Source organism: Pseudomonas sp. BS3767 (genome assembly GCF_900099665.1).
In the GTDB taxonomy this organism is placed as follows: Bacteria; Pseudomonadota; Gammaproteobacteria; order Pseudomonadales; family Pseudomonadaceae; genus Aquipseudomonas; species Aquipseudomonas cerasi.
Map to the genome: position 1 here is coordinate 115,344 of NZ_FNCX01000006.1, position 57,671 is coordinate 173,014.

Genomic DNA, 57,671 nt, shown 5'->3' on the forward strand with positions numbered 1-57,671 from the left:
GACGGATCATACCGCTGCCATCGGTGACCGGCAGGGTGAAGGGTTCGCTGAACACGCGATCCGGAATCTTGCCGCGCAACGGTTCCAGAAGCTTGAGTTCTTCGGCAGACGGCAGGCCGCTGGCGGCCATTTCCGAGTTGTCGAAATAACTTTTGGTGCGGCTGTACGAGCCGTTGAACAGCTGTTTGTTGGTCCACTCGAAGTCCAGCAGCAGAGTCAGCGCCTCACGGACCCTGACGTCCTGAAACACCGGCTTGCGCAGGTTGAAGACAAAGCCCTGCATGCCCGTCGGGTTGCCATTGGGAAGCTCTTCCTTGATCAGCCTGCCGTCGCGCACTGCGGGCGTGTCGTAAGCGGTTGCCCAGTTCTTGGCACTGGTTTCCAGCCAATAGTCGAATTGCCCGGCCTTGCCGGCCTCCAGCGCTACCGTATTGTCGCGGTAGTAGTCGGTGGTCAGCACGTCAAAGTTGTAGAAACCCTTGTTGATCGGAAGATCCTTTGCCCAGTAGTCCTTGACCCGCTCATAACTCACCGAGCGACCGGCCTTCACGTCGGCGACCTTGTAGGGGCCGCTGCCCAGCGGGAAGTCCAGGTTGCCCTTGCTGAAGTCGCGATCGGCCCAGAAATGCTTGGGCAGCACCGGCAACTGGCCAAGGATCAGCGGCAACTCGCGGCTGCCCTTGTGCTTGAACTTGAACAGCACGCGCAACGGATCTTCGACGATGACCTGATCGACGTCGGCGTAGTAGCCCTTGTACATGGGCGAACCGTGCTCCATCAGGGTCTTGAAGCTGAATTCGACGTCGTCGGCGCGGATCGGGTGGCCGTCATGAAAGCGCGCCTCGGGGCGCAGATAGAAACGCACCCAGCTGTTGTCCGGGGACTTCTCGATCTTGCCCGCGATCAGTCCGTATTCAGTGAATGGCTCATCCAGGCTCGAGCGGGCAAGGGTGTCGTAGATCAGACCGATATCGTCTGCCGGTACGCCTTTGTTGATGAACGGGTTGAAGCTGTCAAAGCCGCCGAAGCCTGCCTGACGCAGCGTGCCGCCCTTGGGGGCATCCGGGTTCACGTAGTCGAAGTGCTTGAAATCAGCCGGGTACTTCGGCGCTTCGTCATACAGCGTCACGCCATGCTGAGGCGCAGCCTGTACTGTGCAGGCGAGGCTGGCCAGCAGCAGGCCTGCTGCCTGCGAGCGCAGGGAGTGCAGAGGGTTCATCGGGGCTTCTCCAGAGTCTTGAGCCACCACGCACGCAGCCCCAGGGTGTAGGGCGGGGTAGTGACCATGGCGAATCGGTTGCGATAGGCAAGCCGATGATTATTCAGATACCAGTTGGGGATGCTGTAGTGCTGAGACAGCAATACGCGGTCCAGCGCCCGCGCCGCGGCGACCTGTTCGTCCCGGGTTTGCGCGGCCAGCAGTTTGTTCAGCAGGGCATCGACCACGGGGTTGGCGATACCCGCGTAGTTCTTGCTGCCGTTGATCGCAGCCTGACTGGAATGGAAATACTGCCACTGCTCCAGACCGGGGCTCAGGGTCTGTTGCAGGGTCATCAGAATCATGTCGAAATCGAAACGGTCCAGACGTTGCTTGTACTGGGCGCGGTCGACAGTGCGCAGCCCTGCATTGATCCCTAGACGGCGCAGGTCTTCGATGTAGGGTTGCAGAATGCGTTCGAGGTTGGGGTTGACCAGCAGGATCTCGAAGCGCAACGGTTGCTTGTCGGCATTGAGCAAACCCTTGTCCGACAGCGTCCAGCCAGCCTCGGCAAGCAGCTTCAGGGCCTTGCGCAAGGTCTCGCGCGGGATTGCGCCACCATCGGTTTTCGACGGGGCGAACGGCTGGGTGAACAGGCTGGCGGGCAACTGATCGCGGTAGGGCGCCAGGAGCAGCCATTCGGCCCCGGTCGGCAGGCCCGTCGCGGAAAATTCGCTGTTGGGGTAGTAGCTGATCGAGCGGTCATAGGCGTCGCTGAACAGCGTGCGGTTGGTCCATTCGAAATTGAACAGCAGACCCAGGGCTTCGCGCACGCGGATGTCGGCGAAGGCGGCGCGCCGGGTGTTCATGAACAGTCCCTGGGTCTGTGTCGGTATGCGGTGGGGGATCTGCGCCTTGATCACCTGACCATTGGCCACCGCGGGGAAGTCGTAGCCACTGGCCCAGTTCTTGGCCTGATGCTCGATGTAGATGTCGAATTCACCCGCTTTGAACGCTTCGAACGCCACGTCGCTGTCGCGGTAGAACTCGACCTCGACCCGGTCGAAATTGTATTTGCCGCGATTGACCGGCAAGTCCTTGCCCCAGTAATCCTTGACCCGCTCGAACACCAGTTGCCGACCCGGCTGCACGCGGGTGATGCGGTAAGGGCCACTGCCCAGCGGCGGCTCGAAGGTGGTCGCCTTGAAATCCCTGTCCTTCCAGTAATGTTGCGGCAACACCGGCAGTTCGCCCAGGCGCAGGATCAGCAGCGGGTTGCCCGAGCGCTTGAAGACAAACCGGATGCGATGACGGTTGAGAATGTCCACGCGCTGCACTTCCTGCAAGGCGGTGCGGTATTGGGGGTGACCGTCCTTGAGCAGTGTCCGGTAGGAAAACGCCACGTCGTAGGCGGTAATGGGCTTGCCGTCATGGAAGCGCGCCTGCGGGCGCAGGTTGAACACCACCCAGCTGCGGTCCTCGCTGTATTCCACCGACTGGGCGATCAGCCCGTAACTGGAGGTCGGTTCATCGCCGGATGGGTCGTATTGGCCTGTGCCGACCATCAGCGGTTCATTCAGCTCGTTGACACCATACTGCAGGAAGTTGCCAGTCGAGACCGGGCTGCTGCCCTTGAATGTGTAGGGGTTTAACGTGTCGAACGTGCCGAAGGCCATCATTCTCAGGGTGCCACCTTTCGGCGCCTCGGGATTGACCCAGTCGAAATGAGTGAAGCTGGCCGGGTACTTGAGAACACCAAACTGCGCGTAACCATGACTTTCGGTGATGGCTGCGTTGGCGCAGAAGCTCAAGGCCAGGCTGAGGGTCAGCAGGAAGGGACGTATCACGATCCAGACGGCCTGGGCTTTCGGGTCGCTAACAGTAACAGCTTGTTCCAGCTGGAAAAAGACTGCAGGTGATGGCGCTGCCGGGCTGCATCGGACACCCGCCCCAAGGTTATCGAAGGGCAAGTGGCCGTGCGCATCAGTGTGGCAGGTAAACGGTCAGGGTCTGGCCGGGTTTGAGAGCCTGCCCGCTACGTGGATTCCAGCGCTTGAGATGTTGCATCTCGACGTTGAAGCGCTTGGCGACCAGGTACATCGAGTCGCCTTTCTGGATCTTGTACTGCATGGATTTCTTTTCGCTGTCCTTGCCACCGGTGCTGGCGACCGACTTGCTGACGGCTTTGCCGGCAGGTTTGCTGGTGTCCTGCATGACCAGCGTCTGGCCGACCTTGAGCTTCTTGCCGGTCAGCTTGTTCCAGCGTTGCAGGTCTTCGACATCCACCTTGTTGGCTTGCGCGATGGTGGTCAGGTTGTCACCGCTGCGCACCTTGTAGCTTCGGGTACGTGACGGCTTGTCGTTGCTGGCCAGCGCTTCGAACACGGGTTGTGAATTCTGCATGCCCGGCTTGACCGGTATGCTCAGTGATTGACCGACCTTCAGGCGGTTGCCGGACAGCTTGTTATTGCCCTTGAGCGAGCTGACCGTGACCTGATAACGACTGGCCAGGCTTTCCAGGGTATCGCCCTTGCGCACCCGGTAAGGCTGCCAGGCGACCAGTTCTTCCTGTTTCATGGTCAGCAGGCTGGCCGTCAGCAGTTGCGCCTTGGAAGTGGGCACCAGCAGGTGCTGGGGGCCATCGACGGTCAGGCGCTTCTTGTAGGCGGGGTTGAGCTGGATAAGCTCGTCTTCGTCGATATCGGCGGCGCTGGCCACTTTGGACAGGTCGACACGCTTGTTGAGCTCGACGACTTCGAAGTAGGGCTGGTTGGCGATCGGGTTCAGATTGACGCCGTAAGCTTCCGGCGACAACACCACCTGGGACAGGGCCAGCAGCTTGGGCACGTAATCGCGGGTTTCCTGCGGCAGCGGCAGGTTCCAGTAATCGGTCGGCAGGTTGAGTTTGTCATTGCGCTCGATGGCGCGGCTCACCGTGCCTTCGCCGGCGTTGTAGGCTGCCAGGGCCAGCAGCCAGTCACCGTTGAACATGTCATGCAGGCGGGTCAGGTAATCCAGTGCCGCAACGGTCGAGGCCTGGATGTCGCGACGTCCGTCATAAAAGCTGGTCTGGCGCAGGTTGAAGTAACGCCCGGTCGACGGGATGAACTGCCAGAGGCCGACCGCCTGGCTGCGCGAAACGGCCATCGGGTTGTAGGCGCTTTCGATGACCGGAAGCAGCGCCAGTTCCAGCGGCATGTTGCGTTCTTCAAGGCGCTCGACGATGTAGTGCATGTACAGGCTGCCGCGCTCGCCAGCGTTTTCCAGAAAGGAAGGGTTGTTGGCGAACCACAGGCGCTGTTGATCGATGCGGGGGTTCTGATCATTGCCTTGTTGCAGCTGAAAGCCCTGACGCATGCGCTCCCAGACATCCTGTGGAGGTGCGAGAGGGGTGGCAGGCTTGTGCGACAGGAAAATCGGTTTTTGCTTGATGCCGGCGGCCAGGTTAGGCGCGCGATGGCTATTGACCGGGTCGACGCTGGCGGTGCTCTGGCAACCGGCCAGAAGGGCACTCGCGGTGACGGCCATGGCCTGAGCCAACCGAGTCAATGCGTCCGAATGTGAAGGCTTGCTGGTAGATGACGACATTGTTCGGGGGGTACATCCAGACGAAAATGTCGGGCGATTCTAGGAAGCAGCCTGCCGTCGGTCAACCTTTCAGAATTTTATTGCGGTTTTAAGGTCGGGTCAGAACTTATCTTTCCAGGCCCTCAAGCTGGCAAAGACCGCACTCTGCGAGGTGTTTTGCCCGCCGCTCCGTTCGTCCGCTTTTTCTTTAACGGATGTTTCCCCGGTACGCAGGAACGGATTGGTACGTTTTTCCAGGGCCAGATTCGACGGAAGACTGATGCGATTTTCGCTGCGCCAGCGCGTCACTTCGGCCAGGCGTTCGGCGATATCGACATTGTCGGGCTCGACGGCCTGCGCAAAGCGCAGATTGCTCAGCGTGTATTCGTGAGCGCAGTAGATCAGTGTGCTGTCCGGCAGATCGGCCAGGCGGCTGAGAGAATCGTGCATCTGTTGCGGCGTACCCTCGAACAACCGTCCGCAGCCAGCAGCAAACAGCGTGTCGCCGCTGAACAGCAGGGGGGTCGTGGCGTCCTCGTGATAGAACGCGATATGCCCCAGCGTATGACCAGGGACCGCATGCACTACAAATTCAAGGCCCAGCACGGTCAGTCGGTCATTGTCGACCAGCGCGACATCGCGTGCCGGTATGGTTTCGGCTGCAGGGCCCAGCACGCGCGCCGCGGTCGACTGCTTGAGTTCCGCAACGCCGCCCACATGATCATTGTGGTGGTGGGTGATCAGGATATCGGTCAGCCGGTAGTCGGGATTCTGCGCCAGCCAGCCCAGCACCGGCTTCGCGTCGCCCGGATCGACGACAGCGCACTGCTGGCTCGAAAGGTCTTGTAACAACCATATGTAGTTGTCATTGAAAGCAGGAAGGGCGTGGATCTGTATCATGGCGCAGTTCGCATAGCGGCAGACAATGGTGCATCTTAGAGTCTGTTGCCGCTGTATGCGAGCACCTCTGGAGGAGAACTCATGACCGATGAAGCGTTCGCTCAGGCTGATCCTGAGTGGCTTGCATTGATCCGCGCTGCCCGTGAATGGCTTTCCGGGCCGCTCGGGCAGCTTCTGCTCGAAGAGGAACGGCGCATTCTCGACGAAGAGCTGGGGCGGTACTTCGGCGGCTATCTGGTGCATTACGGCCCGTCGGCGGAAAGCCCGCCAGTGGCTCCCCAGGTGCAGCGCAATGTACGCCTTGGTGCGCCGTTGCCGGGTGTCGAGATCGTCTGTGAGGAACAGGCGTGGCCATTGAGTGAGCACGCGGCCGATGTCGTGGTGTTGCAGCACGGCCTGGATTTCTGCCTGTCGCCCCACGGCCTGCTGCGCGAAGCGGCCAGCAGCGTGCGGCCGGGCGGACACTTGCTGATTATCGGCATCAACCCCTGGAGCACCTGGGGCATACGTCACGTATTCGCGCGGGATGCGTTGCGCAAGGCGCGCTGCATTTCATCCTCGCGGGTCGCTGACTGGCTGAATCTGCTGGGCTTCGCGCTGGAGAAACGGCGCTTCGGATGCTATCGTCCGCCTCTTGCTTCAGCAGCATGGCAGTCGCGTCTTGCAGGGCTCGAACGCCTTGGCGAGGGGCGTCAGAGCCCCGGTGGCGGCTTCTATGTACTGGTGGCGCGCAAACTGGTGGTCGGCCTCAGACCCTTGCGTCAGGTGCGCCGCGACCCCATCGGCAAGCTGATCCCCATGCCGATGGCCAAGGTCAGCCGCAACACTCAGGACCAGGCTTGAATAACGCCTTGCTGCACATGAAGCCCATCATTCTGGAAAGGTCGTAATGAGCGATAGCGTTGAACTCTTCACCGACGGTGCCTGCAAGGGTAATCCTGGCCCGGGCGGTTGGGGGGCCCTGCTGGTGTGCAAGGGCGTCGAAAAAGAGTTGTGGGGTGGCGAAGCCAATACCACCAACAACCGGATGGAACTGACCGGTGCGATTCGCGGGCTTGAAGAACTCAAGCGCCCTTGCGAAGTGACGCTGGTGACCGACTCTCAGTACGTGATGAAAGGCATTACCGAGTGGATGGTCAACTGGAAGAAGCGCGGCTGGAAAACCGCTGCCAAGGAGCCGGTCAAAAACGCCGATCTGTGGCAGCTTCTGGATGAACAGGTCAGTCGCCACACGGTGAAATGGCAGTGGGTGCGCGGGCACATCGGCCACCCTGGCAACGAGCGTGCCGACCAGCTCGCCAACCGTGGCGTCGACGAAGTGCGCGGCATCCGGCACGGCTAGACGCGCACGGGCTTGCAACGGCCGCTGCGTGCTAGAATCGCGGCCTGTACATGAGGCAACAGTCAATGGCATTGCAAAACCTGGATAACAGATCCATCGTCCTCGATACCGAAACCACCGGTATGCCGGTGACGGATGGTCACCGCATCATCGAGATCGGTTGTGTCGAGTTGATCGGTCGCCGCCTGACCGGTCGGCATTTTCACGTTTACCTGCAGCCTGATCGCGAAAGTGACGAAGGCGCGATCGGTGTTCACGGTATCACCAATGAATTTCTGGTCGGCAAGCCGCGGTTTGCCGAAGTCGCCGATGAATTCTTCGAGTTCATCAAAGGCGCACAGCTGATCATTCACAACGCAGCGTTCGACGTTGGCTTCATCAACAACGAATTTGCCTTGATGGGTTCGCAGGACAGGGCTGATATCACCCAGCACTGTTCGATTCTCGACACCCTGATGATGGCGCGAGAGCGTCACCCGGGTCAGCGCAACAGTCTGGATGCACTCTGCAAGCGCTACGGCGTCGATAACTCGGGCCGTGAGCTGCACGGCGCATTGCTCGACTCCGAGATTCTGGCCGACGTCTATCTGGCGATGACCGGCGGTCAGACCAGCCTGTCGCTGGCTGGCAATGCCTCCGATGGCAACGGTTCGGGCGAAGGCTCTGGCAATCGTGGCAGCGAAATTCGCCGCCTGCCTGCCGATCGCAAGCCATGCCGCATCATTCGCGCCTCTGAAAGTGAGCTGGCCGAGCACGAAGTGCGTATGAGCACCATCGCCAAGGCTTGCGGTGCTCCTCCGCTCTGGGTACAGATGCTGGAAGCCGGAGCGCAGGCATCTTCCTGACAGCAAGCGGCAAAGGTGAAATGAGCGTGGCACATCCTGCTTTGAGCATTCGGGTTGCAGACGAATGCTTCGAGGACTACATCCTCAACAGCGAATTCACGTTTACAGTGCTTGGCTACGCGCAGCCGCGTATCGGCGAGCCTGTGGATTCATGGCCGGTCGAGCTGGTCGAGCCGTACAGCAAGAACTATGGCATCGACTCTCAGGAATTTGCCGATCATCGTGAAGCCGCCACCAGTTCGGTGATGGTTGCCTGGCTGGATGACCACGCCGTCGGCCATATCGTGATGAGCACTCACTGGAGTGGATTCGCGTATATCGATGAGCTGGCAGTGGACGAGTCGGCGCGCCGTCATGGCGTCGCACGCTCGTTGCTCGACGCGGCGCAATTCTGGACTCGTAAGCGCAATCTGCCTGGCATCGTTCTGGAAACGCAGAACAATAACCTGGGGGCCTGCAGGCTGTACGAGAGTTGCGGGTACGTGGTAGGCGGGGTGGATCACATGCGCTATCGGGGCATCGATCCGAACACTCGTGAAACGGCGATTTTCTGGTATCTGATCTTTTCGGATTAACAGCTTCCCGCTGGCCATGCAGCCAAGGCGGGAATGCTGCCGTTATTACGTGGGTGTACGGGTAATTTTTATGCCCGATTGCACCAGCTCGAAGTCCTCACCACCCAAATGCTTGACCCGGTCGCCGATTGCCAGCCTGTAGGTGATCACCGGCTGACCGCCCTGCGCCTCATCCGGCTGCGATTCCTGGAACTCATGAACCGGATAAACGCGACCTTCGGCGTCCCTGGCATGAAATTGTCCGACGAGAACTGAAGCCATTTGCTCTGTAACCTCTGAAACTGAATATAACTGCTGGTTTACGAATCCATCGAGGCTAGTAGACCACTGATCTATAGGTGAGTTTGCCTTTGAGGGAAAAAATAATCCCTGCCGTTCAAGCGCGTAGGGAATTGACTGGCGCAAAGGTCGTCTAAACCCGGCTTCTGTTCTATACCTAACCTTCCCTTGAATCAGATGACGGATATTTTCATGAGCCAGGTTCATACCATTGCCGTATTGGTCGGCAGTCTGCGAAAAGAGTCCATCAACCGCAAGATCGCTCTTGCTCTGGCAGAACTGGCACCTGCCAGCCTGAAACTGAATATTGTCGAGATCGGTGATCTGCCGTTGTACAACGAAGACATCGATGGCGACTCACCGCCGCCTGCATACACCACCTTTCGCGAGCAACTGGGCGCTGCCGACGGCGTGCTGTTTGTTACCCCGGAATACAACCGCTCGGTGCCCGGTGCCCTGAAAAACGCCATCGACGTGGGCTCGCGTCCTTACGGCAAAAGTGCCTTCAGCGGCAAGCCGGGCGCCGTGATCAGTGCCTCGCCGGGTGCTGTCGGTGGCTTTGGTGCCAACCATCACCTGCGTCAGTCGCTGGTGTTTCTGGACGTGCTGTGCCTTCAGCAGCCCGAAGCCTACCTGGGCAGCGCCGGGAGCTTTTTCGACGAGTCCGGCGCGTTGTCCGATAAAACCAGGCCCTTCCTGCAGAAGTTCATCGATGCCTTCGCCGCCTGGGTCGAGAAGAACGGCAGGGCTGCTGCCCACTGATTTTTTGACGAAGCGCGTCTGCCGATCGATTGCTTTATGTAACGCAGGCGCGTCGGTCCATCCCCATAAGCTGTTTCCTTTTTCTCTGCCACGCGCCTGGGCGCTTTGCGCAGAGGCGCCCTCCAAAGGAAACAGTACATGTCAGCAGCTCCCTATTTTTTCAGCGACTCTCTGCGCGCGCGCTTCACACAAGACATTCGGGACGCTATCGAACAGTCTCGAATCAGCCATGACGACGGCGCGTGGTTGCAGCTATTGGCTGCCGAAAGTAACGAGCCCACCAGCGATGCGGCTCCCCGAGTCGACCGGCTGCTGATAAGCGACGCGCAGCCCGTTAATGCGGAATTGGCCGCAGCCCTGTTCATCAGTGATGCCGCCAATCCCTCGGCGCGGGTCTTTCTCAGTACCCTGGCCTTCGGCATCGAGCAATTCGAGAGTCGCAGCGCGCTGTTCAACGCCTTGCAGCAGCGATTCGACGATATCACTGCCTTGTCGATCGTCGAGCGCGAACGCATCGAAGGCTCGCTGTTTGACGCCCGCACGCAGGCCGTGCTGCGCCAGCAGGCCGGGCATCTGCAGCGCCTGGCGGCAAGGTTGGAGGCGCTGCCTGATTTTCGACAGGCGACAGGCAAGGCCTTTCAGGATGTGCTGGTAGAAAGGGGCATCGACGTCGTTGCCCAGACCGTCCAGCTTGTGCACACGGCGCCCGGTGCTGCTCCGGCAGCGTCAACAGTCGTCGGAACTCAATACCTTGCCGATGCCGCCATGCAGGCGTTTTCCTACGAATCCCTGCCGCAAGGCCAGACACGTCGCTATCTGGATACCAAGGGGGCGGCGTTACCCGAGGCACAGGCGATCGTTTTCGATCAGGCGCTGGCAGACTCGGCTGCTTCAGTCGGCACCGCGTATGAGCAGTTGCTGTCTGACTACTGGACGTCTCAGGGGCAGGATGGGCGCACGCGTCGCGACCTCACCGCTGATGCGCTTGCAGAGTGTTTTCGCCAGCATCTGTTATCGGGCCGGGCGCACCGCAACATGACGGAGGCTGAATATCGCTGGCTGCTGACCCTGCTGCCTTCGCAGCCTGGCGGGCCCGCTGCGCCGGTGCCAAGGGTACGCAGGTTATCAGTTGTCGTGGCCGGCCAGGACCCCGTCAAGCTGGTCGGCGTATTCCTCATCGATTTCCCCGGAGAGGCGTCACCGGCGGTATTTCTCTATTCGTCATTGCCGGGCTTCCTGCGCTTCGGCGATCAGGCTCAGGCCATCGAGCATGTGCTGAGGGGCCCTTCACGCGCCGGATTGTTGTTTTACTCATCGTTGAATGATTATTCCGTCATTAGCCTGGAAGGTCAGCTTGAGCTACGTCACGACACGCTCACCGAGGACTTTTTCAGCGAATTCATTGATGCCCTGATCGCCTTGCAAGAGCGCGACCTGCGCTACGTACTTGACCTGCCGGCCCTTCATTCCGAAAAAAATCCGGCTCGGATTGACGATGCGCTGGATATCCGCAAGCTGCTCGATGGTCGGCTATTGAACATGCACGATGCAGGGCGCTGGCGTCAGGACCGGCTGAGCTTTGACAGCGTCTGGGGGGCGGCTGCCCAGAGCAGTATCAGTGAGCGGCCGAACTTGATTTCAGACCCGTCCTACAACTGGATGGGCAAGTTGAAAAAGCTCGACGCCTTGCTCGGCAGCGTCGATGCCCTGCATCCCGGTGCAGATGGCTGCATGCATCGCGCGCTCAACCTCTATCTGGCTTTGATCGGCGGTCCGCCCCTTGATGCCCGCAAGCTTTGGGTGCAGGCGGATGTCGCTGAGGCGACGCCGGTGCCAGTGTTGACGCTGGCGCTTGAACGGGTCTGCGGTTACACAAGCATCCCCCTGGCTGACAGCATCGTTCTCGCCGGGCAGATCACTCCGGTGGCGGATCAACCGGTGCAGCGTCTGTCGCTGGCATTGCTTGAGCAGATATTGATCTGCGTGCAGGCAGATTTTGCCCATCGCTTCGAGGGTCAGATCAGCGAGTTCTACTCACGTACGATTCGCCAACGCGATACCAGCATGCATCCCGACGTGATATCCGCCCTGGTCCGGGAGTACTCGCTGCGTCTTGAGTTGCTGGTCGAACGGCGCACGGCCACGCTGCCTGTCGCTTTCCTCGACAACGTACAGCAGGTCCTCGACAGGCCGTTGCCGGCACTTCGGCAGACGTTGGGCGAGGCGCGCGTCGATGTTTTTAGGGTAACGGTTCAGTACGACCCGCAGGTGCCCGTGGTCAAGGTAACCAATGCGTTTGTGGTCACTGGCAGGCTTCCCGACAGTAAGCCCGTCCTGTGGATCCTGGATCAGGGACTCGTCGGTTTTGAAACCCTGCAGGCGCTGGAAGAGTATGTCGCCGGGCGACTGACAAGCATGGAGCTGAGCTCGCAGGTGTCAGGCGTTATCGCTGAACCTGACCGACGCATGTTACTCGGCCAGCGTGCCCGTCGAGGGACGCTTGAACTCAAGGTCGTCCTGCAACCCATTGAAGAGCATTTCATCGAGGCATTGCAGCGCGACGAGGTCGAGCGCCAGCAGCGTACGGTGGCCGATCTTTATCGGCAGTCCATAGCCTGGCAAGTGCCGTCGGAACTGTTCGCCAACCTGCTGAGTGCCGCAGAGCGGGATGACCGAAATCGCCAGGCCCTCAATTCTCTGGGGGTTGCCATTCAGCTCATCATTTACAAAGCGCTCGTACCTTCATGGGTCAGCGAGGCGTCGAAGCGTGATCAGGTCATTCTGGTCGAGACCCTGCGACGGTTTTATGTGACCTGTGTCGGCGAGAAGGACTTTCTGTTCGATATTCCAAGCCTCTACGATTACTCCCTCAAGCAACTCAAGCGCAGGTTCGACAAGGACTTCGCGAAGCCTCGGCCTGATCCTGAAAACGTGCGTGTTTCGCTGACGCACTACGTCCCCGCCCCGGTGGCGCCGGGCGAGTTGCCCCAGTCGATACCTGCGGCTACCCAGGTCGTAAGCGAAAACCTGGTGGAGTTTGCAATCAATCGCTTTCTGTCCAGGCAGGACGGGGTCATTCTGCTCTCCTCAAAGGATGGCACGCCGCTGGACGTGGCCCTGACACCTGTGTATCTGCGTGAGCTGGTGAGGTCGCTGGACATCGCCTCGGGTTACCGCACGATGCTGAACTCGGTGCTGGCCGAGACGAGGCCGGATTATCTCGAGCGCCGCAAACTGTTCGTCGAGCAGGTTCCTTCGCTGGATATTTTGCGAGCCTTTGCTTCCAAGCTGAAAAACGAGCTGTCCGAGCAGGCGTATCGGATTATCGAAAACGTACTGAGCATGCCTGATGCGGTCGCGCGCCTGCCGGTCAACGGCTGCCAGATGATCCTCAGTCCCTTGAAACTGCTGCCGGCCAAGGAGGGCTGGGAGCCGACCGTCGTGCTCAATACGTACCTGATGGGGCCAAGGGAAAATCAGCCGGGACCGTGGGTGCTTTATGCGCCCCTGCACGACGAGTTCGTATTCAAGGAGTATCCCGACCAGGCTGCGCTGGTGCTTGATATTCACACTTCAGCCTATTTCCAAGCGTACATTCTGGACCGGATCGACCCCGATTTGCGCAAGATTTACGACAAGGGTGGCTTTGTGGAGCCGCACCTGCCTTTCAGCACCGAGTCCTCTTTCGATCTGCCGTTCGAGCGTGCTGCCCCTGTCACCGTGCAAATCGATCCCTATGAGGGCAATTGCCTGTTGCTGATGTTCAAGGGCGCTGTGGATATTCTGAAGTTGCAGGTCAAGCAGTACAGCGTCACCAATGCCGAACACCGCCGCGCGGCGACGCAGTATCTGTTCACGCTGGGCGCAGAGCAATTCATGGCGCTCATGCCCGGACGCCTGGGGGCACTGATCGGCATCATTCAGGGGGAGACATTGTTGAACCTGTCGCTCATCTCGGCAACGGATCAGCAATGGGGCCAGGCGATCTCGGAGTTCATGACGGCGCTGAGCGTGATGATTTCTTCCGGGCAGAACCCTGCGGAAGCCGCATCACTGACGTCTCATGAGACCAGCGCCTTGCTGGATGACCCAACGTCGCCCGACCCGCTTGTGCAATTGATCGATGCCGCTGATACGTTCGAGTTCTCTTGGGGCAACAGTTCTCTGACGCAACAGATACGGGAGCGTTTGCGCGAGTTCGAAGTTCATGACATAGCCTTGTACACGCTGCAACGCGATGAACTGTTAAGCGTCTACCGCGATCCTGTTACCGGCAGAGCGTATGCAGCCATAGGTGGGAAAACCTATGAGGTGCAGTCAGATGAGGACGGTTGGTTCATTGTGTCGGGCGACAGGATCGGTCCCTCGGTGAGTCTGGATGCGGATCAGCAATGGAAGCTGGACATCCAGGGCGGACTGCGCGGTGGAGGAGGGGCGCTTACCCGTATGGAGGGCAGTCTTGTCGACGATCTGGTTGATGAAATCATGGTTGTCAGCGCTCGAGGCATGCCCGAAATTCGTCATCGCCACCGGGATATGGCTTTGACCATCGAAGATGCCTGCCTGCAGGCGCAGCGCTATCTGGAAAACGCTCTGGACAACCTGACCAGACGCTTGCCGGACAACAAGCTGGATCCGCGTGCGGAGAAAATACTGAGCGATTTTTTTGCGCAGAAAGTGCCTGACGATCGACTCTACGAAGTGACTAAAAAAGCTGTCACCGGTCTGTATCAGGAGTTGATAGACCCTTCGCTGTCGCCCATCGACTCGCCGCGTTATGTGGTCGGAGTCAATCGAATGGGCAACGAATCGGCCAGCGCGTTCATCTTCGAAGCAGACCCGGCGCGGAGGATTTTTCTGACGGAGCAGTTTTTTCGACTGCCGACCTATCGATTGAAGCTCAGCGCGCAACGTGCCGGGGAGTTCAAGTTTCCTCAGCATTACCGGGCCGCGATCCTGATTCATGAGTTATCACATATGGTGCTGAAAGCGGATGACATTGCTTACGTGGACTCACAGGCCCCATTCATCGATTTGCTTGAAGATGCACCGACCTATCGACTGCGGATCAGAAACGAACTGATTTATCAGCAGCAAAAGACGCTGTCCTTTCATACAGACCGCGACAAGTTGTTCAAGCAGCTGGACGAAGATTCGTGGCGCGACCTGAGGCGAATGGATGGTAATGGAAAACAGACGATTCTGCGCATCGCTGGCAAGAGCACGCTCGAAGAGGCGCGTGATGTGTTTTATGAAGACGTCCACAAGCGGGTCGACATCATGCTCAAAAATGCCGACTCGGTAGCCTTGCTGGTGACGTTGCTGGGGCGAGAGCGATTTGTGAAGCCCTGATGCTCTGCCCCGGCGTACCGCATTGAGCGGCCACTGCGCCTGAATCAGACCAGATAATGACGCAGTTCCCTGGCGATCAGCAGGCGCTGGATCTCACTGGAGCCTTCGTAAATCTGGGTGATGCGCGCGTCCCGGTAGAAACGCTCGACAGGGTAGTCCTCCAGGTAGCCATAGCCGCCATGAATCTGGATTGCCTTGGAGCACACCCATTCGGCCATTTCAGAAGCGAACAGCTTGGCCTGAGAGGCTTCCGACAGACACGCTTGCCCGGCGCTGCGCAGCCGCGCAGCGTGCAGGGTCAGCAGGCGGGCGGCGTTGATCCGGGTGTGCATATCGGCCAGCAGATTGGCAATACTTTGATGTTCGATGATCGGTTTGTCGAACTGCACCCGTTCCCGCGCATACGCCAGCGCTGCTTCGAAGGCGGCGCGGGCGATTCCCAGTGCCTGCGCGGCGATGCCGATGCGGCCGCCTTCCAGGTTGGAGAGGGCGATAGACAGCCCCTTGCGACGCTCACCCAGCAGGTTGGCGGACGGGATTCGGCAGTTGTTCAAGGTGACCGCGCAGGTGTCCGATGCCCGGATGCCCATCTTGTGCTCGCTGCGATCCACCACGAAACCAGGGTTCTCGGTCGGTACCAGAAAGGCTGACAGGCCCTTTTTGCCGAGCGCCGGGTCGGTCACTGCAAACACGATAGCCAGTTGTGCCCGTTTGCCATTGCTGACGAACTGCTTGGCGCCGTTGATCACCCACTGATCACCCTGCAACTCGGCACGAGTGCGCAGGTTGTGGGCTTCAGAGCCTGCATGCGGTTCGGTAAGGCAGAAACAGCCGATGGCCCGGCCTGTGGCCAGTTTTTCCAGCCAGGCATGTTTCTGCTCATCGGTCCCGTAGTTGAGGACCGGCCCGCAGCCCACGGAACTGTGAACACTCATCAGCGTGCCGGTGGCGGCGTCGGCGGCGGAAATTTCCTCAACCGCCAGTGCATAGGCAACGTAGTCGATGTAAGTGCCACCCCATTGCTCTGGCACCACCATGCCCAGCAGGCCCAACTCACCGAGCTTGGCCACCAGCGCGTCATCGATCCAGCCGGCCTTTTCCCAGGCTTGGGCATGTGGGGCAATTTCGTTGCGGGCAAAGTCGCGCGCCATGTCGCGAATCATTACCTGTTCTTCGGTCAATTCAAGATCGTGCACGGCTCAATTCTCCAGACCGCTGAAGAAACTCTGCACCTGCGCGGCACTGACGTCCTGCGCGCTGGCGTGTTTCCATCGCGGCTTCTTGTCTTTATCGATGATCAGCGCGCGTATGCCTTCAATCAGGTCACCGCGTTCGAACCATTGGCGGTCCAGATGCAACTCCATGGCGAAGCAGGCCTGCAGCGGCAGATGACGACCACGGCGCAGCATTTCCAGAGTCACGGCCATGCCCAGCGGCGAATGAGCGTTCATTCGACTGACGGTATCCAGCGCCCACTCTCTGGTATCGCCGATGACCACTTGCTGAAGCTGTTCGAGCATGCTGGGGACATCCGGCAATCCGAAAAAGTGGTCGATGGCGTGGCGCAGGGCTTCCAGCGGCGGAGAGGGCAGGCGCTGGGTGGCCAGCTTGGCCAGCGCACCCTGCAGGTCCTTGAGTGGGGTCGACTTCCATTTCAGATGGTCGAGCATATGGTCGAGGCGCGGCAGGAGTTCGCTGTTCATCGACCAGTTGGCAAGGCCGCAGTACAGCGCATCGGCGGCACCGATCTGCGACCCCGTCACGCCCAGCCAGGTCCCCACTTCGCCGGGCAGCCGCGACAGAAAATAACTGCCGCCGACGTCAGGGAAATAACCAATGGCGACTTCGGGCATGCCGAGGCGGCTGCGTTCGGTGACCACGCGCAGGTCGGCTCCCTGAACCAGGCCCATGCCGCCGCCCAGCACCAGACCGTCCATCAGGGCCAGTACCGGCTTGCGGTAACGGTGAATGGCCAGGTCCAGCTCGTACTCTTCGGCAAAAAATGTGTGATGCAGATCGTGGCCGTTCTGGTGGCTCTCATACAGTGAACGGATGTCGCCACCGGCGCAGAATGCCTTGCCGCCCGCACCACGCAGGACCACGGCATGAACCGAGGGGTCGTCGGCCCAGCGGTCAAGTTGCTGGCGAAGTGTGCGGACCATGTCCAGATCGATTGCGTTCAGGCCTTCCGGGCGATTGAGGGTCAAGTGACCAATGTGGTTACGCACGTCGACAACGATCGAATCCCGGCTGGCGGATGGTCGAACCGAGCGGGCCGATGAAACCTGTGAACTCATTCTGAACTCCTTGTTCGGTTGCGCTTTTTTCTTATTCGAGCGTTCGAGCGTCGCAGAAGATCCTAGCAGCGCAAATGTGCAAAGCAAAACTGCGTTTAAGCATAGTCTGAAGTTTCAGATATCCACTGTCTGGCGCATTCGCAACTGCTGGAGCGATGCTGTATTGCACTGACCAACGCGAATCATTGCCTGGCGGATGAGTATTATGACTGTCATTAATGTCACAAAAGGGAATTCCTCAGGTGTACCCCATGAAAGTCCCCGTTTCTGTCGTTTATGAGCGATAAGTATGCCCCACGCGAGTGGGCCGCCCACGAGCGTCCGACCATGCCTGGCTCGCCGTCGACGCCGCTGCATTCGACTGCGCGGCGTTCGGCGTTTGCTGTCGTAGGGGTGATCGTCGCGCTGACCGGTGGGCTCGGCAACGCACTGGTGGTCGCCAACCTGCCGTATCTGCAGGGCGCGCTGGGAGCGACGTCGCAGGACATCGCCTGGCTGCCGGCGGCCTACATCATGACGAACGTATCGATGAATCTGCTGCTGGTGAAGTTCCGTCAGCAATTCGGTCTGCGTGCGTTCACCGAGCTGTTTCTGGTGCTGTACGCGCTGGTGACGCTGGCGCATCTGTTCGTCAACGACATCGATTCGGCCATCGCTGTACGTGCGGCACACGGCATGGTTGGCGCTGCACTCAGCACCCTGGGGCTGTATTACATGATCCAGGCTTTCCCGCAGAAGTGGCGGCTCAAGGCGCTGGTACTCGGGCTTGGCACCGCCCAGCTGGCAACGCCGCTGGCGCGGCTGGTGTCGGAAGACTTGCTGCAAATTGCTCAGTGGCGTGGCCTTTATCTGTTCGAGCTGGGCATGGCGCTGCTCTCGCTGGGCTGCGTGCTGATGCTCAAACTGCCGCCTGGCGATCGCTTCAAGGCGTTCGAGAAGCTCGATTTCCTCACCTTCGGCCTGCTGGCCACCGGTTTTGCGCTGCTCTGTGCGGTGCTGTCGCTGGGGCGTATCGAATGGTGGCTGGAAGCGCAATGGATTGGTATCGCCTCAGCTGCATCGATTGCGCTGATCTGCGCCGGACTGGCCATCGAGCATAACCGCAGCAATCCGTTGCTGATCACTCGCTGGCTGGGCAGTGGAGCGATCCTGCGCCTGGGCTTGGCCGTCATCCTGTTTCGCGTGGTGCTCTCCGAACAGTCGGTCGGCGCTGTCGGGTTTCTTCAGGCGCTGAACATGGGCAGTCAGCAGTTGCACACGCTGTACCTGGTGATGCTGCTCGGCAGCGTTTCGGGGCTGGCGGTCAGTGCGCTGACCATCAATCCGGCACATCTGATCAAACCCTTGCTGATCTCCCTGGCGATGATGGCAATCGGTGCCTGGATGGACAGTCACTCCACCAACCTGACCCGCCAATCGAACATGTACCTCAGCCAGTTTCTGCTGGCCTTTGGCGGCACATTTTTTCTTGGCCCTACCCTGGTGCTGGGGATCAGCGGCGTGTTGGCGAACCCGCGTAACATGGTCAGTTTTTCAGTGTTGTTCGGGATCACTCAGAACATCGGCGGGCTGATCGGGTCTGCTGCATTGGGTACCTTTCAAGTGGTGCGCGAGAAGTTTCATTCCAGCCACATCGTTGAACACCTGACCCTCATCGATCCGCTGGTACAGGCGCGGCTGCAGAGTTACAGCGCCAGCTACAGCTCGGTGATCGCCGACCCGTCGTTGCGCAACAGTCAGGGCATCCGCACGATGGCCGCGGCCGCGACCCGGGAAGCCAATGTGCTGGCTTACAATGATGTGTTCATGCTGATCGCGCTGATTGCCGTGCTGACCATGATCTGGATTTCAGCCCGGGTCCTGTGGCTGAAAATGACCACTCAACCTCTGCCGCTGGCACCCATTGCACCTGCTGCTCCGCCCACCGTATCCAATTCCGGCGTTAAATCTTCATGACCGAATCCAAAACCCCAGATACCGAAGCCCCGCGCAACTCGCCGCCACCGGCTCCGTTGACGTCCCCGGTGACCAGCAAGCCGCGCTCGACCCGCAAGCGTGTCGTGTCTTCAGTGATTTTCGGCGCCGTTGCCCTGGCCGGGGTGCTGGTGGTGCTGTACGCCTGGCAACTTCCGCCGTTTGCCAGCCCGATCGAGAGCACCGAGAATGCGCAGGTCAAGGGCCAGACCACGCTGATCGGGCCGCAGCTGAGCGGGTATGTCTACGAAGTACCGGTGCTGGACTTCCAGTTCGTCAAGGCCGGTGATCTGTTGGTGCGTCTGGATGACCGTATCTATCGTCAGCGCCTGGATCAGGCCATTGCACAACTGGCTGTGCAGAAGGCCTCGCTGGCCAACAATCTGCAACAGCGGCGTAGTGCCGAAGCCACCATCGGCCAGCGCCAAGCCGAACTGCAGAACAGCATCGCCCAGAGCCGCAAGAGCGCTGCCGATCTTCGGCGCAATCAGGCGCTGGTGACCGACGGTTCGGTTTCGAAAAGCGAGCTGGATGTCACGCGTGCCGCCGACGCGCAGGCGAACGCTGCCGTTGCCGAAGCCAAGGCAGTCTTGCAGATCGCCCGTGAGGACCTGCAAACAGTCATCGTCAACCGTGGCTCGCTGGAAGCCTCGGTCGCCAATGCGCAAGCGGCTATCGAGCTGGCGCGCATCGACTTGGACAACACGCGTATCGTTGCCCCGCGTGACGGGCAGTTGGGGCAGATCGGCGTGCGTCTTGGTGCCTATGTCAATTCGGGTGCGCAGTTGATGGCACTGGTGCCCGAGCAGCGCTGGATCGTGGCGAACATGAAAGAAACCCAGATGGCCAATGTGCGCCTGGGGCAGCCGGTGAGCTTTACCGTCGATGCGCTCGACGGCCACCAGATGCACGGCCACGTACAACGAATTTCGCCCGCTGCGGGTTCGGAATTCAGCCTGCTGCCTGCCGACAACGCCACCGGCAACTTCGTGAAGATTTCCCAGCGTATCCCGGTACGCATCGTGGTCGATGCCGATCAGCCCATGCTTGAGCACCTGCGGCCTGGGATGTCGGTGGTCGTGAGCATCGACACCAGCGCGGACGGCGATGTGCCGCCTGATCCGGCGGTGCGCTGAACCTTTGGATGATCGCTGATGCTGGACGCGGGCAGGATTCGATCCGATGCAAGTTGACTATCGTGCCGACGCTCCGCGTCGGCACGATAGTCAAAGGGGAGGGGCAAACGCGACAGGCATCAGAACAGCTTGCTGAACACCCAATACAAAGAACCTGACAAGAGGATTGCCGCCGGCAGGGTCAGAACCCAGGCCGTGGCCAGATTGCGCAGGGTACGCATTTGCAGCCCCGAGCCATTGGCGACCATCGAACCGGCCACGCCGGACGACAGCACATGGGTCGTCGACACCGGCAGCCCGTACATGTCCGCCGCCCCGATCGTGAACATCGCCACGACCTCTGCCGACGCGCCCTGAGCGTAAGTCATGTGCGTCTTGCCGATGCGCTCGCCCACAGTCACCACGATACGCTTCCAGCCAACCATCGTGCCCAGCCCCAGGGCGATGGCCACGACAATCTTGACCCAGGTCGGAATGAACCGCGTGGCACTGTCGATCTGACCCTTGAACGCTTCAAGCTTGGTCCTGGTATCCGCGTCGAAATCGCCGACCTTGTTTTTCTCCATCAGGCGGATGGTTTCCGAGGTCAGGTACATGTCGTTACGCACGTTGGTCACCGCTTCGGCAGGCACCTTCGAGAGCGAGCCGTAGCTGGCGACCTGATTGCCGATCTTGCCGGTCATGACCGCCAGCGCAGGGATAAGGTCGGGGCCGGCCTGTTTGCTGACCAGATAATCGGACAGGGTCTTGCGCGAATCGGTCGGGGCGGGCAGGGGAACGCTGCGCATCAATGCCTGCTGGGTGACCTCTGCAATCGCACCGAACTGAGTGGCCTGATCGGCGGGCATGGTGCGGTTCAGCGCATAAGCCATCGGCAGGGTGCCAACCAGAATCAACATGATCAGGCCCATGCCTTTCTGCCCGTCGTTGGAGCCATGCGCGAACGAAACGCCCGTGCAGGTCACAATCAGCATGGCGCGAATCCACAACGGTGGCGGCGCATTGCCTTCCGGAGCCTTGTACAGCGCGCGGTTCTTGATGAACATGCGCATGGCCAGCAACAGCAACGCGGCACAGCCGAAACCCACCAGTGGCGAGAGCAGCAGTGAGTAACCGATCTTGGTGGCCTGCGACCAGTCCACACCGCTGGTGCCGTCGCGGCCGTGCATCAGGGCGTTGGCGATACCGACCCCGATGATCGAGCCGATCAGCGTGTGTGACGAGGACGCCGGCAGACCCAGCCACCAGGTGCCGAGGTTCCAGATGATCGCCGCGATCAACAGCGCGAAGATCATCGCGAAGCCTGCCGATGAGCCGGTCTGCAGAATCAGTTCCACCGGCAGCAGGGCAATGATGCCGAATGCCACCGCGCCGCTGGAAAGCATCACGCCGAGAAAATTGAAAAAGCCCGACCAGACCACGGCAAAGCCCGGCGGGAGGGAGTGGGTGTAGATCACGGTGGCGACGGCGTTGGCCGTGTCATGAAAGCCGTTGACGAATTCGAATCCCAGCGCGATCAACAACGCTACACCCAACAGCACGAACGGGGTCCAGGTGGTGACCACCGTGCCCATGTCGTCAACGTCCTGTTTGAGGCTGTAGCCGGTGAACAGCAAGCCTGCGATAAGTATCGTGAAGAAAAGTATCATGGTCATTCGGCTGGGCTTGCGACCGAATTGACTCGCTGACAGGCTCGCCTTGCCGAGAGCGTCTGGAGACAGTGCGTTTGTAGCCATGTTCGCAATCCTGGATTGAAAGAATATTGACATGGTCATTGCAAAATGTGACAGAGATGCGACATGCCACCAATCAGTGCGCTTTTGCGCCAGATTTCTGACAACCGGCAGGCCGGTCAGTAGTCTCCGCGTTTGCGGAACGCCCAGCGCCCGGCAACCAGGGTGAAGGTCGCCACCAGCGCCACCAGAATCCAGAAGCCCTCAGGGTCGGACGCCAGCGGTACGCCCCCCACGTTCATGCCGAAAAAGCCGGCGACAATGTTGATCGGCAAGGCCAGAACAGTCACCACGGTCAGGGTAAACAGGGTTCTGCTGCTTTGTTCGTTGAGGTTGGCGGCAATTTCTTCCTGCAACAGTTTGATCCGCTCGCCCAGCGCCGTGAGGTCGTTGATCACCAGCGAGGACTCTTCGATGGACTGACGCAATGCCTGGACATCCTGTTCGCGCAACCATTGCGGAGGTTTGTGCAACAGGCGCATCAACGAACCGGGCTCCAGCGCCAGCAGGCGTTGCAGACGTACCAGCACCCGGCGCATGGCGCCGAGTTCGGAGCGATTGTTGCTCAGTCGCTGCGAAAGCAACTGGTCTTCGATGCGGTCGACGTTGACGCTGGTCTTGCGCAGAAACTGCGTCAGCACTTCGCCCTGATCGCTCAGCAAATGGGCGAGGAGTTCCAGCGGTGAGTCGAATTGCTCGCCGCGTTTGACTGCCGAGCGCAGCTTGTCCACCGAACGCAGCGGCTGCAGCCGGGCGGTGATCAGCAGACGCTGGCGGGCACAGACCCACAAGGTGGAAATATCCGTTGAGAGCCTGTTGAAGTCGAACACCACGTCGTTGACGACCGCCAGCAGCGTGGTATCCACGTGCTCGATCCGGGTCGAGCGCGAGCCCTCGTGCAATGCCTCGAAAAACTCTTCCGGAAGATCCAGCTGGGTTTTCATCCAGCGCTCGCAGGCCGCATGCGAGAGGTTCAGGTGCAGCCAGATGAAGTCGTTCTCTTCGGGAGGGTTTTGCAGGTAATCCAGCGCGGCAGCCGAACCGATTTCCTGGCCACTTTCACCGTGGCGAAACCGGAAGCCGTAGAGCAGACCGAAAAGGTCGGAGTCCTGATGATGGTGCGCGATACTGTGGTTCATGGCTGTCCACGTGCGGCCTGGCCCGGGCAGGGAGGCGAAGGCCGCATGATGACAAGGCGTTATTTCATATTTGTGACAGCTTGTTGCCGGGTGTGTCATCTGTCATACCGGCAAGCGGCTGGGTGGGCAGCCGTTCAGTCAATCGACAGCTCGCTGTCGCATTGACAGCGGTCAGACCATCGCCAGCGGCACCTTGCGAGTGGGTGCAGGCCATGCCAGATCGATATCGGCCAGATCACGCTCGGTCAGACGAATCTGCTCGGCTGCGATGTTCAGACGAATGTGTTCCGGGTTGGTCGCCTTGGGAATGGCGATCATGTTGTCCTGACGCAGCACCCAGGCCAAGGAAATCTGTGCCGGTGTTGCATCGTGGCGTTTGGCGATTTCGTGCAGGGCAGGGTGGTAGAGCAGATCGCCAGCCTGACCGATCGGGCAGTACGCCATCAACGGCAGATGACGGTCCGCGCTCCACAGCATCAGGTCGAACTCGATGCCGCGTTGCTCCGGGTTGTAGAGCACCTGATTGGTGGCACAACGCGGGTTGTTGAGCTCGATCATGTCCGGCACATCAAAGTTGGAAACACCCCAGGCACCGATTTTGCCCGCTTCACGCAGACGCTCGAATGCCTCGACCGTCTCGGTCAGCGGGTACTGGCCAGGCCAGTGCAGCAAGTACAGGTCGATGTAGTCGGTGTTCATTCGTCGCAGGCTGGCCTCGCACGCGGTCGGGATACCGGCGCGGCTGGCGTTGTGCGGGTAGACCTTGCTGACCACGAATACCTTGTCCCGCTGTCCGGCAATGGCTTGACCGACGATTTCCTCGGCTGCGCCATCGGCGTACATCTCGGCGGTGTCGATCAGGGTCAGGCCCTGTTCGATACCGAGGCACAGGCCCGCGATCTCTGCCGAGCGCTGATGCCCTTTTTCACCCATGTGCCAGGTGCCCTGACCCAGCACTGGTACGGTTCTGCCTGCCAGCTCCAGTGTGCGCATGTGACCCCCTGCAATTAAATAAGCAGCTAATGAGCGGTTGAATAAGCAGGTCTCAGGCAACAAGAGGCGCACGAGGTTCCGTACGCCCGCCAATCGCCATGCAGATTTAAACCCGGAACTGCTTCAGCAAGGTGTTCAATTCTTCGCTCAACCCGCGCAGGTGCAGACTGGCCGAAGTCGACTGTTCGGCGGCCATTGCCGTGCTCTGGGACAATTGTGCGGCCTGGGTGACGTTCTGGTTGATGTCATCCACCACGTGCGTCTGCTGCAGGGTGGCACTGGCGATGGAGGCGTTCAGGCTGTTGAGGTTGCGCAGCGCCTGACTGATTGAGGTCAGGCTCTGACCGGCCTGATTGGCCTGCTCGATGGTCAGTTGCGAGGAACGGCTGCTGTCGCCGATCACCTTGACCGCTGCATCGGAATGCTTTTGCAGGCGTTCGATCATTGACTGGATTTCTGCGGTCGACTTCTGCGTGCGCTGGGCCAGCAGGCGCACTTCATCGGCCACCACGGCAAAGCCGCGGCCCTGTTCGCCGGCGCGCGCCGCTTCGATGGCTGCGTTCAGCGCCAGCAGGTTGGTCTGCTCGGCAATCGAACTGATCACTTCCAGCACGCTGCCGATCTGTGTGCTCTCGCTGGCCAGACTCTGCATCACCTGCACGGCCTGACCAATGGTGCTGGAGAGGTGTTCGATCTGGCGCAGGCTGTTATCGATATTGATTTGGCCCTGCTGTGCCTGCGACTCGGCATCGCGCATTTCGCTGGCGGCATGTTCAGCGTTCTTGGCCACGTCCTGCACGCCGTAGGTCACCTCGTTGACCGCCGTGGCAACCAGATCCATTTGCTGCGATTGTTTTTCGCTGCGGCCTTGCGCCTGTTCGGCGTCGCTGCCCAGATCGGTCGAGGCCTGGCCCAGCGCCACGGCAGAGTGCTGCAACTGACCGACGACATTGCGCAGCTTGGCGACAAAGGCATTGAAGTGCGTACCCAGTTCAGTGATTTCATCCTTGCCGTGGGTTTCCAGCGTGCGGGTCAGATCGCTTTCGCCACTGGCAATATCGGCCATCGCATCAACCGCCGCTCTGAGAGGGCGCACGATGCTGCGTACGATCATCACCAGCAGCAAGACCATGATCAGCACGATGCCGGCGATGAACATCCCGGCGTTCCACAGCTGTGTCTTGAACTCTGCCGCCACGTCGTCGACGTACACGCCGGAACCCAGAATCCAGCCCCATGGCTGAAACAGCTGCACGTAGGAGGTCTTTTTCACCGGCTCGCTGGCGCCGGGCTTGGGCCAACGGTAATTCACCATCCCGGCACCCTGGGCTTTGACCAGCGTGACCATTTCGTTGAACACCGCAAAGCCGTCCGGGTCCTTGATGGTCGACAGATCCTGGCCTTCAAGTTTGGGGTTGGTGGGGTGCATGATCATCACCGGGCGCAGGTCGTTGATCCAGAAGTAGTCGCTCTGGCTGTAACGCAGGCTCTTTATCTCTTTCAAGGCCTGCTGTTGCGCAGCCTCGCGTGTCATGCCGCCTGCAGCTTCAAGCCCCTGATAAAACGAGAGGATGCCGCTGGCAGTCTGCACCACATGCATGGTTTTCTCGGCCTTGGCCTGATACAGGTCGTTATGCAGCTGCCTGAGCAGCGTCGCCGACAGGACGAAGAGCATCAGCACTGAAACGACAAGAATCAGCCACAGACGGCGACTGATGGACAAACTGCGCATACTCATGATTGGCATCCCATGCATTATTTTTTTTCTTCTGATGACTCCGATCCGCGCAACGCGCGATTCAGAGCCTTTCAAGCATCTCGGCGCATCCTGACCAAACATGAGCGGCCGGTCACACTTTTTAACGGCGTACACCGCTATGGCGAAAGGCTTACAGCAACAGACGCGATTGGCTCTATCGACGGACCCTCAATGAATGTAGGATCCAATTCAACAGCTGCAGCGAAGGAACGACGCAGTGATCAGGGAGGATCGACCATTGCCAGGAGGCTACTGACAGGATGTCGGAATGGTCATGTTGCAAAACCACCCGCTTCGGCGGGTTTTTTGCGTCTGCAGGAAAGCAGGGCGGGTTCAGCGGTCCGGCTCGCAGCCCTTGAGCACCAGCCTGAGGATGGTCCGGGTTGCCGCCTCGTAATCGGCGTCCTGCAGTTTTGCCTTGCCGGTGACCGTTGCGATCTGCCAGTCGAAATCGGCATAGGTCTGGGTCGCGGCCCAGATGGTGAACATCAGGTGATGAGGATCGAGCGGGGCGATCTGTCCGCTGTCGATCCAGGCCTGGATGCATTCGATGTTGTGCCGTGCCTGGCCATTGAGCTGTTCAATCTGCTGCGCTGTCAGGTGCGGGGCGCCATGCATGATCTCGCTGGCGAACACTTTCGAGGCGAAGGGCAGGTCGCGGGAAATCTGGATTTTCGAACGGATATAGCGGCTGAGGACTTCGGCAGGTATGCCTTCGGGATTGAAGGGTGTCGAGGCACGCAGAATGGGCTCGATGATGCTTTCCAGCACCTCGCGATAGAGGTTTTCCTTGGATTTGAAGTAGTAGTAGACGTTGGGCTTGGGGACACCGGCCTTGGCTGCGATGTCGCTGGTCTTGCTGGCGGCGAAGCCCTTGTCGGCAAATTCCTCGCTGGCAGCGCGCAGGATGAGTTCTTTGTTGCGCTCGCGGATACTGCTCATGACCCGGTTATTCCCTTGCCTGCATGGCGGTCGCGCATGTTAGCACCGGGTTTGCGCAGCGCTCAATGTTGACGGCCCGGGGCAGGGTTGCACCGGGCCGTCCACTCAGGCGCTCATCAGTTCCTGAACTCTGGCGGCCAACGCGTCAATCGCAAATGGCTTGGTCAGTACGCGCATTCCTGGCCCAAGCTGTTCGTCACCGATGGCGGCGTTTTCCGCGTAGCCGGTGATGAACAGTGTCTTCAGATGCGGGCGGACCTCGCGTCCGGCATCGGCCATTTGTCGTCCGTTCATGCCGCCCGGCAAGCCCACGTCAGTGATAAGCAGGTCGATATGCACATCCGAGCGCAGCAGCTTGAGGCCTGCCAGGCTGTCGGCGGCTTCGATCAGCGTATAGCCCAGGTCACCGAGGGCATCGGTGAGCAGCATGCGCACCGTGGGTTCGTCGTCCACGATCAGGATGGTTTCCCCGGACTGGGTAAACTCGAATGGCGCCTTGTGCACATCGCCTTCGTCCCTGGCCGCAGTACCCTCGTAGCGGGGCAGGTACAGCGATATCGCGGTTCCCTTGCCAACCTCAGACTGAATGCGCACGCGTCCGCCGGACTGATTGGCAAACCCGTAAATCATCGACAGGCCCAGCCCGGTGCCCTGACCAATGGGCTTGGTGGTGAAGAAGGGGTCGAATGCCTTGGCGATGACATCAGGCGTCATGCCGGTGCCGGTATCGGTCACGCACAGCGAAAGATAGTGGCCCTCAGGCATATCGTGTGCGCGTGCCACATCGCCGTCTATCCAGCGGTTGCTCGCCTCAATGGAGATGCGTCCGCCGTCCGGCATCGCATCGCGGGCGTTGATGCACAGATTCAACAGCGCGTTTTCCAGCTGGCTGGCATCGACCAGTGTCGGCCATAAACCCATGGCACCTATGGTCTCGACCACGATGCTGGGGCCGACCGTGCGCTGGATCAGGTCGGTCATGCCTTTCATCAGCCTGTTCACGTCGGTCGGCTGCGGGTCCAGGGTCTGGCGTCGAGAGAAGGCCAGCAGCCGGTGCGTCAGGGCCGCTGCACGTTTGGCCGCGCCCTGGGCCGTCACGATGTACTTGTCAACCTCGCCCCAGCGGCCTTGCTCGATCCGCGAGCCCATCAGTTCCAGGGCGCCGGAAATGCCTGCCAGCAGGTTGTTGAAGTCGTGGGCGAGGCCACCGGTCAGTTGCCCGACCGCTTCCATTTTCTGTGACTGGCGCAGCTTCTCTTCGGCCTGCATGAGCTCGGTGGTGCGCGCTGCCACGCGTTGCTCAAGCGTGTCGTTGAGTGCCCGCAGCGCGGCAGTGGCACGGTCGCGTTCGGCTGCCACGGCGCGTCGTTCGTCAACGTTGATGAGCACACCGGGGAAGCTCAGTGGCGTGCCATCCTCCGCTCGGTCGACCCGGCCGTTGGCTTCGATCCAGTAGTAGACCCCGTCAGTACGACGAACGCGGTACTGGTGGGCGTAAACACGTCCGTTGGTGATGACCGCATTGATCGCATGGATCAGGCATTGCTTGTCTTCCGGGTGAACAGTGGCAATGACTTGCTCCAGACTCAGGCCTTCACGGCCCAGCCCGGGGTCCAGACCGAAGGCCTTGGCGAAGGCTTCGTCGACGGTAAAGCGATCGGTCGGCAAGTCCCAGTGCCAGGTGCCGATGATTGCACCGGCGGCCAGGGCGAGCTGAACACGGTCGATGTTTTCGCGTGCGACGGCCTCACTGGTGCGCAAGCGCTCCTCGGCATCGCGTCGCGCCGTCACATCGCTGAAGATCACCGCAATCTGCCGGTCAGCCGGCTCACCGACACGCACCGCCTTGACTTCGAACCAGCGCTCGAAAGCCTTGGCATAGTTCTCGAAACTGGCAGGCTCGCCGGTTTTGGCGACGTGCCCATAGGCTTCGAACCAGAACCGCTCGAGGTCCGGCGCGAACTCGGTCACCCACTTGCCGCGCAGATCGACGCCGGCCTGACGTTCAAAAGCGGGGTTGGCTTCGATGAAGCGGTAGTCCACGGGGCTGTCATCGGCATCGAACTTGACCTGAATGATGGCGAATGCAGCTTCGATGGTCTCCAGCATGGCCCTGGAGCGCTCTTCGCTCTGGCGCAGCGCCGTCTCGGCCTTGCGCATCTGTGACATGTCGAGCATTGCACCGATCATGCGCACCGCCTGGCCGTCGGTATTGCGTATTACATGGCCGCGGTCCAGTACGTCGGCATAGGACCCGTCCAGCCGACGAAAGCGGTATTCATCCGTCCAGGCAGTGCCATTGCCGTCGATCACGGCGTGAATGGAGTTGTACACGCGGCTACGGTCGTCGGGATGGATCTGGCTGATCCACCAGTCACCAGAGTTGTCCAGGGTTGCCAGCGGGTGGCCGTAAGCCTCCTCAAGCGCGTCGTTCCAGAGCACCAGATTGGCTGCAAAGTCCCAGTCCCAGATCGCGTCGTTGGTCGCCTTGGCGGCCAGCCGATAACGTTCCTGAGCTTCCTCGGTCGCGCGGCGCGCCAAGTGCTCGCGGGTGCGATCGCGCAGGATCTTCACGAAACCGAGGTGCGTATTCCTTTCGTCGTAGAGCGGCATCATCTCGCCCGATGCCCAGAACAGCTCACCGTCCTTGCGCAGGTGCCAGCGCTCGTCCGACGCCCGGCCTACGCTCAGCGCCAGCTGCATTTCATGCTCTATCCGGTCGTTGGCCAGGTCTTCGGGCGTAAAGAAACGCTCGGCGCTCTGACCGACCATCTCATCCTGGGTCCAGCCCAGAACCTGTTCTGCGCCCGGGTTCCAGTCGGTAATGATGCCGTTGCCATCGGTCAGGATCATGGCGAAATCCATCGCGCTTTCAAAGACTGCGCGCTGGCGTGCCTCCTGGCCAACGGCTACGTGTCGAGGGGTATTCGTTGCGGCGTCGACGCCGGCTTCTTCAAGCATTCTGCGCAGGTCCACGATCTGCGCTTCAAGCTCTTCTCTTGTCAGGTCTTTCAGAGCGCCTCCCGCTCACACGTTATGTTCGGCATGGGCGGGCACTTGCCGGTGGCCTGCTTTGCACGTTGAATCCGGTCGTTATTGATATCTGCATTTGCCTGTGTGCGTCCCGGGCGCGAGTGTCAGCGAATAGACCACTTTCTCTCGGCAGGCTGCACCTGATGTGCCTCTTTCTATGGCGACCACCATACAGTCATTGTCGCGCTTGAATTCACGTCCTGTCGTGACCGCAGCGCAGTGGCCGTGTCAGTGGACATCTGCCGACGAATCGGGTTTCGACGGATCAGGAATTTAAAGCAGCCATCGTGTCCTGAGCCGATTCAGGCGAGATGGTCAAGGCGCGGCGATTTGTCCGGGTATTCATCGGCCTGTGGAGGGCTTTCTTTATAGGGCGTCAGGTCAGGGGAACAACTTTGTTTGCAGGCTGCGCACATTGCTCATGACCTGATGCGAATTGTGCTTGCGGGTCAGCCTTTTTTCAGGGGTTCTGCGGAGCGCATGCTAGGATTTACCCTTTCGTTATGCGAAACGTGCCCTTCGTATGTCCATCGATGCAAACAGTTCCGGTACACCCTCTGCAGCCAAGCAGCCCGCAGCCAAGCGTCGCCTGCCCAAGGGCGAGGTACGCAAGGCCGAAATCATCAAGGCGGCCATGACCCTCTTCGCTCGAGATGGGTATGCCGGCGCCTCGCTGACCAACATTGCCAAGGTGGCAGGTCTCTCCCAGGTCGGCCTGCTGCACCACTTCCCGACCAAACTGGTGCTGCTGCAAGCCGTTCTCGAACATCGCGACCAGTACATTGCCGCCAGGCTGCAGGATGCCGATCAGGTCGCTTCTCTGGATGGGTTCCTGTCGTTTCTGAAGCAGGTCCTGAGTTTCAGTATCGAAGACGCCGCGGTCAGCCAGGCGCTGATGATCATCAACACTGAAAGTCTCTCGGTGACGCATCCTGCACACCGCTGGTTCAGCGAACGTTTCGCGATCGTGCACGGCCATCTTCAGGCGCACCTGAAGTTGCTGGTCGAGGCAGGCGAAATTCGAGCGGATGTTGACGCAAGGCAGATCAGCCTGGAGATAGCCGCCATGATGGATGGCATGCAGATTCAATGGCTTCGATCGCCAGGGGATGTGCAGATAGAGGCGGGGTTTGCCAGGTTTCTCGAACGACTGGCGCGGGATCTGGCTGCAGGCTGAGCTGCGAGCATTTGCCAGGCAGGCATCGGTGGTCCTGTCGACCACCGATGCCTTTGGCATGTGAATGTTGCCTGGGATGAATGTGGCTTAGTAAGCCTGTTCTGCCTTGACCTGTACGGCCTTGCGCAGGGGGATCGGCAGCGGGTTGGAGTCGCGAGTGGTCAATTGCTCCGGGTACAGCGCTACAACCGTGCGGTCGAGCGTCAGGTTTTCCGAGTCCTTGCCCACCAGCACCTTGAACTTGCCAGGGTCAACGTTCCAGCTCACCGAGTTGGCTGAGTAGTAAGCGAACGAGCGCGAGTCCAGGGCAATGGTCACGGTCTTGCTTTCGCCAGGCTTCAGGTAAACCTTGGAAAAGCCCTTCAGCTCTTTTTCTGGACGATCAACCAGCGGCTTGGAAGGCTGCACGTACAACTGAGCCACTTCAAAACCGGCCTTGTCACCCGTGTTGGTAACCTTGAACGACGCTTGAATGGTCGCACCCGGTGCCAGCACGTTGCTCGACAGCTTCAGATCGCTGTACGCGTAAGTGGTATACGAAAGCCCGAAGCCGAATGGGTAGAGCGGTTTGGTGTGCTTCTTGTCGTAACCGCGATAGCCCAGGTACAGGCCTTCGCTGTAGCTCATCTCGACAGGCGGGTTAGGGCTGCTGAAATAGTACGGCACCGGGTTCGAGTACGACGCATAGCTCGGATTGTCCTGCGCCTTCTTGTCCAGCGTGATCGGCAGCTTGCCTGATGGATTGACCTTGCCGAACAGGATTTCAGCCAGTGCCTGGCCGCCCTGTTGCCCTGGATACCAGGCATGCAGAGACGCCGCTACCTTGTCAGCCCACGGTTGCATGTCCATGCCACCGCCACCGTGCAGCACCACGATGGTTTTCGGGTTGGCTTTCTGAATGAAACCGATCAGCTCGGACTGAAATTGCGGCAGTTCGAACGGACGATCAAGCGACTCACCCTCGTATTCGAAGTTATTGCCGGCGGCTACCACGACAGCGTCGTAATCCCCCAGGTTCTTCGGTGGACGCAACGCTGCCCAGCTCATCTGCACGCCGTTCATGCCGCCCAGTACCGGGGTGAAGTTGCCCTTGACCCGGCGGTATTCGAGGCGCACGTTGTATTCGCTGCCAGCCTTGAGGTTCACGGTTTTAACCGTCCGCGGAACCACTGGAATCAGGTCGAACGAGACTTGCGAGCCCTCGTCCTCGAGCACCAGTTCATCATTGATCCAGAGTTTATAGGCACCGTCCGCGCGGACCTTGAACACCTGGGGACCGGTGATCGTCGGTTTGATCTTGCCAGTGAAACGGGCCGAGAACGAGCCGGCTGAAGGGCTGTAGCCATTGACCGCGCTGCTGCCGTAATCAGTGACGTTGGTATTGGTAATCCAGTCCAGGTTGACGCCCGGTTCGATGCGGGTTGCCACCGGGTCGCCGGACAGCGAGGTGTTGGCGTAATACTCGGCTTTTACGCCGGTATTGCTGATCGCCTGTTGGTCACTGCCTGGCTGATACCAGACCGACGATTTGGGGTTGAGGCTCATCTGTGGCAGGTAGTCCACATTGGACGGGTCAGACGCCAGTTGCTTGAGTCCGCTCACTTCGGTGACATAGCTGGCCGGCGCCGAATAGGCAGTACCGAACGGCGCGGTCGGCGGCTGCATGGCCATGTCGCCAATCACGGCAATCCTTGCGTTTCTCGGCAATGGCAGGAGAGGTTTCTGACCGTCCACGGGCTCGTTGCGCAGCAGGACGATCGATTCTCGGGCCACGTTCAAGGCCGCCAGTTGCCCGTATTCACGATGCTCCAGTGGCTGCGCCTTGTTGATCCCCTTGTCAAAGCCGTAGCTGACCAGCGCTCTCAGGTTCCTGCGCACCTTGTCGTCGATCACGCTCTGGTGCAACTGACCATTCCAGACATAAGGCAGCAGCTTGGCTTCAGTAAACTGAAGGCCGCTGGGCATGTCGATATCGGTGCCTGCCCAGGCACCCTTGAAGGCGTCCTGAACCGAGTTGAAATCGCTCATGACGTTACCTTGAAAGCCCCACTGGCCTTTCAGGATATCGGTGATGAGGTGATGGTTTTCACACGCGTATTCGCCGTTGATCTTGTTGTAGCCACACATGACCGAGGCAATATTAGCGTTCTTGACCAGCGACTCGAAGCCCGGCAGGTACAGCTCCTGCATCGCTCGTTCGTCAATCTTCACATCCAGATAATGACGGTTCGCTTCCTGCTCGTTCATCAGGTAATGCTTGGCGGCCGCCTGGATGCCTTGAACCTGGATACCGTTGGTGACTGCCGGTGCCAGTACCGCGCCGAGAAACGGATCTTCCCCGCTCATGTACTCAGCCGCCCGGCCGTTGAACGGCGTGCGGTACAGGTTGATGGCTGGTGACAGCATCTGCTGCCCACCCGCGATGCGGGTTTCATAGCCGATGGCCAGACCGAATTCCTTGGCGCGATTGATGCTCCAGGTGGCCGCAAGTGCTGACGGGGAAGGGTACTGCGCGCCGAACGTCTTGCCGCCGACCAGTACACCCATGGCCGAGTCATAGGCGACCGTGCCCTGCAGGTTGAACTTGTCCAGCTTGGGAATCATGCGGCCGTCGTCAACGCGCGAAAAATTGATTTTTTCCGATTGCGTCATGTTGTCCAGCATCGCGCCTACGCGCGCTTCCACTTCATTGCCGGTCATCGGCGTGACAGCGAATACGCTGCCTGCCTGGGCGATACCGAGCGCCAACAGGCTCAGGCCCAGGCCTTGTTTGATCATGGACACGGAGTTATTCCTTACGTCATTCATAGGTTGATCGGTTGCAGTCAGTGGGTCACTCAGTGGTCTTCATTGCCGGCAGGGGCGTCAGCAGTGTCGATCGGCGCATCCACCACCGTTTGCGCGCCATTGGGCGTTTTCTGTACGGCAGCGTCGGCACCGGTGATCTGCTCACGCTGAGCGTCGACCTCTGCGCGGCGCTCGCTCGACGTGGATGGCAGCGGGTTCTGCCTGTCAGCGGCAGACACCGGCAGGGCGGCAAGGGACATCAGTAAAGTGGCAACAACAGGCAGCAGGGGGCTGGCCATCGGGAGAATCTCCAAACAGAAATATGAAACAGGCAGACAGGCAAGTCGGCAGCTCAGGGCCGCTGACAGTTCATTCAAAGCGTGCGTGACAAACAGAAAATTGCTGAAAGGTAAAATACACGAATTAAATTTTATATAGTCTATAAGTGCTAAATTCTAGTATCGTATATTTGGTATTTATGTTGTTTTAATTCCATATTAATAGCTTTTACGACAATATAATCGGGTATTCTTTGATTTTTTAGGGATTAATCATCTTTTTAAAAAGCAGAGTGATCGCTCTGTTTTTTGATTTTCTCTGGCTTTTCATGCGGTGGCGTGCTGATAAGTGCAAGTAGTGCTGACGCCTGAATATTGGCATTGAGTGCCAGTATCATCACGTCGCTGTCAGGCCCGTTGAATAAAGTCCGGACGCTGTCGAAGAGTGTCTATATCTGCCTGGACTGGAGTGAACGCACCCCGCACATTGGTGGCGCTCTGGGGGCGGCGCTGCTGGAACTGATGCTCAAGCGTGGCTGGGTAAGCCGCCATCTGGATTCCAGAGCGTTGAAGCTGACGCCCAAAGAGGCGGGCGGGATGGCGAAGGCGTTTGGGGTGTAAGGCGTAACCACGCCGCTACCGAGCATGCCCGGTAGCAGCGTGGCTCAGGTTCAGAAGCTGTACTTGGCCGTCAACGCATAGCTGCGCGGGTTGCCGTACACGTCGGTGGAGCCCCATACCGAGCTTGCGCCAATTGCCGTGTAGTAGGTGCGGTCGAAGATGTTGTTGGCGTTCAGTTGCAGGTCGAGGTTCTTGCTCACCTGATACCCCGCCATCAGGTCGGCGACGGCGTAGCTGCCCTGTTCCAGGCGATAGCTGCCATCAGTGAGTGCGATGTCGTTATACATGCGGCTCTGCCAGTAGACGTTGCCGCCGACACGCATTTTCTCCAGTGCGCCCTGCAGGCGATACACCGTCGACACCTTGAACAGATGCTCGGGCGTGTCGGTGTCGAAACGCTGGTTCTTTTTCGTCGGATCGGCGTCCTTGAGGTAGTGGGTGCGGGCGTAGGTGTAGCCTGCGCCGACTTGCCAGTTCTCGGTCAGCGCGCCTTGCACTTCCATCTCGACGCCCTGACTGCGTACCAGACCGGCAGCGTCGTAACAGGTCAGGACCGCGCAGCCCGCCTGGGTCGGTGACTGGGTCTTGAGGTTTTTCTGGTCGATCTGGAACACCGCCAGGGAGGTATTGAGGGCGCCGTTGAAGTATTCACCCTTGATACCGACTTCATAGTTTTCGCCGACCACCGGCTTGAGCACCTTGCCGGACAGGTCCTGTGCGCTCTGCGGCTGAAAGACATCGGTGTAGCTGGTGTACAGCGAGTGGTGTTCATCCAGCTTATAGATCAGCCCTGCGTAGCGCGTCAGATTACGGGTGACTTTGTAGTCTTCATCGCCGGCGCGGTCATCGTAGTCGTACCAGTCCAGACGGCCGCCGAGGATCAGGGTCAGCGGATCGGCCAGGCTCAGGCGTGTGGTGAGATAGACTGCGTCCTGAGTGGCGATGCTGTGCGTCTTGCCATCGCGGACGAAGTCCGGCTTTGGCGCGCCGATGGGCAGACCGGTGTCGTAAGGGCTGTACTCCTTGCTGGTCTGGTCGTATACGCGCCGGCTGGTGCCGACCACCACTTCATGAGTGCGGCCGAAAGCTTCGACCGGTCCACTGGCATAGACATCGAAGGCGGTCTGCTTCTCTTCCGGCCTCGACTGGTAGGCCGTGGTTTCCAGCGGGCCGTTGTAGCGAGACAGATAGGTGCCCGAAAACAGGCCCTCCAGCGACGAGCTCGAGCCTGCTACGCGCAGTTTCCAGTCATTGTCGAAACGGTGCTCCAGCTCACCGAACACGGTGTCTATCTGGATTTTCTTGTTTTCCCAATCCGAGCCGGAATAGGTGGAGCGCGGCAGGTTCAGGTGGTGACCATCGACGCCGAGGGGCAGGCCGCCCCAGAAGTAGTTGGTCTGATCTTCCTGACGAGACAGGCCCAGGGTGGCGGTCGTCGCGTCGCTCAGATCGGCTTCGACCACCCCGTAGAACACGCCGTGATCGCTCTTTTCCTTGTCGCGGAAGCTATTGGCATCCTGGTAGGAACCGACTATCCGGCCGCGAACCGTGCGGCTGTCGTTCAGTGGGCCGGACGCGTCAAACACGCCACGGTAATCGTCCCAGCTCCCGACCGTGCCGGTGAGGGTGACCTGTGGCACGGCGGTAGGGCGCTTGCGCACCATATTGATCGCTGCCGAAGGATTGCCAGACCCTGTCGCCAGGCCAGTCGCACCCCTGATCACCTCGACATGATCGAACATGGCCAGATTGGGTTGAACGCCTGCCGTGTAGCCCGAGTACGAGGCGGGCAGGCCGTCGTACATGATGTTGTCGATGTCGAAACCGCGCGACGTGTAGGTTTGCCGACCGGGGCCGCTGGACTGATCAAGGAACAGGCCGGGCGTGTACCTGACCACATCATTGATGCTGGTCATGGCCTGATCGTCCATGCGCTGACGGGTGACGACCGTCACGGCCTGCGGCGTTTCACGAATGGTCAGCGGCAACTTGGTCGCGGTCTGCATCGGGCCGGTGGTGTAGGACTGACTGCCTTCGGTGGTGGAGCCAAGTTGATCACTGCTGATCTGCGTGGCGCCCAGTTCCATGGTCGTGGCGGGCTGTTCCTCAGCGGCAAAGGCTGCCTGCGTGGTGGCAGCCCAGATGCCCATGGCCAGCAGACCCGGTGTGAAACGATTACTGCGTTGTGATTGTTGCCCCGACATGAACCCGACACTCCCTCGATGCCCTCCATGGCAGGATGATAATAGTGTTGATAATGGTTCGCATTAGTGTGACAGGTTGTTTCCCACAGAAAAAGACACTGCGAACAAATAGTTAACAAAATTTTCACATTCCACATTGAGGTCGGGCGTGTGTCGTCTTAAGGGGCTGATGGGTATTCCATCGAGAAGCGCTATGAAAATCTTGTACATGAAATTACATTGGTACAAGTTTTTATGACTGCGGAGCCTCTTCCATTGACCCAAGCCCCTCGTCTCCACCTGATCCTCGGCGATCAGCTTTCCTTCGATCTCGCATCCTTGGCGGGGCTGATCCCCGAGCGCGACACGGTCCTGATGGTCGAGGTCATGGAAGAGGCGAGTCATGTGCCGCATCATCCGCAGAAGATTGTGCTGATCTTCAGCGCCATGCGTCATTTTGCCGAGGCGCTGCGTGAGCGTGGTGTTCGGGTGCAGTACGTCATGCTCGATGATCCGCAGAACACAGGCTCGGTGCCGGGGGAGTTACAGCGCTGGCAGGCCCTGTTGCGAGCAGAAAAGCTGCACATCACCGAGTGCGGCGACTGGCGTCTGGAGCAGTCGATCAAGGACTGCGGGTTGCCCATCCAGTGGCACGCCGATACGCGCTTTCTCTGTTCCCGTGACGAGTTCTCGTCGTGGGCGCACGGCAAGAAGCAGTTGCGCATGGAGTTCTTCTATAGGGAGATGCGCCGCAAAAGCAGGCTGCTGTTGAACGGCGACGGTACGCCGGTCGGTGGTGCCTGGAACTTTGATGCCGAGAACCGCAAGGCGCTGCCCAAGGGCGTGGCAGCGCCATATCCGCTGCGCTTTTCCGCCGACACCATCACCTGCCAGATACTGGAGCTGGTAGGTGAGCGCTTTGCCAGCCATTACGGCTCGCTGGATGATTTCGACTATCCGGTTACGCACGTCGATGCTCAAGCGCTATGGGAGTACTTTCTGGATTACGGCCTGGCCGGTTTCGGCGATTATCAGGACGCCATGGCCACTGGTGAGCCTTTTCTGTTTCATGCCCGGATCAGCGCGGCGCTGAACATCGGGCTGCTGGATTTACGCCAGGTGTGCAGTGACGTTGAATCCGCGTACTGGTCGGGCAGGGTGGGGCTGAATGCCGCCGAAGGTTTCATTCGCCAACTGATCGGCTGGCGTGAGTATGTGCGTGGCGTCTATTGGTTGAAAATGCCCGATTACGCGGGCGGTAATCTGTTCGGTAACAGCCGGCCACTGCCCGAGTTTTACTGGACCGGCGAAACGAAGATGAACTGCATGAGTCAGGCCATTGGCCAGAGCCTGAAGCATGCCTACGCCCACCATATTCAGCGTCTGATGGTGACCGGCAACTTTGCCCTGCTTGCCGGCATCCTGCCGGAGCAGATCTGCGAGTGGTACCTGGCGATCTACATGGATGCCTTCGACTGGGTCGAGCTGCCCAATACGCTGGGCATGGTCATGCATGCGGATGGCGGCTATCTGGGCTCCAAACCTTATTGCGCCAGTGGCCAGTACATAAAACGCATGTCTGACTACTGCCGCGGCTGTGCGTACAAGGTCACTGAAAGCACCACTGAGGATGCCTGCCCGTTCAATGCGCTCTACTGGCATTTCCTGATGCGTCATGGCGACCTGTTACGTCGCAATCAGCGCATGGCGATTATCTATAAAAACCTTGATCGCATGGCTGAGCCCAAGCAACAGGCGCTCTGGGAGCGCGGCGAGCACTTGCTGGCCAGACTGGATGCCGGAGAGGCGCTTTGAAAAAGAGTGAGTTGCCGGTCAAAACCTGTGCGGTCTGCGGGCTGCCGTTTACCTGGCGCAAGAAGTGGGCGCGTTGCTGGGATGAGGTGCTTTATTGCTCTGAGCGTTGCCGGCGAAACAAGCGCACTGCAAGCCAATAGCGTTTTCAAAATATTTCGAAATGAAAAGCGCTGAACTATCGCTTGGTCAGCACGATCATTCCTTATGCGCATTCAGCGCGACCCCGACCTGCCAGCGCATCCGCGCTGAGTTTTGATCCTGGGTCGCCGAACGAAAAGGAGCCGTCATGACCGTAACCACCCATCCCGTCTACCGCTACACGCCAGGCCCGCTACATGCGACCTTGCTTGCCGGAACCGTGCCTTTGTTTCTCGGCGGCTTGCTGAGTGATATTGCCTATTACCAGACCTTTCAGGTTCAGTGGAGCAACTTTGCCGCCTGGCTGATCGCCGGAGGCCTGTTGTTCTGCGGGCTGGCGTTGCTGTTTGCGCTGGTTAATCTGGTTCGCGCCGATCACAAGGCCGGTCGTCCCGTGGTGTACTTCCTGTTGTTGCTGGTTACCTGGGTGCTGGGTCTGGTCAATGCCTTCGAGCACGCGAAAGACGCCTGGGCGGTTATGCCGTCTGGCTTGATCCTGTCGGTCATTGTTACTGTTCTGGCCTGCGTTGCGACGTGGACCGGGCTCACCAGCCTGCGTTCCGGAGGTGCAGAATGAGAAATATCCACGCATTGGCTGCATTGAGCATGGCGCTGCTGCTGAGCGCCTGCGGTGGTGAAGCCGACAGCACTCAGGCGCGCGGACCGGACCCGAAGTTGCCGGACCCGCAACGTGGCCTGTTGCCGAGCATGAAGATTGCCGAACCGACGGCTTGGGGCGATCAGAAGCCTGCCGTGCCTGAGGGTTTCAGTATCACGGCGATTGCCAGTGATCTGAATATTCCACGTCAGTCCATCGTTTTGCCCAATGGCGACATTATCGTTGCCGAAGGGCGCGGCGGCAGCGCTGCCAAGCTCAAACCCAAAGACGTGATTGCCAGCGTCATCAAGGCCCAGGGCAACACCAAGGTCAAGAGCGGTAATCGTCTGACACTGTTGCGGGACGCGGACGGCGACGGCAAGTATGAGCTGAAAACGGTCTTTGCCGAGAACCTGAATGCGCCCTATGGCCTGGCCTTCGCGAACGGCAAGCTGTACGTGGCCAACCAGGATGCGCTGGTCAGCTTCGATTATCAGGAAGGTCAGACCAAGGCCAGCGGTGAGCCGACCAAGGTCACCGATTTGCCTGCGGCGATCAACCACCACTGGACCAAGTCGCTGACGGCAAGCCCTGATGGCCGCTACCTGTATGTCGGCATCGGCTCGAACAGCAACGTGACCGAGCGCGGCATGGAGGTCGAGATCGATCGGGCGATGGTCTGGCAGATCGATGCCGCCACTGGTGCGCACAAGCCTTATGCGACCGGTCTGCGCAACCCTACGGCGCTGGCGATTCAACCGGGCACCGGGCAGTTGTGGACGGTGGTCAACGAGCGTGACGAGCTGGGGCCTGATCTGGTTCCGGATTACCTGACCTCGGTGAAGGAGGGCGCGTTCTACGGCTGGCCTTACAGCTATTGGGGCCAGAATGTCGACACGCGTGCCCAGCCACAGAACCCGGCCAAAGTCGCTGCGGCGATCAAGCCTGATTACAGCCTTGGTTCGCACGTCGCCGCACTGGGCGTGTCGTTCTCGATCCCGGCCATGGGCGACAAGTTTGCCGACGGCGTGTTCGTTGGCGAGCACGGCAGCTGGAACCGTGATAACCCGGTGGGTTACAAGGTGATCTTTGTGCCGTTCAGCAATGGACGTCCTGCCGGCGAGCCTGTGGATTTCGCAACCGGTTTCCGCGGAGCTGACGGCAAGACTCGTGGCCGTCCAGTGGGCGTGACAGTTGATCCGAAAGGCGCACTCATCATCGCCGACGACCTGGCAAACACCGTCTGGAGAGTGACCCGCAACAAGTAGGTCACATGGCCTGGGGTCGTTGTTGAGTGATCGTTCCCAAGCTCTGCTTGGGAACGCCGTTCGTGAAGCTCTGCGTCAACCATGCAACCTCGACGCAGAGCATCGGCCTGATGGCCAGTCCTGGCTGGGCTTACCTCGCGTCATCCACACAAAATTCTTTCGCAAGGTGGCTTCGATACGGGCTTACACGTTAGGGTTGGCCGCATCCACGCGCTGGCCTGAGTGGCTGGTCGCTGACATTCCCGAATTCTGGAACCGCTGTGAGTCGCTTTGAAACCGCTGGAAACGTAGAAACAAAACCCGCTTCATGGTGGGCCGTTGGTAGCGTATCGCTTGGGTCGTTCGCCACCGTCACCACTGAATTTCTGCCGGTCGGGCTGCTGCCCGATATCGCTCACGACCTGGGAACCAGCATCAGCCAGACAGGCTTGATGATGGCCGTCCCCGGCGTCCTCGCGGCCATTTCGGCACCGTCCTGTATTGCCCTGTTCAGTCATGTCGACCGCAAGCGCCTGTTGCTCGGGCTGTTGTCGATATTGCTGGCATCCAACCTGATCGTCGCGCTGTCCACGCACTTCTTGCTGACCCTTGCGGGCAGGGTCCTGCTCGGCTTCGCGCTGGGCGGATTCTGGACGATTGCCGGTTCGCTCGGGCCTCGTTTGAGGCCCGGCAAGGAGGGCGTCAAGGCTACCGCCTATGTGCTGGCCGGCGTCTCGATCGGCACCGTCGCCGGGATTCCGGCCGGTACGTTGATCGGTGAAGCCTTCGGCTGGCGGGCGGCATTTGAAGCAGCGGCAGTGGTCACGGTGGCAGTGGGGTTGTTGATCGCATTCTTCCTGCCTGCGTTGCCGGGCGAGCGTTCTGCCGGCATCAGCCAGATGCTGTCATTGGCTGGCGAACAGCGCATTCGTCGAATGTTCGCTGCCGCACTGTTGATCTATGTGGGGCACTTCGCGGCGTACACTTACCTCGCGCCCTTCGTGCAGGAATTCGCGCATATTCAGGGCCAGGCCCTGGGGGCATTGCTTTTCGCGTTCGGCCTGGCGGCGGTTGCAGGCAATCTGGCCGGTGGAGCCCTGGCGGCCAGAAGTGCGCCGTCCTCGGTGCTGATCATGACTCTGCTGATGCTGGGTTCGCTGACTGCGCTGCTGATGTTCGTCGGCAACCCGTGGCTGCTCTGGCCGGTGATTCTGGTCTGGGGGTTCGCTTTCGGGATGATCCCCATCACCACGCAGATCTGGTGTTTCGAAGCCTCCAATGATCGCGTGGAAGGTGTTCAGGCGCTGCTGGTCTGTGTGGTGAATCTGTCGATTGGCGGCGGGGCGTTCATTGGCGGCGTGGCGTCCGGTCGGGCCGGCTTCACCGCTGCCATCGTGATCGGCGCGGTGTGTGCCGCGCTGTCCATGCTCACCGTGATGCTGGCGATGCGCAGCTCAAGACCGGTCAGTTGCACAGACTGATCTGCCGATAGCGGAATACCGCGGCGATGCCGAATGCATCGTCGCGATACCTCATTGCACCCTCAGCCTGCCTTGAAAAACGCGACCTTGCGGGTCAGGCGATCCGCAAGCTGTGCCAGCTCCTCGCTGGCGGTAGCCACCTGCTGCGATCCATTGGCGGATTTGAGTGTCGAGTCGTGGATACTGGTGATGTTCATCGCAACGTCTTCTGCCACTGAGCTCTGTTGAACCGAAGCGCTGGCGATCTGCGCGTTCATGTGATTGATCGCACTCACTTCCTGATTGATTCTCGACAGGGCGCTTTGGGCATTGCGTGTCTGCTCCACGGCGCGATTGACCAGTTCACAGCTGTCGCGCATGTTTTGTGCCGCGGTTTCAGTACCACCCTGCAGCGTGCTGATCATGTTTTGAATCTCCTGGGTCGACAGCTGGGTGCGATTGGCCAGCGAACGAACCTCATCGGCCACGACCGCAAAACCTCTGCCATGCTCGCCCGCGCGGGCGGCCTCAATGGCTGCGTTGAGCGCCAGCAGGTTGGTTTGCGAGGCAATCGAGTTGATCACCTCGATCACCGTTTCGATCTGCTCGCCGTGCCGTGACACCTGCTCCACGGTGCTGGTGGTTTCAGTCAGCGTGGCCGCCAGTTGTTCGATGGCGGTGGTCGTACCTTCGACGAGGCTGTTGCCGTTCGCAACCTCACTGTCAGCCAGGCGCGCAGCATCTGCGGCCTGTGCTGCGTAGCCCGAGACTTCACTGACCGTCGCGGCCATTTCACTGATCGCAGTGGCCACCTGTTCGGCTTCACGGGTCTGCACCATGATCTGGGTGTTGTTGGCGGAGGAGGCTGCCGACAGCACGGTAGAGGACTGGCTGACCTCCTGAGCGGCCATTCGCACTTCGGTGATGGTTTCCGAAAGACGGCTCAGCGCCGTTTTCAGCACACCCATGACGCTGTCGGGATACGCTGTGGTGATGGTTTGCTGCAGATCGCCCGCAGCCAGTCGGCGAATGGCCTCGGCAACGTCGACAGGCTCCGCGCCCAGCGTCTTTTTCACGAAGCGAATGATGAACGCCGACAGCGCAATGCTCAGCAGTACAGCGAACGCAGTGGCCAGCAGCATCAGGCCACGGAACTGGCTGGCGGTCGCCTGCACATTATCCAGCTGAACCCTGATCGAGGCTTCCTCATGGTCGATGAGCGCGTTGATACGCTTCAGCCATTCGCTGTAGTCGCCGGAGGTCTGGCTCAGCAAAAGGGCCTGGGCACCGGCGATGTCTCCGGCACGGCGCAAGGCAATCACGCTCTTGGTAGAGCCGAGCGTTTGCTGTTCGATTTCCTTGATGCCACGCAGCAATTGGCGTTCCTCGGCACTTATATTCTGCTTGGCGAACAACTGCTCCATCGGTACAGCCGAGTCGACATAGTCCTTTTCAAGACGGGTCATCTCTGCCAGATGCAGCGCCAGGTCCTGATCGTTGTTGACCAGCACGGCATCGCGCAAAGCGATTGCACGGTTGTGCACGCTGCCCCGGAAGTTGATCGCATAGCGCTGTACCTTGGCGGCATTTTCGCCTACGTCTTCCAGGGTGCTGTCGATGAACCCGACCCGCTGAATGCCAACGGCTGTGATCAAGATGAGCAGCGAGACGACAGCGGCAAATCCCAAGCCGATGCGCGTAGCCAGAGAAACCTGATTTTTCATGAAATGAACCCGAAAGAGGCAAGAGAAAAAGTCGAATTAAATAATGGCAAAGAGCCTTTATTCAGAATGGCCTGACGATACCGCCCAGTCGACTGACTGACTAATAGATATTTGCGTACAGTGACATAGACAGTTGTTATTTCAGAACGGTGTGACAGTTACGAAAGCTGCGGTGCGTTCTTTACGGGTATTCGTGGTCGCAGTCTCCAACAGGTAACCGGCGAGGCTCACGCCATTCGCCGGTCCCGGGGTTCTGCAGCGCCGGTCAGACGAAACCGGTCACTGCATGGGGCACGTACGGTGCCTCGAGGCGTTTGATGTCCTCATCACTGAGCACCAGTTGGAGTGCTGCGATGGCATCGTCCAGCTGCGTCGCCTTGGAAGCACCGACGATGGGCGCTGATACACCGCGTTTGGCCAACACCCAAGCCAGTGCGATTTGCGCCATCGGTACCCCGCGCTCTGCGGCAAGCTGTTCCACGGCATCGATCACTCGACCGTCTTCCTTTTCCGTCGCCTCGTAAAACGACTGGCCGGAAACGTCGGTTCTGGTCCGCTCGGTCTGCTGACCATGGGGCCTGGTCAGCCTGCCGCGTGCCATCGGGCTCCACGGCATCAGGCCGACACCCTGATCGATACACAGCGGGATCATCTCGCGCTCTTCTTCGCGATACACCAGGTTCAGGTAGTTCTGCATCGAGACGAACCTGCTCCAGCCATGCGCGGTTGCGACCTGCTGGGCTTTGGCGAACTGCCATGCGTACATGGAGGACGCGCCGATGTACCTGGCCTTGCCGGCATTGACCACATCGTGCAGGGCTTCCATGGTTTCTTCGATGGGCGTGTCATAGTCCCAGCGATGGATCTGGTACAGGTCAACGTAGTCAGTGCCGAGTCGCGTCAGGCTCGCGTCGATACTGGACATGATGGCCTTGCGCGAGAGGCCCTTTTCGTTAGGGCGGGTCGAGCCTTCCCACATGTTCGCCGGAAAGAACACCTTCGTTGCGATCACGGTCTCGTCGCGACGCGTGAACTCTTTGAGCAATTTACCAACGATGGTTTCCGAGGTGCCTGCCGAGTAGCTGTTGGCCGTGTCAAAAAAATTGATGCCTTGCTCGACGGCGTGTTTGATGATCGGCCTGCTTGCTTCTTCGCCCAGTGTCCAAGGGTGCGTTCCGGCATCGGGCTCGCCGAATGTCATGCATCCAAGGCACAGTCTGGAAATATCCAGTCCTGTGTTGCCAAGCTTTACGTAGTCCATGAATCCTCCATCTACCGTTGATTGATCAGTCGCCGAGCAGTTTTGCGTTTACAGATGGGGCAATGCCTGCCCGAAACAACGCTCTTTGGCGCGATTGGTTCTATAGTTCTAATTCTGTAGAACTATAAGCGACTGTGCACGATTCGGGAGAGCAATATGGCCAGGCTGGAACAGATAGGGTTTCTCGGTTTCGATGTATTCGGCACCGTTGTCGACTGGCGAAACGGCGTGGCGCGGGCCGCGGCGCCCTTTCTGCAGCGGCATGGCGTGGACATCGATCCTCTTGATTTTGCCGATCAGTGGCGGAGCCTGTATCAACCTTCCATGCAGCGCGTGCGTGCGGGTGAGCGCCCCTACGTGACACTCGATGTGCTCAACCGTGAGAGTCTCGAAACCGTGCTGGCGCGCCACGAGGTGGATTTCGGCAGCATCCCCGGGGCCGAGCTCGCCGAGCTGAACAAGGCCTGGGAGCGGCTCGATCCATGGCCTGACTCGGTCTCAGGCCTGACCCGATTAAAGCGTAGATTCTCGATCGGTACGCTATCGAACGGACACATCGCCGGAATGCTTAACCTGGCTAAATTCGGCGGACTGCCCTGGGACGTCATCGTCGGCGCGGAGATCGCCGGCACCTACAAACCGATGCCCCAGACCTACCTGAAGTCTGCAAAAGCAGTGGGCCTGGCGCCGCATTGCGTCGCCATGGTGGCTGCGCATAACGCCGACCTGACTGCCGCACGTGCGAATGGCTTCAAGACCGTTTTCGTCCGACGCCCCGCCGAGCACGGGCCAGGCCAGACATCTGACCTGACCGCCGAACAGGACTGGGACGTGATCGTCGATTCCCTGATCGAAGCGGCTGACGCGCTCGATTGCTGAAGCGCCTGTTACCTGGGTGGACCGGTTACCCGCGCAAGTCTTTCCACATATGCACCTTGGCGACGAATCCGGTGCCTACAGCGACTGCAAGGGGTTCGATGCCAAAGGTCACGAAGCCCATGCGCTCGTACAGCCCGACTGCTTCGGCGTTGCCCTGCGTGACAGTGAGCTGGACGACCAGAAGCCTGGGCCGGGTTCGGGCATGGTCGAGCACGCTGCGTACCAATCGAGAGCCGATGCCTCTGTTCCTGTGCGCCAGTGGCACATACATGCCGAACAGGGTCGATTTGTGTCGGGCCTTCTTTCGGGTTTCGACGCAAAGGCCGGCTACACCCAGCAAGAGACCGTCTTCAACGGCGGCAAACACTACTTCGGTTGCGTCAGCGCTGTCATCGAGCCTCTTCTCCCACCACTGGGCAGGCAGCACTTCGCGCTCCTTCACGTCAGAGGTAAAGGCGTCTGGATGACGTTCATAGGCCTCGAGCATCAAGGCGCGATAGGCAGGTGCATCGGCCGGAGTCAGTCGTCGGTAGGTGAGGGTCATGGAGGCCGGGCTCGTGTGAGTCAGTTTTCGAGTATTGCATTGCGCGCGGGGAAAAGTCGCCGCCGGACGCTGAAATTTCAAACCGCTCTCCCGCCTGGACAGCAGTGCCGTTTGACGGACACTTTCGCGGTTTGTAACTTTTTGTTTGCCTCATCGCCGAAAATCGTGGTTATTATCCCCGGCGCCCAGGGCCAAAAACCCAGCGCCAATGACTGTCACGGGTTCACAGACTCCGCAGTCACAGCCGATCGGGTCCACCCTGGCGCTGACACCCCGGCGCAGGCCGTTCCCCGTCGTTGACCCTCAAACGGAAGATGAGGTTTCAATTGGTCACGCGGTATGCAAACGTCAGTTCCAAGGGCAGAGCGATCAGTCTCGTCAACGAGCCAGCCACCCCCCTTTCTGTAGGCGAGTCGCGCCGTGCCGCGTTCGTCTGTCATCCCTCTGCGATCCCCCCGAGCGCTTGCATGTCAGGTCATGACATGAGCCCGAGAGCCCGCGCCGCACCTTCTCCCTGAGTCTCGATGTTCATCCGGCATTTCTCATGCCGTGCCTGACGGGCTTGCTGCTCTGCGCTCCCGTCTGCTCATAAAAAAATAATCTGCTCACGGACGGTGATTTCTGATGGTCGACCAATCTTCCTCGCGCGGGACGGGCTTCGCTCATCCTGATACAGAGCAACCATTTGACCAAAACCAGTGTGTGCACGGCCTTTTCGAGGCACAGGTGCAGCGCAAGCCTGCCGCCATCGCGGCACGCTTCGAGCTGGACACGCTTGACTATGCGACGCTCAATACCCGTGCCAACCGTTTGGCCCACTACCTGCGCAGCCTCGGTGTCGGGCCGGATGTGCGTGTCGGGATTTGCCTGGAGCGCTCGCTGGACATGCTGGTCGGCGTGCTCGCGGTACTCAAGGCGGGCGGTGCCTACGTGCCGCTGGACCCCGCGTACCCGAAAGCCCGTCTGGCACAAATGCTGGCAGACAGCGCGCCACGCGTACTGCTGAGCCATGCTCCGGCGCGCGCGGCGTTGTTGGCGGCGCTGGAGAAGGTTGGAGTCGCAACGCAGGTGCTCGATCTGGCCGATAGCCGGCTGTGGGCAGCGCAGCCGACGCACAACCCAGACCCGCACGCGGTTGGTCTGACGCCCCGCCATCTGGCGTACGTGATCTACACCTCGGGCTCCACCGGGACGCCCAAGGGGGTCATGGTCGAGCACCGTGGGCTGATCGCGGTCAGCGCCGCCTGGGAGCCGTTGTACGCGCTGCACAAACCCCTCAATCACCTGCAAATGGCCGGGTTTTCCTTCGATGTGTTCAGCGCCGACCTGATCCGCGCACTGGGTTTTGGCGGCACGCTCGTGCTCTGTCCGCGAGACACGTTGATGGACCCACCTGCGCTGTATCGCCTGTTGAGCGAGGCGCGTATCGATTTCGCGGACTTCGTGCCTGCGGTGCTCAACCCGTTGCTGACCTGGACGCAGGAGGCAGGGCGCGACCTGTCGTTCATGAACACGGTGGTTTGCGGCTCGGACATCTGGACAGCGCACAGCGCGCGCCAACTGCGTAGGTTGTGTGGCGAGCATGTACAAATCGTCCAGGCCTACGGTGTTACCGAAGCGAGCATCGACAGCACCTGTTTCGAGTTCGAGCCCGACAGCCACGTCGATGCGGTGCTGCCCATCGGACGGGCGTTGGCCAACACGCGGATTTACCTGCTCGATACCGCTGGCGAGCGTGTTCCCCAGGGCGTGACCGGCGAACTGTACATCGGCGGCGCGGGGGTAGCGCGCGGCTACCTGAATTTGCCGGAACTGACCCGCGAGCGCTTCATCGACAGCCCGTTCGTGGCCGGTGAGCGGTTGTATCGTACTGGCGACCTGGCCCGCTATCGGGCTGACGGCCATCTGGAGTTTCTCGGGCGCAACGACTCGCAGGCCAAGCTGCGCGGCCTGCGCCTGGAACTGGGTGAAATCGAGGCGCGTCTGGCCGAGGTTGCCGGTGTGCGTGACAACGTGGTTGTGCTGCGCGAGGACAACGCGGGCGTGCCCAGGCTGATTGCCTACTTTCGCGAACAGACCGGCGCAGCGCTGACGCCCAAAAGCCTCCGCCAGCATCTGCAGCTCAGCCTGCCGGACTACATGATTCCTGCCGCGTTCGTGCGTATGGACGCGCTACCGCTGACCGCCAATGGCAAGCTGGACCGCATCGCACTGCCCGAGCCGGGGGATGACGCGTTCGATCGGCATGTTTTCGAAGCCGCGCAAGGCGCGCTGGAAATGGATATTGCGGCCATCTGGGCCGAGGTGCTGGGCGTCGAGCGAGTCGGTCGCCAGGATCACTTTTTTGCACTCGGCGGCCACTCGCTGCTGGTGATGCGCGTATTGGCCAAGGTTCGGCAGACGCTGCATCTTGAGGTGTCACCCTCAGCCCTGTTTACCGCCCCCGTGCTGCAGCAGTTCGCCGAACGACTGAGCACCGCTCAGCAGGGCGACGCTCGTCCACCGATCATGGCTGTAGAACGTAGCGGGGCACACATGTTGTCGTCTGCTCAGCAGCGTCTGTGGTTTCTGGCGCAGATGGAAGGCGGCAACGCGGCCTACCACATGCCCTTGAACCTGCGCCTGCGCGGGCCGTTGCAAGTGGCCGCGCTGGAGCGCAGTTTCAATCATCTGGTGGCCCGCCACGAGGCGCTACGCACCACGTTTTTCGCGGTCGAGGGCGAGGGGCGGCAGCGCGTTGCGGCGGCGGGAGCGATCATTCCGTTGCCAGTCATCGATCTGCGCGGCGAGCACGATGCCCAGGCGCGTCTGCTGGCGTTGATCGACGCAGAGGGCAGCAAGCCGTTCGACCTGGCGGTGGGGCCGTTGATGCGCGTCCGCCTGGTCAAACTGGCCGATGATGATCACGTGTTGTTGCTGACCCAGCACCACATTGTTTCGGATGGCTGGTCGATGGGCGTGCTGACCCGCGAGTTGGGGCTGCTCTACGCAGCGGCTATTCAGCAATCGGCCGCGCTCGGGCAGTCCCTGGCACTGCCGCCGTTGCCTGTCCAGTATGTGGATTACGCGGCCTGGCAACGCCAGTGGCTGTCCGGTGAGGTGCTGGACGCGCAGCGGTGCTACTGGCGTGAAACCCTGAGCGGTGCGCCGCTACTGCTGGAGTTGCCCACCGATCATAAACGTCCGGCGGCCCAGGATTACCGCGGCGGCTTCGTGCCGCTGGTCTTTGACCGCACGCTGACAGCACGGCTGCGAGTGTTGGCTACGCAGCAGGGCACCACGTTGTTCATGAACCTGCTGGCGGCCTGGTCGCTGCTGCTGATGCGCCTGTCGGGGCAGGATGACGTGGTCATTGGTGTGCCCTCGGCGAACCGCAGCCAGCATGAGCTGGAAGGGTTGATCGGGTTCTTCGTCAATACCCTGGCCCTGCGCATGACCCGCTCCGGCAGCCCGACGGTGGCCAACTGGCTGCAACAGGCGCGCAACGTAGCGCTTGCCGCTCAGGAACATCAGGACTTGCCGTTCGATCAAGTGGTGGAGTTGCTCAACCCGCCGCGCAGTCTGGCTTACAGCCCGGTGTTCCAGGTGCTGTTCGCGTGGGAGCAGCATCAGGATTCGGATCTGGAGTTGTCCGGGCTCGACGTCAGCGTGCTGCAAAGCGTCCAGCCAGTGGCCAAATTCGACCTGCAACTGGCACTCAGCGAACGTGACGGACAAATCGTCGGTGGCCTGGAATACGCGTCGGGGCTGTTCGAGCCGGAGACCGTGGTGCAGATGGGCGACTACCTGCGCCGCCTCCTCATGCAGATGGTTGAGGACAGCGAACAGCCCCTGGCGACGCTCGACCTGCTCAACGCCGAGCAGCACCGACGGATCGTCCACGACTGGAACCGCACCGAGCGTGATACCTCGGCACAGCACGATTGCGTCAAGCGCTTCGAAGCCGTGGCGCAGCACACACCCGACGCCGTGGCGTTGCTGGCCGATGAGCGAGCGCTGACTTACGCTGCGCTCAATCTGTCTGCCAACCGCCTGGCGAATTACCTGATCGAGCAGGGCGTGGGTCCCGAGCAGCGCGTGGGGCTGTGTCTGGAGCGCTCGCCGCAGATGATCATCGGCCTGCTGGCCATTCTCAAGACCGGCGCCGCTTACGTGCCGTTCGATCCGGCATATCCGGCCGAGCGGCTGGCGTTCATGTTCGCGGATGCCGCACCAAGCCTGCTGCTGACCCAGACTGCACTGCGTGCCGGTCTGCCGCCATTGCCCGACACGCTGCCGATCTGCTGCCTCGACGTGGAGGCGCAGCGCTGGTCTGGGTATTCCGAGGCCAACCCGCAAGTCCCCGTCAGCCCCGGCAACCTGGCTTACGTGCTCTACACTTCCGGCTCGACCGGGCGGCCCAAGGGCGTGGCGCACAGTCGTGCCGCCCTGGATAACCTGATCGCCTGGCAACTGGAGCAAACGCCTGCGTCACAACGCGTGCTGCAATTCGCATCGTTGAATTTCGACGTGTCGTTTCAGGAAATCTGCAGCACGTTGTGCCAGGGTGGCAGCCTGGTGCTGATGAGCGAAGCCGGCCGCAAGGACCTCGCCGCGCTGCGTCCGACGCTGGTGGCCGAGGACGTACAACGGGCGTTTCTGCCGTTCGCCGTGCTTCAGCAACTGGCCAGTTTCACTGAAACCGGCGCGTCGGTGCCGATGCCCTTGCCAAAGGGCGGCTGCGAAGTCATCACCGCTGGCGAGGCGTTGCTCGTCAACGACGAACTGCGTACCTTTGTCTGCGGCCTTGGCGGTGCACAACTGCACAACCAGTACGGCCCGACCGAAACCCACGTGGTCAGCCAGTTCAGCCTGAACTGTGACGACGCCACGCAGTGGCCGGACGCACCGCCGATTGGCCGGCCCATCGCCAATGCGCGTTTGTATGTGCTGGACGGCGACCTGAACCCGGTGCCGGTCGGTGTGGCAGGCGAGCTGTATATCGCCGGTGCGTGCCTGGCCCGGGGTTATCTGAATCGTCCGGACCTGAGCGCTGAACGCTTCCTGCCTGACCTGTTCAACCCACTGCCTGGTGCGCGCATGTACCGAAGCGGGGATCTGGCGCGGTTCCAGGCCGACGGCAATGTGCAGTACCTGGGGCGCATCGACCAGCAGGTCAAGTTGCGCGGTTTTCGCGTCGAGTTGGGCGAGATCGACAGCCTTCTGCACCAGCAACCCGGTGTGCAGGAAGCGGTGGTGCTGCTGCGCGAAGACGTGCCGGGCGACAAGCGTCTGGTGGCCTACGTGGTGGGGCCTGCAACCGCCGAAACGCTGCGTGCCGAGCTGCACCGCCACCTGCCGGAACACATGGTGCCGACGGCCTGGGTGGCGCTGGCGCAATTGCCGTTGACCCGCAACGGCAAGCTCGACCGTCAGGCGCTGCCGGCGCCAGAGCGCCAGGCCGCCAGTGCCTATGTGGCACCGCGCGACGAGACCGAGCGGCAGATGGTGTGCATCTGGGCCGAGGTGCTCAAGTGCCAGCAGGTTGGTATTCACGACAACTTTTTCGAGCTGGGCGGGCATTCGCTGCTGGCCACACGGATGATCTACATGATCAACCAGCGCATGGGCGCGCAACTGTCCCTGAGCAGCCTGTTCAAGACGTCGGTGCTGATGGACCTGGCCGAGCAGGTGCGGCTCGGGCGGGGTGACGGGCCTTCGCTCGACACACCCTTTGCCCCGATTGAAGCTGATCGCAGCGCACGTTTCGCGCCGTTTCCGTTGACCGACATCCAGCAGGCGTACTGGTTTGGCCGCGAAGCGTCGGTCAGCCTCGGCGGGGTCAGTGCCCACGGTTATGAAGAGCTGCGCATCCCCGGCCTTGATGTGCCACGTTTCGAGCAGGCGCTGAACCGCATGATCCAGCGGCATGACATGCTGCGCGTGGTGTTCCTCGGCGACGGCACGCAGCAGGTTCTCGACAGCGTGCCGACCTACCACATGCCACGCAACGATCTGCGCGGCCTGTCCGCCGACGCCGCGCAGCAGGCCCTGCAAGACACCCGCGAACGTCAGTCCCATCAGGTCCTGGACGCCGGTCGCTGGCCGTTGTTCGAGTTCAGTCTGTCGTTGCTCGATGAGGGCATCAGCCATCTGCACATCAGCCTTGATGCCCTGATCGTCGACGCCGCGAGTACGCAGATTCTGGCGCGCGAACTGATGGCATTTTATGCCGACCCGCAGTTGCAATTGCCCGAACCGGGTCTGACCTTTCGCGATTACGTGCTGGCCGAGCAGCGCTTGCGCAATGACAGCCGCTACGCACAGGCGCTGGACTACTGGCGCGAGAAGGTTGCCACGCTGGCACCTGCGCCGGACCTGCCGCTGGTGTGCCAGCCGGAAAGTATCAGCCAGCCGCACTTTACCCGCCGCGACCGCGAGCTTTCAGCGCTGCAGTGGTCACGGCTCAAGGAACTCGCCAGGCAATTTGCCGTGACGCCGTCGGTGATGCTGCTGACCGCGTTCAGCGAAGTGCTGGCGCTGTGGAGTCGGCAGCCGCGCTTCACGTTGAGCCTGCCGCTGTTCAACCGCATGCCGCTGCACCCGGATGTTGATGAAATCATCGGTGACTTCACCTCGCTGGTCTTGCTTGAGGTCAATCTCGACGGGGCCGCGAGCTTCATCGACAAGGCGCGTGCCGTGCAGGCACGGCTGTGGCAAGACATCGACCATTTGGTGGTCAGCGGGGTGCGCGTGCTGCGTGAATTGTCCCAGGCCCGTGGCGTGCAGCAGACCGCCATGCCGATCGTGTTCAACAGCACCCTGTCGGAAGCCGCGCCGGAGCTGGCCGAATTCAATCTTGCCGACGCCCTGAATGCCGAGCACATACACAGCATCACCCAGACCCCGCAGGTCTGGCTTGACCACACGTTGCTGGAGCTGGAAGGGCGCCTGCTGTTCAACTGGGACAGCATCGACGAGTTGTTTCCGCAAGGCCTGATCGAACAGATGTTTGTCGCCTACAACGCGCTGCTGGATCGCCTGCTGCAGGCCGATGCCTGGAGCGCCGGCACGGTGGACCTGATACCGCTGGCACGCTTGCCGGTGCCCGAGGCCGGGCCCTTTGACTCGGCGCTGATGCACGAACTGTTCGATCGCCAGGCACTCGCTGCGCCGGATGCGCTGGCGGTCATCGGCACCCAGCGGCAGTTGAGTTATTGCCAGCTGCGAGCCGAAGCGCGGCAACTGGCGGCGCTGCTTCAGCGTCGCGGCGTGGTGCCCAATCAACTGGTCGCGGTGGTCATGGAACGGGGCTGGGAACAGGTCGTCGCGACGCTGGCGATCCAGTACGCTGGCGGGGCCTACCTGCCGCTCGACCCGGCACTGCCGACCGAGCGTCTGGAGCACATCCTGCAACGCGCCGAAGCCAGCCTGGCGCTGACTCAGCCGGCACTGCTGCAACGTGTCGAGTGGCCGGCGCAGGTCCAGGTGATCAGCGTGAGCGACCCGATCATTGCCGACGCTGGCCTTTGCGATCAGTCCGAATTACACGCCGTGCATCTCACGCCGGACGATCTGGCCTATGTGATTTACACCTCGGGTTCGACCGGTCTGCCCAAGGGCGTGGTCATCGATCATCGCGGTGCGGTGAATACGCTGCTCGACATCAACCGGCGCTTTGCCGTCGGCGCTGCGGACCGGGTGCTGGCGGTTTCGTCGCTGAGTTTCGACCTGTCGGTCTATGACTTCTTCGGCACGCTGGCCGCTGGCGCGGCGGTGGTGTTGCTCGAACCGCAGCAGGCCCTCGACCCGGCGCACTGGCTGAAGCTGATCGAGCGGCATCAGGTCAGCCTGTGGAATTCGGTGCCAGCCTTGTTCGGCATGTTGCTGGAGTATGTGCAAGGCGAGCGCAGCGCGTTGCCGTCGTGCCTGCGCGTGGCGATGCTGTCAGGCGACTGGATTCCCCTGACGCTGCCAGAGCGTGCCTGGGCGCTGCAGCCGGCGTTGCAACTGATCAGCCTTGGCGGGGCGACCGAAGCGTCCATCTGGTCGATCCAGTATCCGCTGCAGCAGGTCGACCCCGCGTGGCGCAGTATTCCCTATGGCAAGGCGCTGGATCACCAGCGCTTCTATGTGCTGGATGACGCCTTGCAGGTTCGCCCGACCTGGGTGGCGGGTCAGTTGTATATCGGCGGTATTGGTCTGGCCAAGGGCTATTGGCGTGATGAAGCCCTGAGCGCCGGCAGTTTCTTCGCCCACCCGCTGACCGGCGAACGTCTGTATCGGACCGGCGATCTGGGGCGCTGGCTGCCCGACGGCAATATCGAGTTTCTCGGGCGGGAAGACACCCAGGTCAAGGTCCAGGGGCACCGCATCGAGCTGGGCGAGATCGAAGCGGCGCTCAATCGCCATCCCGGCGTGCAGAGCACCGTGGTGCGGGTGCTCGGCGAAGCGCTGGGCGAGAAGCGGCTTGCGGGTTATGTACTCAAGGCCGATCCCTCGTTGCAGGCCCTTGATTTTGCCCAGTACCTGGCAGACAAACTGCCGGCCTACATGGTGCCGACTTCGTTTACCTTCGTGCAGGAGTGGCCGCTGTCGGCCAATGGCAAGGTCGACAAGAAGCGCCTGCCGCAGCCAGCGCAGATTCAGGATGCCGGCCCCGCGCTGGAAGTGGAGGGGCCACAGGAGCAACAACTGGTGATGATCGTGCAGGGCGTGCTCAAGCGTGCTTCGATCGCTGCCGACGCCAATTTGCTCAACCTGGGCGCCACCTCGATTGACATTGTCAGGATCAGCAATGCGCTGTCCGGCGAACTGCAGTTCCGTCCCAACGTTGCGCAATTGCTGGCACAGCCGACCTTGCTCAACCTGCTCGGCATGTACCGCCGGAATCTGGCCAACGGCAGTGTGGTCGACAGCGTTCGGCAGCGCGCGGGTTCGTCCGAGCAGGTGATCGAGGATCCGCAGCAGCGGGCGCGCTTCAAGGCCGACCAGCGCGGTCGGCGGACGTTCACCCCAGAGGTTGCGGCGCTGAATCTTGCGCGTCCGGATGATCCGGCGTTCGCGCGGCGCTTCAGCGATTACCGCTCGGTACGCCAATTCGCTGACCGATCCATTCCGACCGAGGTGTTTGCCGGGTTACTGGCCAGCCTGGCGCAGGGGCAATTGCACGGCGAGGTCAAATACCAGTTCCCGTCCGCAGGCGGCCTGTACCCGATCCAGTGCTACCTGTACGTCAAACCGCAGCGGGTAAACGGCGTCGCTGCCGGCGCCTATTACTACGACCCGGTTCAACACCGCCTGCTGATGCTCGACAGCGAGCCGCTCGACCCTGACACCTACGATTATTTCGTCAACCGCCCGGTGTATGAAAACGCCGCGTTCTCGCTGTTCTTCATCGCCGACATGGCCGCGATCCGGCCGCTGTATGGCGAGCGCAGTCGCGACTTCTGTCATATCGAAGCCGGGGGCATGGCGCAATTGTTGACCATGACGGCGGTGGAGCAGGGCCTTGGCCTGTGTGGCATGGGCTCGCTCGAAGAGCAGCAATTGTCGGCCCTGTTCGACCTGGGACCGAATCATCAGTTGATCTACTCGATGGTGGGCGGCCTGCGCACTGCCGACGAACAACGCCGCGCGCAGGTCGAGGCGTTCGCCTCTTCCGCGGATCAAACGGACGACGCCAGCGACATGGAGGAGATAGAGATATGAATGCCTATCAATTGCTGGAGTTGTTCGGTCGCCACGCCGTGGTGCTTGAAGTGGACGGCGAGAAACTGCGTTGCAAGGCGCCGCGCGGCTTTCTGAATGACGAGATGTTGCAGGCGCTCAAGCAGCACAAGGCAGAGCTGATTGCCTTGCTGAGCGGCACCGACCCGGCCGCGATTCCTCGGCGTGCCGCCGGGCAAACGGCTGTTCCGCTGTCGTTTTCACAACGCCAGCTGTGGTTTCTCGATCAGATGGAACCGGGCAATGCGTTCTATAACGTGCCCACTGCGGTGCGGCTGAAAGGCGTGCTGGATGTATCGGCGCTGGAGCGGGCGCTGAACGAATTGATCACGCGCCATGAAATATTGCGCACCACGTTTGCCAGCGTGGACGGCGAGCCACGACAGATCGTGCACCCGGCGATGCCACTGGTGATGCCACGTGTCGACCTGCGTAACCTGTCGCCGACGGCGCGCCAAGCGCAGGTCAGCATGGCGGTGGAGCAGGAGGCCAAAGCGCCGTTTGACCTGGCCAGCGGTCCGTTGCTGCGGGCCTCGCTGCTGCGCCTGGCCGATGAGGAATACCTCTGGCTGTACAGCGTGCACCACATCATCGCCGATGGCTGGTCGATGGGCGTGATCCTTCAGGAAGTGACTACCGTGTATGGCGATTTTCTGCGCGGTCAGGCGTCCAGTCTGGCGCCGCTGGCGGTGCAGTACGCTGATTACGCCTGCTGGCAGCAACAGCGGCTGAGCGACGAGGCGCTGGCCGGGCAACTGGACTTCTGGCAGCGCACGCTGGCCGATGCGCCGCCGCTGCTCGACATGCCTGCCGACCGGCCGCGTCCGACCATGCAGCGCTACGTCGGGGCGACCTTCAGCTCGACGGTCGACGGCACCACCTTGCGTGCGCTCAATGCGCTGGCAAGACAGACCCAAGGCACGCTGTTCAACGTGCTGATCGGCGCGCTGTCGGTCCTGCTCTGGCGCCACAGCGGTCAGCGGGACCTGTGCATCGGCACGCCATTCGCCAACCGCAGCCGTCCCGAAATCGAGCCGCTGATCGGCCATTTCGTCAACACTCAAGTGATTCGCCAGCGTCTCGATCCGCAGCAGACCTTTGCCGAGCTGTTGCGCGAAGTACGCGCCACTCTGCTGGATATCCATGCGCATCAGGATGTGCCTTTCGACCGCGTGGTGGAAGCCGTCAACCCGCAACGCGATACCGCGTATTCGCCTTTGTTTCAGGTGATGATGGTGTTGCAGAACACCCCGGGCAACGCCGCACAGATGCCGGGCCTGAGCATGACGCCATACGGCACCGGGAGCGCCACGGCCAAGTTCGACCTGGCGTTCGAATGGGTCGAGCGCGACGGTGTGCTGAGCCTGCTGGTGGAATACAACACCGACCTGTTCGACCAGACCAGCATTGAGCGCCTGAGCGGGC

36 protein-coding genes and 1 pseudogene (2 of these 37 cut by a window edge) are annotated in these 57,671 nt (G+C 60.5%); 18 read left to right on the forward strand and 19 right to left on the reverse strand.

Going from position 1 to position 57,671, the window contains the following annotated elements; translation table 11 throughout:
- From BLR16_RS18075 to gloB, 4 genes are all read right to left on the reverse strand, one after another.
- Positions 1-1,219, reverse strand: the 5' portion of a protein-coding gene (locus tag BLR16_RS18075; RefSeq protein WP_003368572.1) for an extracellular solute-binding protein. Its footprint begins 638 nt before the window's first position; the window shows 1,219 of its 1,857 coding nt (coding positions 1-1,219); the start codon lies at positions 1,217-1,219; its stop codon lies off the left edge, out of view.
- Positions 1,216-3,045 (reverse strand): extracellular solute-binding protein, encoded by a 1,830-nt coding sequence (locus BLR16_RS18080; protein WP_004414028.1) that lies wholly within the window; start codon positions 3,043-3,045, stop codon positions 1,216-1,218. The genes BLR16_RS18075 and BLR16_RS18080 overlap by 4 nt, the downstream gene beginning before the upstream one ends.
- 136 nt (positions 3,046-3,181) lie before the next feature.
- Positions 3,182-4,786 (reverse strand): lytic transglycosylase domain-containing protein, encoded by a 1,605-nt coding sequence (locus BLR16_RS18085; protein WP_074807934.1) that lies wholly within the window; start codon positions 4,784-4,786, stop codon positions 3,182-3,184.
- Between the two features lie 99 nt (positions 4,787-4,885).
- Entirely contained in the window at positions 4,886-5,665 is a 780-nt protein-coding gene (gene gloB / locus BLR16_RS18090; RefSeq protein WP_004414025.1) for a hydroxyacylglutathione hydrolase, read from the reverse strand.
- An 81-nt stretch (positions 5,666-5,746) separates the two neighbouring features.
- Between gloB and BLR16_RS18095 the strand changes: the two genes are divergently transcribed.
- From BLR16_RS18095 to BLR16_RS18110, 4 genes are all read left to right on the forward strand, one after another.
- Positions 5,747-6,508 (forward strand): methyltransferase domain-containing protein, encoded by a 762-nt coding sequence (locus BLR16_RS18095; protein ID WP_004414023.1) that lies wholly within the window; start codon positions 5,747-5,749, stop codon positions 6,506-6,508.
- A 46-nt stretch (positions 6,509-6,554) separates the two neighbouring features.
- Positions 6,555-7,007 carry a ribonuclease HI gene (gene rnhA / locus BLR16_RS18100; protein ID WP_003368579.1) on the forward strand — a complete coding sequence of 151 codons (453 nt, stop codon included), beginning with the start codon at positions 6,555-6,557 and terminating at the stop codon, positions 7,005-7,007.
- A 65-nt stretch (positions 7,008-7,072) separates the two neighbouring features.
- A complete protein-coding gene (gene dnaQ, locus BLR16_RS18105; protein ID WP_003368580.1) occupies positions 7,073-7,852 on the forward strand; it encodes a DNA polymerase III subunit epsilon in 780 nt (259 codons plus the stop codon).
- A 20-nt stretch (positions 7,853-7,872) separates the two neighbouring features.
- Complete coding sequence (locus BLR16_RS18110) at positions 7,873-8,427, forward strand: GNAT family N-acetyltransferase (protein ID WP_003368581.1); 555 nt, start codon at positions 7,873-7,875, stop codon at positions 8,425-8,427.
- A 45-nt stretch (positions 8,428-8,472) separates the two neighbouring features.
- Here the strand turns inward: BLR16_RS18110 and BLR16_RS18115 are convergent, their stop codons facing one another.
- Positions 8,473-8,688 (reverse strand): hypothetical protein, encoded by a 216-nt coding sequence (locus tag BLR16_RS18115; RefSeq protein WP_004414020.1) that lies wholly within the window; start codon positions 8,686-8,688, stop codon positions 8,473-8,475.
- 210 nt (positions 8,689-8,898) lie between these two features.
- Between BLR16_RS18115 and BLR16_RS18120 the strand changes: the two genes are divergently transcribed.
- Together BLR16_RS18120 and BLR16_RS18125 are read left to right on the forward strand one after the other, a co-directional pair.
- Positions 8,899-9,468 carry an NADPH-dependent FMN reductase gene (locus BLR16_RS18120; protein ID WP_058415959.1) on the forward strand — a complete coding sequence of 190 codons (570 nt, stop codon included), beginning with the start codon at positions 8,899-8,901 and terminating at the stop codon, positions 9,466-9,468.
- Between the two features lie 138 nt (positions 9,469-9,606).
- Positions 9,607-14,820: a dermonecrotic toxin domain-containing protein gene (locus tag BLR16_RS18125; RefSeq protein WP_074807937.1), complete on the forward strand. Its 5,214-nt coding sequence runs from the start codon at positions 9,607-9,609 to the stop codon at positions 14,818-14,820.
- A 44-nt stretch (positions 14,821-14,864) separates the two neighbouring features.
- On the opposite strand, the gene BLR16_RS18130 is transcribed toward BLR16_RS18125, so the two are convergent.
- Positions 14,865-16,016 carry an acyl-CoA dehydrogenase family protein gene (locus BLR16_RS18130; protein WP_092194457.1) on the reverse strand — a complete coding sequence of 384 codons (1,152 nt, stop codon included), beginning with the start codon at positions 16,014-16,016 and terminating at the stop codon, positions 14,865-14,867.
- A gap of 3 nt (positions 16,017-16,019) precedes the next feature.
- A complete protein-coding gene (locus tag BLR16_RS18135) occupies positions 16,020-17,117 on the reverse strand; it encodes an enoyl-CoA hydratase/isomerase family protein (RefSeq protein ID WP_058415897.1) in 1,098 nt (365 codons plus the stop codon).
- A 276-nt stretch (positions 17,118-17,393) separates the two neighbouring features.
- Here BLR16_RS18135 and BLR16_RS18145 point away from each other — a divergent pair, with 276 nt between their 5' ends.
- Both BLR16_RS18145 and BLR16_RS18150 read left to right on the forward strand, forming a co-directional pair.
- On the forward strand, positions 17,394-19,073 hold the full coding sequence (locus BLR16_RS18145; protein WP_074807939.1) for an MFS transporter: 1,680 nt from the start codon (positions 17,394-17,396) through the stop codon (positions 19,071-19,073).
- Positions 19,070-20,227 carry an HlyD family secretion protein gene (locus BLR16_RS18150; protein ID WP_092194459.1) on the forward strand — a complete coding sequence of 386 codons (1,158 nt, stop codon included), beginning with the start codon at positions 19,070-19,072 and terminating at the stop codon, positions 20,225-20,227. The genes BLR16_RS18145 and BLR16_RS18150 overlap by 4 nt, the downstream gene beginning before the upstream one ends.
- 119 nt (positions 20,228-20,346) lie before the next feature.
- Here the strand turns inward: BLR16_RS18150 and BLR16_RS18155 are convergent, their stop codons facing one another.
- The 6 genes from BLR16_RS18155 to BLR16_RS18180 all read right to left on the reverse strand — a co-directional run bounded on the left by BLR16_RS18155 (position 20,347) and on the right by BLR16_RS18180 (position 29,754).
- Positions 20,347-21,963, reverse strand: a complete 1,617-nt coding sequence (locus BLR16_RS18155) for an inorganic phosphate transporter (RefSeq protein WP_024662568.1) — start codon at positions 21,961-21,963, stop codon at positions 20,347-20,349.
- Positions 21,964-22,079: 116 nt separating this feature from the next.
- Positions 22,080-23,099 (reverse strand): transporter, encoded by a 1,020-nt coding sequence (locus BLR16_RS18160; protein WP_003368594.1) that lies wholly within the window; start codon positions 23,097-23,099, stop codon positions 22,080-22,082.
- Positions 23,100-23,270: 171 nt separating this feature from the next.
- Positions 23,271-24,092: an aldo/keto reductase gene (locus BLR16_RS18165; RefSeq protein ID WP_003315245.1), complete on the reverse strand. Its 822-nt coding sequence runs from the start codon at positions 24,090-24,092 to the stop codon at positions 23,271-23,273.
- A 106-nt stretch (positions 24,093-24,198) separates the two neighbouring features.
- A complete protein-coding gene (locus BLR16_RS18170; RefSeq protein WP_074808083.1) occupies positions 24,199-25,830 on the reverse strand; it encodes a methyl-accepting chemotaxis protein in 1,632 nt (543 codons plus the stop codon).
- 354 nt (positions 25,831-26,184) lie between these two features.
- Positions 26,185-26,793, reverse strand: a complete 609-nt coding sequence (locus BLR16_RS18175) for a TetR/AcrR family transcriptional regulator (protein WP_003368596.1) — start codon at positions 26,791-26,793, stop codon at positions 26,185-26,187.
- Between the two features lie 105 nt (positions 26,794-26,898).
- Positions 26,899-29,754, reverse strand: coding sequence for a PAS domain-containing hybrid sensor histidine kinase/response regulator (locus BLR16_RS18180; protein WP_165441155.1), 2,856 nt, complete (start codon positions 29,752-29,754; stop codon positions 26,899-26,901).
- 595 nt (positions 29,755-30,349) lie between these two features.
- On the opposite strand from BLR16_RS18180, the gene BLR16_RS18190 reads away from it, so the two are divergent.
- On the forward strand, positions 30,350-31,003 hold the full coding sequence (locus tag BLR16_RS18190) for a TetR/AcrR family transcriptional regulator (protein WP_074807944.1): 654 nt from the start codon (positions 30,350-30,352) through the stop codon (positions 31,001-31,003).
- 87 nt (positions 31,004-31,090) lie between these two features.
- On the opposite strand, the gene BLR16_RS18195 is transcribed toward BLR16_RS18190, so the two are convergent.
- Positions 31,091-33,781 (reverse strand): beta-glucosidase, encoded by a 2,691-nt coding sequence (locus BLR16_RS18195; RefSeq protein WP_161437881.1) that lies wholly within the window; start codon positions 33,779-33,781, stop codon positions 31,091-31,093.
- 59 nt (positions 33,782-33,840) lie between these two features.
- Positions 33,841-34,089: a hypothetical protein gene (locus BLR16_RS18200; protein ID WP_002552767.1), complete on the reverse strand. Its 249-nt coding sequence runs from the start codon at positions 34,087-34,089 to the stop codon at positions 33,841-33,843.
- 429 nt (positions 34,090-34,518) lie between these two features.
- On the opposite strand from BLR16_RS18200, the pseudogene BLR16_RS18205 reads away from it, so the two are divergent.
- A pseudogene (locus BLR16_RS18205) lies at positions 34,519-34,689 on the forward strand (ArsR family transcriptional regulator); the annotation flags it as partial.
- Positions 34,690-34,739: 50 nt separating this feature from the next.
- On the opposite strand, the gene BLR16_RS18210 reads toward BLR16_RS18205, so the two are convergent.
- Positions 34,740-36,893: a TonB-dependent siderophore receptor gene (locus BLR16_RS18210; protein ID WP_003368604.1), complete on the reverse strand. Its 2,154-nt coding sequence runs from the start codon at positions 36,891-36,893 to the stop codon at positions 34,740-34,742.
- 234 nt (positions 36,894-37,127) lie between these two features.
- On the opposite strand from BLR16_RS18210, the gene BLR16_RS18215 reads away from it, so the two are divergent.
- The 5 genes from BLR16_RS18215 to BLR16_RS18235 all read left to right on the forward strand — a co-directional run bounded on the left by BLR16_RS18215 (position 37,128) and on the right by BLR16_RS18235 (position 42,151).
- A complete protein-coding gene (locus BLR16_RS18215; RefSeq protein ID WP_074807956.1) occupies positions 37,128-38,687 on the forward strand; it encodes a cryptochrome/photolyase family protein in 1,560 nt (519 codons plus the stop codon).
- Positions 38,684-38,827, forward strand: a complete 144-nt coding sequence (locus tag BLR16_RS18220) for a DUF2256 domain-containing protein (RefSeq protein WP_003368606.1) — start codon at positions 38,684-38,686, stop codon at positions 38,825-38,827. The genes BLR16_RS18215 and BLR16_RS18220 overlap by 4 nt, the downstream gene beginning before the upstream one ends.
- Positions 38,828-38,973: 146 nt before the next feature.
- The gene (locus BLR16_RS18225) at positions 38,974-39,402 is read left to right on the forward strand and encodes a DUF2231 domain-containing protein (protein WP_003368607.1); all 429 of its coding nucleotides are present in this window, start codon (positions 38,974-38,976) and stop codon (positions 39,400-39,402) included.
- A complete protein-coding gene (locus BLR16_RS18230; RefSeq protein ID WP_092194463.1) occupies positions 39,399-40,691 on the forward strand; it encodes a PQQ-dependent sugar dehydrogenase in 1,293 nt (430 codons plus the stop codon). Before BLR16_RS18225 ends, BLR16_RS18230 begins: the two co-directional genes overlap by 4 nt.
- Before the next feature lie 260 nt (positions 40,692-40,951).
- Positions 40,952-42,151, forward strand: coding sequence for an MFS transporter (locus tag BLR16_RS18235; RefSeq protein ID WP_074807960.1), 1,200 nt, complete (start codon positions 40,952-40,954; stop codon positions 42,149-42,151).
- Positions 42,152-42,213: 62 nt separating this feature from the next.
- Here the strand turns inward: BLR16_RS18235 and BLR16_RS18240 are convergent, their stop codons facing one another.
- Both BLR16_RS18240 and BLR16_RS18245 read right to left on the reverse strand, forming a co-directional pair.
- Positions 42,214-43,854 (reverse strand): methyl-accepting chemotaxis protein, encoded by a 1,641-nt coding sequence (locus BLR16_RS18240; RefSeq protein WP_024662578.1) that lies wholly within the window; start codon positions 43,852-43,854, stop codon positions 42,214-42,216.
- Positions 43,855-44,119: 265 nt separating this feature from the next.
- Positions 44,120-45,115, reverse strand: a complete 996-nt coding sequence (locus tag BLR16_RS18245) for an aldo/keto reductase (protein ID WP_074807964.1) — start codon at positions 45,113-45,115, stop codon at positions 44,120-44,122.
- Between the two features lie 156 nt (positions 45,116-45,271).
- Between BLR16_RS18245 and BLR16_RS18250 the strand changes: the two genes are divergently transcribed.
- A complete protein-coding gene (locus BLR16_RS18250) occupies positions 45,272-45,994 on the forward strand; it encodes a haloacid dehalogenase type II (RefSeq protein WP_060708841.1) in 723 nt (240 codons plus the stop codon).
- A 25-nt stretch (positions 45,995-46,019) separates the two neighbouring features.
- Here BLR16_RS18250 and BLR16_RS18255 read toward each other — a convergent pair whose 3' ends face one another.
- The gene (locus tag BLR16_RS18255) at positions 46,020-46,538 is read right to left on the reverse strand and encodes a GNAT family N-acetyltransferase (protein ID WP_074807968.1); all 519 of its coding nucleotides are present in this window, start codon (positions 46,536-46,538) and stop codon (positions 46,020-46,022) included.
- A gap of 624 nt (positions 46,539-47,162) precedes the next feature.
- Between BLR16_RS18255 and BLR16_RS18260 the strand changes: the two genes are divergently transcribed.
- Complete coding sequence (locus BLR16_RS18260) at positions 47,163-56,228, forward strand: non-ribosomal peptide synthetase (protein WP_092194465.1); 9,066 nt, start codon at positions 47,163-47,165, stop codon at positions 56,226-56,228.
- A protein-coding gene (locus BLR16_RS18265) for a non-ribosomal peptide synthetase (RefSeq protein WP_074807975.1) crosses the window boundary here: on the forward strand, positions 56,225-57,671 show its start. It continues 2,666 nt past the right edge of the window; the window shows 1,447 of its 4,113 coding nt (coding positions 1-1,447); the start codon lies at positions 56,225-56,227; the stop codon falls past the right edge of the window. The genes BLR16_RS18260 and BLR16_RS18265 overlap by 4 nt, the downstream gene beginning before the upstream one ends.

Coding starts and splice junctions, on each gene's coding strand:
- BLR16_RS18085 (WP_074807934.1), bottom strand. CDS start 4,786: ATGTCGTCATCTACCAGCAAGCCTTCACATTCGGACGCATTGACTCGG.
- gloB (WP_004414025.1), bottom strand. CDS start 5,665: ATGATACAGATCCACGCCCTTCCTGCTTTCAATGACAACTACATATGG.
- BLR16_RS18095 (WP_004414023.1), top strand. CDS start 5,747: ATGACCGATGAAGCGTTCGCTCAGGCTGATCCTGAGTGGCTTGCATTG.
- rnhA (WP_003368579.1), top strand. CDS start 6,555: ATGAGCGATAGCGTTGAACTCTTCACCGACGGTGCCTGCAAGGGTAAT.
- dnaQ (WP_003368580.1), top strand. CDS start 7,073: ATGGCATTGCAAAACCTGGATAACAGATCCATCGTCCTCGATACCGAA.
- BLR16_RS18110 (WP_003368581.1), top strand. CDS start 7,873: ATGAGCGTGGCACATCCTGCTTTGAGCATTCGGGTTGCAGACGAATGC.
- BLR16_RS18115 (WP_004414020.1), bottom strand. CDS start 8,688: ATGGCTTCAGTTCTCGTCGGACAATTTCATGCCAGGGACGCCGAAGGT.
- BLR16_RS18120 (WP_058415959.1), top strand. CDS start 8,899: ATGAGCCAGGTTCATACCATTGCCGTATTGGTCGGCAGTCTGCGAAAA.
- BLR16_RS18125 (WP_074807937.1), top strand. CDS start 9,607: ATGTCAGCAGCTCCCTATTTTTTCAGCGACTCTCTGCGCGCGCGCTTC.
- BLR16_RS18135 (WP_058415897.1), bottom strand. CDS start 17,117: ATGAGTTCACAGGTTTCATCGGCCCGCTCGGTTCGACCATCCGCCAGC.
- BLR16_RS18145 (WP_074807939.1), top strand. CDS start 17,394: ATGAGCGATAAGTATGCCCCACGCGAGTGGGCCGCCCACGAGCGTCCG.
- BLR16_RS18150 (WP_092194459.1), top strand. CDS start 19,070: ATGACCGAATCCAAAACCCCAGATACCGAAGCCCCGCGCAACTCGCCG.
- BLR16_RS18155 (WP_024662568.1), bottom strand. CDS start 21,963: ATGGCTACAAACGCACTGTCTCCAGACGCTCTCGGCAAGGCGAGCCTG.
- BLR16_RS18160 (WP_003368594.1), bottom strand. CDS start 23,099: ATGAACCACAGTATCGCGCACCATCATCAGGACTCCGACCTTTTCGGT.
- BLR16_RS18165 (WP_003315245.1), bottom strand. CDS start 24,092: ATGCGCACACTGGAGCTGGCAGGCAGAACCGTACCAGTGCTGGGTCAG.
- BLR16_RS18170 (WP_074808083.1), bottom strand. CDS start 25,830: ATGAGTATGCGCAGTTTGTCCATCAGTCGCCGTCTGTGGCTGATTCTT.
- BLR16_RS18175 (WP_003368596.1), bottom strand. CDS start 26,793: ATGAGCAGTATCCGCGAGCGCAACAAAGAACTCATCCTGCGCGCTGCC.
- BLR16_RS18180 (WP_165441155.1), bottom strand. CDS start 29,754: ATGCTTGAAGAAGCCGGCGTCGACGCCGCAACGAATACCCCTCGACAC.
- BLR16_RS18190 (WP_074807944.1), top strand. CDS start 30,350: ATGTCCATCGATGCAAACAGTTCCGGTACACCCTCTGCAGCCAAGCAG.
- BLR16_RS18195 (WP_161437881.1), bottom strand. CDS start 33,781: ATGATCAAACAAGGCCTGGGCCTGAGCCTGTTGGCGCTCGGTATCGCC.
- BLR16_RS18200 (WP_002552767.1), bottom strand. CDS start 34,089: ATGGCCAGCCCCCTGCTGCCTGTTGTTGCCACTTTACTGATGTCCCTT.
- BLR16_RS18210 (WP_003368604.1), bottom strand. CDS start 36,893: ATGTCGGGGCAACAATCACAACGCAGTAATCGTTTCACACCGGGTCTG.
- BLR16_RS18215 (WP_074807956.1), top strand. CDS start 37,128: ATGACTGCGGAGCCTCTTCCATTGACCCAAGCCCCTCGTCTCCACCTG.
- BLR16_RS18225 (WP_003368607.1), top strand. CDS start 38,974: ATGACCGTAACCACCCATCCCGTCTACCGCTACACGCCAGGCCCGCTA.
- BLR16_RS18230 (WP_092194463.1), top strand. CDS start 39,399: ATGAGAAATATCCACGCATTGGCTGCATTGAGCATGGCGCTGCTGCTG.
- BLR16_RS18240 (WP_024662578.1), bottom strand. CDS start 43,854: ATGAAAAATCAGGTTTCTCTGGCTACGCGCATCGGCTTGGGATTTGCC.
- BLR16_RS18245 (WP_074807964.1), bottom strand. CDS start 45,115: ATGGACTACGTAAAGCTTGGCAACACAGGACTGGATATTTCCAGACTG.
- BLR16_RS18250 (WP_060708841.1), top strand. CDS start 45,272: ATGGCCAGGCTGGAACAGATAGGGTTTCTCGGTTTCGATGTATTCGGC.
- BLR16_RS18255 (WP_074807968.1), bottom strand. CDS start 46,538: ATGACCCTCACCTACCGACGACTGACTCCGGCCGATGCACCTGCCTAT.
- BLR16_RS18260 (WP_092194465.1), top strand. CDS start 47,163: ATGGTCGACCAATCTTCCTCGCGCGGGACGGGCTTCGCTCATCCTGAT.